Genomic DNA, 55,251 nt, shown 5'->3' on the forward strand with positions numbered 1-55,251 from the left:
CAAGCGCGCGCGACAAAGGATGGCGCGAATAAAGCGACAGCTCGGCTGCGATTTCGAGATTGTGGGGATCAATCGCATCGGCATTAATCAGTCTCGGCTGACCGAGGGTCAATGTGCCGGTCTTGTCGAAAATGGCAGTGTCGATCTCGGCCATCCGTTCCATGGCGGAGCCGTCCTTGATCATGATGCCGTTTTCGAACAGGCGACGGGCCGCAACCACCTGCACAATCGGCACTGCAAGGGCGAGCGCGCAAGGGCAGGTGATGATGAGGGTGCAGATCGCGATATAGATCGAGCGATACCAGTCGCCACCGGTGTAGATCATCCAGCCGACGAAGGCCGCAAAGGCGATGGTATGGACCATCGGCACGTAGAGTTCGGAAGCACGGTCGGCAAGACGACGATAATAAGCGCGGCCGCCTTCGGCGACATCCATCAGTCGCACCATTTCAGCAAGGAAGGAATCCTTGGCTTCCGCCGTAGCGCGGATGACAAGCGGCGTGGAGAGATTGAGCGTGCCCGCGCGAATATCCGAGCCGGGACCGACCGGGACCGCATCGCTTTCACCCGATGCAATGGCACAATCAAGTTCCGAACGGCCTTCCTCCACCTTGGCATCAACGGGGACGCGTTCGCCAGCGGCAAGAATGATGCGCATTCCGGGGCGGATTTCGTTGACCGGCAGGTAATTGCGCTCGTCATTCTCGCCGATCACCACGGCGCCGCGGCTGCCGAGCTGTGCCAGACCGCGCACGGCGGAACGGGCACGGGCGCGCATCATGTAATCGAGCGTGCGGCCGATCAGCAGGAAGAACAGCAGTGTCACCGATGCATCGAAATAAGCGTGCTGGCCATGGTTCATCGTCTCATAAACGCTCATGCCGAAGGCAAGCGTGATTGCGAGTGCAATCGGCACATCCATGTTGACGCGCCGTGCGCACAGCGCATTCCAGGCAGAAACATAGAAAATGCGACCTGAATAGATCAGCGTCGGCAGGGCGATGAGGCCGGAAATCCAGTGAAACATGTCGCGTGTCGCGGCATCCGCGCCCGACCAGACCGCGACCGATAAAAGCATGACATTGCTCGAAGCAAAGGCCGCGACGCCAAGTGCGATCAGGAGCCGCGTGAAGGTCGGATCCTTGTCCTGCGCCATGTCGAAGATATGCGCTTCATAACCGAGCCTGCGCAGCGGATCGACCACATCGGGCGGCGTCTCGCCATCTTTCCAGCGCACGGTGACGCGGCGCGCCGTCAGGTTGACGCGGACATAGACAACGCCCGCGATCTTGCCGAGCGTCTCCTCGATATTCTTGATGCACAGGCCGCAATGAACACCGGGAACCGACAGGTCGAGCTGGCGAAAGCCATCTCCAAGCGCACGGCTTGCGACCTGCATTTCATCTACCGAGACGGCCTGAACAACGGTCGCTATCTGTGCATTCTCGACGCAGCAGCTCATAGCATCCTCCCGTCCTTCACAAGAACGCGGATGATATGGCGATAGGGGTCTGCAAGACCGGCATCGGCATTCACTTCCATGATCCATGCACCCTCGCCCAGTTCCAGCGGAGCGGTCAGCACGCCGGGTTCGCGGACTGTCAGCGTGACCTTGGTGTCATTCACGTCGCCAACCGGGCGCTTGAATTCAACCGTACCTCCGGTCATGACGATGGCCTTGCCTTCATGGTCGGCCAACTGCCAGTTAAAGACACCATTTTCAAAAGCAGGCTTCGACTGCCATTGCAGCGCGGCCTGCTCCTTGCCGGTCTGTGCCTTGTCGTTGAACTCCTGACTGGCGACATAGGTGTTCTTCACCACCAGCCCGCTCCAGCTATGGATGGCATTATAGGCCATGGTCAGATTGACGGCGATAATGACACCGAAGAAAGCGAGCATGATGCCCAGCATATGCCAGCCGGTAAACGTGCCTGAGGTTTTCGACTTGATCGACATTATCTGCCCTCCGGTGCCATGAATGTTGCCTTGTAGCGTGCGTGTTCCGCGCCGTTCGCGTCACGCACTTCGATTTCATAGTCCTTGCGATGATCGGTAATCGCATCATGCGGCATGGTGACGAAGACACGCAACGTCTTCAGACGGTCCGGCTCCACCGGCACGTCGTAATTGCCGTCTGCATCCGCTGTTTCGTCCTGCACCGTTAGTGCTGCCCCCGGCAGACCTTCGATGGAAAGACGGAAGGTGCGCGGCGTCGGGATCATGTTGAGCAGCTTGACCGTGTAGCCATTGCGGATCGATCCGTCCGACAGAAGCACATATTGCGGCGTGCGATCATGCAACACGTTGATGCCGATGCGCTGACGTGTTGACAGCGAGATGACGAGCGTCAGACCAATCAGAGCCCATACGGCGAAGTAGAACATGCTGCGCGGACGCAACACCTTCTTCCACGACAGGTTCTGCACCTTGTCCGAGAAGCTGTTCGGCGCCTTATAGACGCGTGCCGGATCAATGGGCGCGGTGCCATTATTGGTCGCGAGCGCCATGTTGAAGTCGTAATCGGCCAGTGTCGCATAGGAGATGAGACCGCGTGGCTTGTCGATCTTGTCCATCACCGAATTGCAGGCATCGATGCAAAGCGCACAGGTGATGCATTCGAGCTGCTGGCCGTCGCGAATGTCGATGCCCATCGGGCAGGCGGCGACACAGGCATTGCAATCCACGCAATCGCCCACGGTTTCCCCTGCGGCAATCGCCTTCTTGGAATGGCGTGAACGCGGTTCGCCGCGCCAGTCATTATAGGTGACGGTGAGCGAATTTTCGTCCAGCATCGCAGCCTGAATGCGTGGCCACGGGCACATATAGGTGCAGACCTGCTCGCGCATCAGCCCGCCGAAAATATAGGTGGTGGCGGTGAGGATGGCGACGGTGAAATAGGCGACGGGTGCGGCCTGACCGGTCACGAAATCCATGAGTAGCTTCGGCGCATCGGCGAAATAGAAAATCCATGCGCCGCCGGTCAGAACACCGATGACGATCCAGACGGAGTGTTTGGCAACCCGCTTCCAGACCTTGTCGAAGGTCCAAGGTGCCTTGTCGAGTTTCATGCGCGCATTGCGGTCGCCTTCGATGGCGCGCTCGACGACCAGATAGAGATCGACCCAGACGGTCTGCGGGCAGGTATATCCACACCAGGCGCGGCCTGCGACGGACGTTACAAGAAACAGGCCGAGACCCGCCATGATAAGCAGTCCTGCGACGTAGTAAAATTCCTGTGGCCAGATTTCGACGAAGAAGAAATAGAAGCGGCGATTGGCAAGATCGATCAGCACCGCCTGATCGGGCGCATAGGGACCGCGATCCCAGCGCAGCCAGGGCGTCAGATAGTAGATGCCCAGTGTAATGAGCATGACAATCCATTTGAAGCGCCGGAATTCGCCCTGCACACGCTTCGGAAAAATCTTCACCCGCGCCGCATAAAGCGACTGCCCAATCTTAGAGGGGCGGGTCTTGGGGGAATTGACTGCCTGAACGTCAATGCGTTCGACATCGTCTGACATTTGCCTTGCTCCTGAAGCGTGATCCCGGAAAGACAGAAGCTGGTTTCCCGGAATGATCGCACTTGCAACAATTGAGAGCGGGGTGGTTATTCGCCGTCCGTTCCAATGCAGTGGTTTGAAGTGTATCCCGACCTGCCGTTTAAGCCGGGAGCATCTGGCCCCCGCATCGGTTCCGATGCGGGGGCCAGTTATTGTTACTCACCACCGCCCAGTGAATGGACGAAGATAGCAAGCTGTTTGACGGTCGCATCGCCGAGGCGCGTTTCCCATGCGGGCATGACGCCATGCTTGGGATGCGATACCTGACGCACGATGGCGTCCTCGCCGGAACCATAGAACCAGATGGCGTCTGTCAGGTTAGGCGCACCGAACTCACGCAGGCCCTTGGCATCCGCGCCATGGCAGACAGCACAGTTTTCGGCGAACACCTTCTTGCCTTCCGGCACCATTTCCGAATTGTGCGGCGTGCCGGAGAGGCTCACCACATAGGCCGCGACATCGCGGATCTGCTGTGGTTCCAGCACGTCGACAAAAGCCGGCATTTCGGAAACGCGGGTGTCGGCATCGTCCTTCGAGCGCACACCATGACGAATGGTCGTCAGAACGTCGTCGATGGAACCGCCCCACAGCCAGTCGTCATCGTTGAGGTTCGGATAGCCGGGTGCGCCCTGTGCGCCAGAACCGTGGCACTGCACGCAGTTGACGCGGAAGGCAGCAGCGCCACCGGCAATCGCATATTGGCGCAGGTTTTCATCAGCCAGAATCTCGTGCACGTCCTTGGCCTTGATCTGGTCGATAATGCCCTGGCGCTCGCTGTCGATCTTGGCGGTTTCTTCCCAGAAGGCGCCACGGCTCGACCAGCCGAGCACGCCGCCGGTGGAACTGGAAATCAGCGGCCAGGCGGGATAGGCGATGACATAGGCGATCGCCCAGAAAATGGTGGCGTAGAATGTCCACAGCCACCAGCGGGGCATTGGATTGTCGAGTTCCTTGATGCCGTCCCATTCGTGGCCGGTCGTCGCTACGCCGGTGACATCGTCAATTTGCTTGTCAGTCATTTGCGTCATCCTTGAAAGGAATGTCCTTCGCGTGGTCGGCTATCTGCTTGCTGCCTGGCCGGAAGGCGTAGAAGACGACGAAGAGGAAAAAGAGCGCCATGCCGAGCAAACCCCAGCTATCGGCGAACGTGCGCATGGTATTGTAATCCATCGCTAAATCTCCGCTTTATCTCGCTTTGGGGGACTGGTCGTAGGTCGAGAAATCGACCAGTGTGCCGAGCATCTGGAGATAGGCGATGAGTGCGTCCATCTCCGAGATCATCTGCGGATTGCCGTCGAAATCACCGAGCTTGGCCTTGGGATAGCGGGCCTCGACACCGGATGTATCGGCATCGGGCGTAGCCTGTGCCTTGAGATCGTCCAGCGCGCTGTCGATCATTTCCTGGCTGTAGGGTACACCGACCGCCACATTGGCCTTCAGATTGCCAGCAATGTTGGAGGCGTCCAGTGGACGGTTCTTCAGGAAGGCGTAGCTTGGCATGACCGATTCCGGCACCACGTCACGCGGACGGACAAGATGCTGCACGTGCCATTCGTTTGAATAGCGGCCACCGACGCGCGCGAGGTCAGGCCCCGTGCGCTTGGAACCCCACTGGAACGAATGATCGTACATGGATTCCGCGGCAAGGCTGTAATGACCGTAGCGTTCCACCTCGTCGCGGAACGGACGGATCATCTGGCTGTGGCAAAGGTAGCAGCCTTCACGCACATAGACGTCACGGCCCGCGAGTTCCAGCGGCGAGTAGGGGCGCATGCCCTCCACCTTCTCGATTGTGTTCTCGAGATAGAAGAGCGGTGCGATTTCAACGATGCCACCGACCGTGACCACGGCGAGCGATGCGATCAGCAGCAGCGTTGCGTTTTTCTCCAGCTTGGAGTGGTTCTTTAGTATCGACATAAATCACACGCTCCTTATTCGGCAGGCTGCATGGTGGTGCCAGTTGCAGGCTGCGCACCGCCCATCGGGGCTTCGTTGCGCAGATTGCCGCGAATGGTCTGATAGACGTTCCAGGCCATCACGAAGCCACCGGCGAGGTAGAGCACGCCGCCAAGCGTACGGATGACGTAATATGGGAACATGGCGAGCACGGTTTCCGCGAAGGAATAGACGAGGAAGCCCTGATCGTCGTATTCGCGCCACATCAAGCCCTGCTGGATACCGGCAACCCACATGGCCGCCGCATAGAGAACGATGCCGAGCGTCGCCAGCCAGAAGTGCCAGTTGACCATGCGGATCGAATAGAGCCGCTGGCGGTTCCACAGCTTCGGTGCGAGATAATAGACGGCGGCAAAGGTGATCATGCCGTTCCAGCCGAGCGCACCCGCATGAACGTGACCGATGGTCCAGTCCGTATAGTGCGACAACGAATTGACGGCCTTGATCGAAAGCATCGGGCCTTCAAAGGTCGCCATGCCGTAGAAGGCGATAGCTGCAACCATCAGGCGGATGATCGGATCGGTACGGACCTTGTCCCATGCGCCGGAAAGCGTCATCAGACCGTTGATCATGCCACCCCAGGACGGCATCCACAGCATGATGGAGAACACCATGCCCAGCGTCTGCGCCCAATCGGGAACGGCGGTGTAATGCAGATGGTGCGGACCAGCCCAGATATAGAGAAAGATGATCGACCAGAAGTGCACGATCGACAGGCGGTAAGAGTAGATCGGACGCTCTGCCTGCTTGGGCACGAAATAGTACATCATGGCCAGGAATGGCACGGTCAGGAAGAAGGCAACGGCGTTATGGCCATACCACCACTGCGTCACAGCATCCTGAACGCCGGAGAAAGCCGAATAGCTCTTCACGCCGAGGAAGGAGACCGGGATCGCCAGATTGTTGATGATGTGCAACATGGCGATGGTGATGATGAAGGACAGGTAGAACCAGTTCGCCACATAGATATGCGGCTCCTTGCGCTTCAGGATCGTGCCGAGGAACACGACCAGATAGGCGACCCAGACGATGGTGAGCCAGATGTCGACATACCATTCCGGTTCTGCATACTCACGGCTCTGCGTGATGCCGAGCAGATAGCCGGTCGCAGCCATCACGATGAAGAGTTGATAGCCCCAGAATACGAACCATGCGAGATCGCCGCCGATGAGGCGGGCGCGGCAGGTGCGCTGCACGACATAGAACGATGACGCGATCAGGATGTTTCCGCCAAACGCAAAAACAACCGCAGAGGTATGCAGCGGACGCAGGCGGCCAAAGTTCAGGTAAGGTTCCAGATTGAGATCTGGAAAGGCGAGCTGCGCGGCGATAACCACACCGACCAGAAAACCGGTCACTCCCCAGAAAACCGTTGCGATGACGCCGTAGCGGATCGGGCCGTCCATATAGGTGGATTGGTCGACCTTTTTCGGCGTCAGGCCGTAATTGGCATTTCGCATCAGAAGAATGGTGAAGATGGCCAGTGTAGCGAACAGAATCCACATATGGGTTCTGAACAGCTCATCATGGGAAAATCCGGCCAGAAGCACGGCAAAAAGTGCTCCCAGACCGGAAAGGACTGTTCCAGCGGCGTAGTTCATGAAATCCCCTCGCAGCGCATGACAAGAGCCATCTCGGATGAGACAGCAATAGCGATAGGTTTCCTATCAGCGCTTAGAGAGCAGCTGTCATTGATCTAAATCAAAGACAGCTGCCAGAAGGCCCGAAAAATAGGGAAGAGAGCCTTGCTCAGGATTCGTCAATATTCCGCTTCAGCCGGATCATGATGCGGGACGCAGTATTATGTCATTCGACAATCGTGCCCGGCACGATGATTGATGCGCTTAACCCGCCTTGTGAGCGGTTTTGCAGGTGCAATTCGCCACCCATCCGTTCTGCCGCCATTTTCACAATTGCGAGGCCAAGGCCGCTGCCGGTTTCGTTGCGATGTGCGCCACGGAAGAAACGCTCGGTTACATGCGGCATTTCGCTGTCGGGAATGCCAGGTCCATTATCCTCGACAGTGAGCCTGACTTTGCCCGCTTCGGCTTCGATCCGGCAGCGCACGGCGCCATCCCTGGGCGAGTGATTGACGGCATTTTCGATCAGGTTGCGAGCAGCAAGCGTGAAGAGATGCGGGGAGGGCAACTGCACCAGCGGCATGTTGTCTGGCAATTCGATGGAAATGCCGCGCTGGACTGCGAGCATCCGCATGTCGGTGGATACCGCAACCAGAAGCTGGCACACTGGTTCGTATGCTGGTGCTTCGATCTCATCGCTGGTTTCAAGCGCTGCCAGATCCAGAAGCTGGTTGGTGAGGCGGCTGGTGCGGTCGACGCCCGCCGCGATCTGGCGCACCGCATTGGCGCGCATTTTTTCATCCTTCGCACCTTCGGCAATCTGTGCCTGCGTCTTCAGTCCGGCGAGCGGCGTCTTCAACTCATGCGCGGCAAAGATCGCAAAGTTGCGCTCGCGCTCGCGCGCCTCCTCGACACGATGGAAAAGCCCATTCAGCGCGGTGACGGCGGGCGCGATCTCCTTGGGCAGGTTCTGTTCGGGCAGTGGGCGCAGATCCTGCGCCTGCCGCTTGGAAAGCACGGACGCAAGGCGGCTCAGCGGATCGAGGCCGCGCCGCACGCACAGCCAGATCATGAGCGCCAGAACGGGCAGCATCAGCAGGGCTGGCAGCACGAGGCCCGCCACGACGTTCTGCACCAGCCTTTCACGAACGCTCAGGCTGTCGCCGACCATGACACGCAGTCCGAGCTGGGTATTTTCGACAGCGAATACACGCCAGCGATCACCCGCAACTTCCGTATCGGAAAAGCCGTTTGCAACATTGGTGAGCCGCACGCCGGGCGCACTTTCGGAACGTCCCACCAGCTTGCCGTCAAGCGCCCATATCTGGCAGAACAGCTGCCGGTCATAAAGCGGAAAATCCGGCATTGGCTTCAGCGACAATTGCCCGCCATCGCCTTCCGGGCCAACCTCCACACGGTGCTCGGTCAGAAGCGAATTGACCATGCGTGCGGCCTCCATCAGGCGCGCATCGAGCACTTTTTCAAGCTGTGACTGGGTGCTGATATGGATCCACACCACCGCGAAAAGCCACACGAGACAGGTAACGCCGATCAGGATGCCGGTCAGGCGGCTGCGGATGGAATTCATGCGCTTGCCCCTGCCAGACGGTAGCCGACCCCACGCACCGTTTCGATATAATCCGAACCGAGTTTCGAGCGCAGATGATGGATATGGACTTCCACCGCGTTGCTCTCCACTTCTTCCTGCCAGCCATAAAGCGCTTCTTCCAGTGAGGATTTGGAGAAGGTGGCGGTCGGCCGTTCCATCAAGGCGCGCAGGATCGAGAATTCGCGTCGGGTCAGCCTGACGGGTTCACCATGGAGAAGCACCGACATCTCCGCCGGGTCCAGTTCCACGCCGCGCCATTCAAGCAGGGCATTGGCGCGTCCGGCACCACGTCGGGCGACTGCGCGCACGCGGGCTGCAAGCTCATGCAGGTCGAAGGGCTTGCCGACATAATCGTCGGCACCTGCATCAAGGCCGGCAATGCGCTCGGGCACTTGATCGCGGGCAGTCAACAGTAGCACCGGTGTCTCGTCGCGGCCGCGCCGCATCGTTCTGAGGATGTCGAGGCCCGAGCCATCGGGCAGCATCAGGTCGAGCACCACGGCATGATAGTTCTGGGCGGCAAGGGCTGCTTCCGCATCGCCGCAATTGGAAACGGCATCCACGGTGAAACCGGCAAGCCCCAACCCTACGGTCAGTCCGTCGAGGAGGATTGCGTCGTCTTCTACCACGAGTATGCGCATGAGTTCCTGTTTCCGCCTTCATTGACAATTAGAAGCACACGGGCTTTTCACCGCGCCAGCTTAAGGCTGTCTTAAGGTGGCCGGAGCATTCGCCTTTTGCAACATGATCAATTTGTCCGAATCGAATTTATGCGGAAAATCGTAATGCGTTTCTTTACGGGCCTCGCTGGCTTATTCATCAGTTTGTTTCTCGCGCTTGGCCCGGCATCGGCAGCGAACCCGTTGCCGGTCGATCAGGCTTTTCGCCTGAGTGTGCTGAAAGATACGGATGGCCGTCTCGTGCTGAACTGGCAGATCGCGGATGGTTACTATCTTTATCGCGATCATATCGAGGCGAAGGACGGGCAGGGAAATGCGCTTGCCGTCGATACGCAGCCCGGCCAGCCCAAGGACGATCCGAATTTCGGACGGCTTGAAGTCTATTACACCCATGCCACAGCAAGTGTGAAAGCAGATGCACAGCCGGTGGAACTGACCTATCAGGGCTGTCAGGAAGACGGCATCTGCTACCGTCCGGAAACCAGAACCGTCGATCCGGTCACGCTCGCCATATCCAGCGAAATGGGGCAGAAGGCCAAAGCGCTGACGCAGGCATCGGTATTTGCTCCAGCTGCTATGCCAACCGTTGAGCAGAATACGGCGTTTGCCCTTGCACCCGAAAAAGGCATGGTCGAAGGACTGCTCGATCAGGGCGGCACCGGGCTGGTGATCGCGGCGTTTCTGGCTTTCGGTGTTCTGCTTGCTTTCACGCCGTGCGTGTTTCCCATCTATCCGATCCTTGCCGGAACGCTGGCCCGCGAAGGTGAAAAGCTGACGGCAAAGCGCGGCTTCGTGCTTTCCGCCGTCTACGTCGTCAGTCTCGCACTGGGCTTTGCCGTGGTGGGTGCAATTGCAGGCTGGTCGGGGCAGAATCTGCAGATGGTGCTGCAGTCGAAATGGACCGCGCTTGCACTGGCCGGACTATTCACGCTTCTGGCGCTTTCCATGTTCGGCCTGTTCCAGATACAGCTTCCAAATTCATGGGTCAGCGCAATTTCGTCGCGTACTGGCCCCAATGGCCAGCAGCGGACAGGTTCCAAGCGGTCGGCAGCCATTCTTGGTTTCTCGTCCGTGCTGATTGTCGGCCCCTGCGTGACGGCTCCGCTTGCAGGCGCGCTGCTCTATATTGCGCAGACGGCCAATGTGGCTCTGGGCGCTTCCGCGCTCTTTGCGCTCGGTATCGGCAAGGGACTTCCGCTCATTGCGTTCGCCACGCTTGGCGCTGGCACGCTTCCGCGCGCAGGCGCATGGATGGAAACGGTGAAGCAGATTTTCGGCTTCGGTTTTCTGGCAACCGCAATCTTCATGGCCGCCCCGCTTCTGCCGCTTGGCGTGGACATGGTGCTGTGGGCGCTCCTGCTTTTCGGGGCTGCAAGTTTCGCGTTTCTGAGGATTCCGGGGCGCAGCGTTGTGGCGCGCACAATAGGCACCGCAGCCTTCGTTTACGGCGTCATTTTGATGCTCGGCGTGGCTTCGGGCGGAAAAGACCCGTTGCAACCGCTGGCCGCATTCGGTAACCGTGGCGGCAACCAGAATCTGGCCGCGCTGCAATTTGCGCCGGTCGAGACTGTTTCTTCCCTTCAGGAGAAACTTGTTGAAGCGCGCGGCGACAAGCCGACGCTTGTCTATTTCACGGCGGACTGGTGCGTAAGCTGCTCCACCGTGGAGCGCCGGGTTTTGCCCGACGCGAGCGTGAAGAAGGCGCTGGGCGACTATCAGCTCATCAAGGCGGATATTTCGCAGCTTACCAGCGGCAATGCCGATCTTATGGCAAAGCTTGGTGTCGCCGGCCCGCCGACGATGATCTTCTTCGATCGCATCAGCAAAGAACCGGAGGGGACCAGATTGGTGGGCGATGTCACGACCGCCTCTATCGAACGTTCGGTAGGCCTTGTGAGCGCTGACTAGAGCATTTCCAGCAAAACTGCGAAGCGGTTTTGCGTCGGATAATGCAAAAAAACAAAGAGATAGAGCATTTCCGATGGCTCAGGAAAAACAGGAAATGCTCTAGAAATAAAGGATTTCAAGATGGCCCGGGGGCAAGGAAATTGATGGTACTGAATGAAAAGCCGGATGCACGGAGATCGCTGCTACGGATGGCTGTGGTTGCCTGTCTGCCTTTTGCTGCCGCAGCATGTACGACCGCATCCGCAGATCGACCGATTGCCGTTACCATGCCGCAGACTGTTGCTTTCACGCCGGAGCCTGTTGCCGTTGAACCGGTCAGCGAACCGGCACCGGAAGTACAAACGGCCAAGAGCGAATATGAGACCATGTATGGCGCGGTGAACGACCGCGGCAATCTCATTCCGGCACTTGATCTCAGCAAGATTGCGGATCGCAATCTGCGCCGGGAAGTCGATTATGCCACGACGGAGCCGGTTGGCACTATCGTGGTCGATCCCTATGCGCGCTATCTCTATCTCGTGCAGCCGGGCGGCAAGGCGATCCGTTATTCTGTGGGTGTCGGTCGCGCTGGTCTGACTTTCAAGGGTGATGCCAAGCTTGCATACAAGTCGCAGTGGCCGCGCTGGACGCCGACAGCCAACATGATCAAGCGCAATCCGGAACATTACGCAAAATACGCCAATGGTCTGGAAGGCGGCATCCGCAACCCGCTCGGTGCCCGTGCGCTTTATCTTTATCGTGATGGCAAGGACACGCTGTACCGCATCCACGGCACCAACGAGCCCTGGTCCGTCGGCAAGGCGGCATCGTCCGGCTGCATCCGTCTCTACAATCAGGACATTCTCGATCTCTACAAGCGCGCCACCGCCGGTGCGCGTGTCGTCGTGTTGGATAAATCCCAGTCTGGAGCAAAGGCGGGGAAAGGAGCAAGCTCATGATGAATCGTCGTCAGATACTGGCAGCAACGGCAGCCGGTGCCGCAACGATTGCGATTTCAGGCGGCGAAAGCCTTGCGCAGCGCGTGCCGACGGTTGCGGAAGTGCTTTACGACAAGGAAATTCCGGTTCTGGGCAACCCGAACGGCAATGTGACCATCGTGGAATATTTCGATTACCAATGCCCCTATTGCAAGAAGGGGCATGGCGAGCTGATGCGCGTGGTCAAGAATGACGGCAATGTTCGCCTTGTCATGAAGGACTGGATCATCTTCGGTGACACGTCGGCCTATGCCGCACGTCTCGTTCTGGCTGCGGAAAAGTCCGGCAACTATGTGAAGGCCATGGAGGCGTTGATGGCAACGCCCGGTCGTCTTACGCCGGAACAGGTGGATGCGGCACTGAAGAAGGGTGGGCTTGATCCGGCAAAGCTCAATGCAGCCTACAAAGCCGATTCCAAGCGCATCAACGCCATTCTTGAGCGCAACATGGATCAGGGCGAAGCCTTCAATTTCGGCGGTACGCCTTCCTTCGTTATCGGTACCAAGCTCTATGGCGGGGTCATGAAGGAGCCGGAACTGATCGAAGCGATCAAGGAAGCGCGGAAGGCCTAATTCAATACCATTTGTGAAAGGGCGGAGTTGAAATGCCGCCCTTTCTTGATTCAAAACGGATAATGCTGCGGGCCGTTAATGGTAATCCAGAGTGCCAAACTGGTCGATATCTGTCTTGCCACTTCATCGTATGTCGATCGCATCCTTTCGCACTCTCCGGAGACGTATTTCGATGCTTTGAGAATATTAGCGCAATTTTACGATCAGAACTCTGTCCGACGTCATCTCCCAGGAAATATTCTTTGACCAATTGGTCCCGGTCTGGGGCACGCCATTAATGCAAATCAATCCGTAAGTACCAAGTCTGCTGGCAAGAAATGCACTTCCATTGTTGAAGTGAATTTCAGATGTATTCGGACCAGATTCATTGTCTTTAATGAAGTTGAATCGGAAGCTCGCGCCTTCAGAAAAATCCTCATCCTTTTGTCCGCTAATCTCTAGCAAGCTGGCATTAAAAATATCAAATTCAGAATTACTGATAGATGTCTTTTGAGAATAAATTATAAAACTCGCGTCTAATATTGTTATTCTCTGGCCAAAAGCCATTTTCCCATTCGTATAAAATTCAGTTGTATAAAATTCTAATTTACTGTTTGTGATGTTTATATCATTTCCCTCGAGTGCCAATACTTTGGAATTTGTATTGAGTATCGACTCGCTGATGGAGAATTCTCCGAACTTTATATTTTCTGAATCTATACTTAGTGAGCTACTATTTATATATAGAATTGATCCTGTCAAATTCGTTACATCTGAGGTTAGAATGTGTGTGAGGGAGTTTTCATCTAAATATATTCTCCCAGATTCTGATATAAAGCTTGATACGTTGTGTACCAAAAAACGGCCATTGAGTATTTTTATTGTTTCGTCACCGAATGGATTATAAACATATAATGTTTGTGCATTACCCGCGAAATCAAAGATAACTTCTCCACCGGTTACTGAAATTACCGGAGTTTCTTGGTCTGCCGTCGGGTTCCAGGAAACAATGTCTGTCGCTGTGGATTGCTTCAAGGTCAGCGTTTTTCCCGGCGCATTCATCTCGAAGCTGCTTCCGTTATCCTTGGAAAAGGAGACAGCCGAGGTGCAAAGGCTCTCTTGAGATTCATAGCTGCTATCAAATACCTGTGATTTATCCGGGTCCCATGTGAACTGTTTAACCATTCTAAATTCCTTGGTGCTATTGAAAATGTATTTTAATCGATAAATAATATCGGATTGGCGGTCGAATTAAACCTAGTATTTCTTCCGGGGGAGGAGATTTATTGATTCTCTGTTTTGTTGCTGGATTTGATTTTACTGTGCGTTGAGGCAAGTTTCTGTCCGGCCAGATGATGGAGCTGATTGCCGAATTGTTCTCACTTGCGGACAAAACGTGCAACGATATCGTCTCGAATTTGAAAGCAAGCAGCGGAGTGTAGCTTCGACGCGGTGGCATTAGCCTTCCTTCATGCTCATATTGAAGGAATACCGACATGAACCTTATGACCATGAAGACCCACGACCCTGATGAAAACCGCTGGCAGAAAGTGCTCGACCGCGACAAGGCGTCGGACGGTGCATTTGTCTATGCGGTGCGCACTACGGGCGTCTATTGTCGTCCATCATGCCCGTCGCGGCGTGGAAAACGCGAAAATGTGCAGTTCTTCGACGGTTGCGAGGATGCAGAACGCGCTGGCTTCCGGCCATGCATGCGCTGCAAGCCGCATCTCTCCGAAACCTTGGCGACGCAAAACAGCACGCGTTACGCCGATATGGTAGCTGCCGCCTGCCGCTTCATTGAGATGGCGGAAGAGGTGCCTTCCCTTGAAGAAATAGCGGCTTCCGTGAAGGCGAGCCCTGCCCATTTTCATCGTGTTTTCAAGGAGTTCACGGGGCTGACCCCGAAAGCCTATGCGAATGCGCATCGTGCAAAGAAGATGCGGGCGGCGCTCGATGCACCGGAAATCCGTGTAACCGACGCCATCTATGATGCCGGTTACAATTCCAGCAGCCGATTTTATGAGGCTTCGGATGGGATTTTGGGAATGACTCCAAAGGCTTACAAGCAAGGTGGCAAGAATGCGGATATTCGTTTTGCCATCGGTCAGTCGTCACTCGGGGCCGTTCTGGTGGCCGCAAGCGGCAAGGGCGTCTGTGCCATTTTGATGGGGGACGACCCGGAAGAATTGATCCGCGATCTGGAAAAGCGTTTTCCGCAGGCCAATCTCATCGGCGCGGACCGCGATTTCGAGAACATGGTGGCCGAGGTGGTCGGCTTCGTCGAAGCGCCACGCATTGGCCTCGACCTGCCACTCGACCTGCAGGGAACCGCTTTCCAGCAGCGCGTCTGGCAGGCATTGCGCGAAATTCCTGCCGGAAAAACAGTGAGTTACACTGATATTGCCGAGCGCATCGGCGCGCCGAAATCGGTGCGGGCGGTGGCACAGGCCTGTGCGGCCAACAAGATTGCTGTCGCGGTTCCGTGCCACCGGGTCGTGCGCAACGATGGCGGTCTTTCCGGCTATCGCTGGGGCGTCGAGCGCAAGCGCGATCTCCTGAAGCGGGAGAGCCAGGCATGAACAGAAATGAACCCATGCAGGCGGATAATATCGCCGCCTATGACTGGCAAAAAATTGGCGCCGAACTGGATGAGTTCGGCGCCACAATCCTCAGGAACATAATTTCGCCACAGGATTGCCGCGAATTAGCCGCTGGCTACTACAATCTGGCCGCATTTCGAACCGTTGTTTCGATGCGAAAACACGGTTTTGGGCGCGGAGAATACAAATATTACGCAAATCCCATTCCTGCCTTAATTTGGAATCTGCGCCAGACGCTCTATCCGCAGCTTGCACCCATCGCCAATCGATGGAGTGAGAGACTGGGATCGGATGTCCGTTTTCCTCCGACCCATGACGAATTTCTGGACCGGTGCCACGCGGCAGGACAGACCCGTCCGACACCGCTCATCCTGCAATATGTAGAGGGCGACTATAATTGCCTGCATCAGGATATTTACGGTGATATCGCATTTCCGTTGCAGGTTGCGATTTTGCTTTCCGAACCGGAGAAGGATTTTACGGGCGGGGAATTCGTGCTGACCGAACAGCGCCCCCGGATGCAGAGCCGTGCGGAAGTCGTGCCGCTCCGGCAGGGCGACGGCGTGGGTTTCGCGGTCAATGACCGTCCGATGCAGGGCACACGCGGCGATTATCGCGTCAAGATGCGGCACGGTGTCAGCCGCATCCGCTCCGGCCAGCGGCATACGCTGGGCATAATCTTTCACGATTCCAGATAAAGCATGTCTCCCAAAAGTGGGAACCGGTTTTGGGATAAAGACATGCGTGAAAACAAAAGCTTAAAGCGTGTTCCCTGAATATAGTAAGATGCAACACGCTTTAAAGGTTGAAACCGGTGTTTCGATAGCCTTTGATCGCGGCTAGAGCATGATTCCAAAAAGTGGGAACCGGTTTTCGGATAAAATCATGCTCAAACAAAAGTTTAGAGTGGGATAATGGTTCAACTTGAAAACATCACGCTCTAAACGATCAAAGGAGTCGGATATGAGCGTGACCATCTACGGTATCAAGAACTGCGACACCATGAAGAAGGCGCGCACCTGGCTTGAAGACCATGGCATCGACTACGCATTTCACGATTACAAGAAGGAAGGGCTCGACGGCGAAACGCTCGACCACTTTCTGAAAAGCGTTCCGTGGGAACAATTGCTCAACCGGGCCGGAACGACGTTTCGCAAACTGCCCGAGGAAGAACGCCAAAACGTCGATGCCGCCAAGGCGCGGGCGCTGATGCTGGCACAGCCATCCATGGTCAAACGTCCGGTTCTAGACAAGGACGGAAAGCTGACGGTCGGTTTCAAGCCGGAACTATACGAAAGTTTCTTCAAGTCTTGAGGCAGAGGAGCGCTGCCATAGATAGCTGCCGATAAGCAGATGGAGAGATCTATGCGGCAGCGCGCGAATAAGGTCGTTCAGCAATGGTCGGTAAGTTGGCGTGACTCCCTGATCGCGTCCTTTGCAGGCGGTGTCGCATGGCTGATCTGCCAGTTGGCGCTGGGGCAGCCGAAACCAGTCTTTGCCATGGTAACGGCGGTGATTTGCCTGGCGCCGAACCTGCCCAACCATGGCAAGCAGGCGATAGGGGTGATGGTCGGCGTCACGACAGGCGTCTTGGTCGGCGAGCTTTCGCTGCTACTGCCTGAAACGGTTCCGGTTTTCCACACAAGCATAGTGACATTCGTTGCCATGGTTCTGGCGACCTCTTTCGGCATGGCTCCGGCAATTGCCATCCAGTCGGGCGTCTCTGCGATTCTGGTTCTCGCCATGGGACCGCAGGTCGCCGGAATAACGCGGCTGGTCGATGTTCTGGTCGGTGCCGGTGTCGGCTTGCTGTTCAGCCAGATATTGATGACGCCAAGCCCCGTGCTGCTGATCGACAAGGCCGTCCGCGGCCTGCTTGACCGTCTTGCCAACGGACTCAAGCAATCGGCAGTGGCGCTCGAAAAACAGGACCTCGTGCGCGCCCAAAGTGCAATCAACCAGTTTACATCCGCGCACCGGGCAGTGATCGCCCTCGGCGACGGTATTGCGCTGGCGCGCAGCAATGCGCGCTGGTCGCTGCGTGGTCGGCTGGTGGCGCGCGAGGTTAAGGAAATGGCGGGTCGGTACGACCGGCGTGGCATCCGCCTTTACGCATCGGCGCTGCTATTCGGTGAAGCGCTGGGCAATGCGCTGCGAAAGAAGGAGGCTCCACCGCCGCCCTGGCTGACGGAAGCCTTGCAGGTTGTCATCGCCAATTGCGAGCTGGAGGAAGGGCAGGAGCCAAGCCGGATTCCGCCCATGCCAAAAGACATTCCGTTCGGCTGGCGCGATAGCGCGCACCGACTGTCATCGATGCAAGATACGCTTCTGCATTTCCTTCATTCCGATATTCCGGACAGCGTTCCCGTCACCAGACGAACGACCGAAGAAAAACCTACAGCGGCATAGATGCAGCAGCGCTTCAAAAGCGTCACGCCGCTGAAACTTCACGCCGTTCCAGTATGCGGTCGATCAACCCCCATTCGAGACCTGCCTCCGCGGTCATGAAATTATCGCGGTCGAGGGCGCGTTCCACCTCTTCATAGCTGCGACCGCAATGTTCGGCATAAAGACGCGTCATCAGCCGCTTGGTGCGTTGTGCTTCCTCGGCATGGATGAAGATGTCCGATGCCTGCCCCTGAAAGCCACCGGAGGGCTGGTGGACAAGCAGGTTTGCGTTGGGAAGTGCTGCCCTATGACCGGGTTCGCCCGCCATCAGCAGGAAGGAGCCCATGGAGCGGGCTGTCCCCATGCAAAGCGTGTGCACAGGCGCACGGACATAGCGCATCGTGTCATAGATCGCGAGGCCGCTGGTCACAACGCCGCCCGGCGAGTTGATATAGAGATTGATCGGCTGTTTGGAATTTTCCGCTTCCAGAAACAGCAATTGTGCGCAGATAAGCGCGGATACGGTGTCATTCACTTCGCCATTGAGAAAGATGATCCTTTCGCGCAGCAGACGCGAATAGATATCGAATGACCGTTCGCCACGGCTCGACTGTTCCACGACCATAGGGACGAGTTGCATCGTTTCGCGCATCGGCGAACTCCTCTTTTTTTAGAGTTTCAGAGCGTCAGGCGGTCAAGCGGCGCGCATCATCGGCGCCCGGTTGCTGTTGGCAGCAACTGCCGCAGTGCGCTTCAGGCGCGTGTCGTTCAGTTCATGGATGACGCGCAGAAAGGTGCCGCCGGAAACGCCTGGCACAATGCGGAACGTGACCATACTTTCCAGAAAGGGCGGTTCGCTTTCCCGCATCCGGTAACTGATCTCCTCACCGGGCTTGCAGGATGCTGGCTCCGGATCGGCCAGTGCCTCGGATGGAAGCCAGTTTTCGCGAAACTCCCGAATGCTGATCGCGCGCCACACTTTCTGCGGCGTGGCATCCAACTCATATTCCTGTTCAATGCCTTTCACGCGTGGTTCTTCCTGCCGGTCGGTCATTGGTCCATATCCTTCAGCAAGATTTTGAGAGCGTCGATACGTTCCGGCCAGTAGGCGCGATACTTTGCAAGCCAGTTGGCGATGAGCGTCAGCCCGTTCGGATCGACTTCGTAATTGACGAAGCGTCCCTCGCGTTCCTCACGCACCAGCCCCGCGCTGCGTAACACAGCCAGATGCTGCGACATGGCTGGCTGACTGATCTCCATACCCTGCCGCAGCGCGCTGGCATTCATGCTACCCGATGCCAGCTTCTCGAAAATCATCCGGCGGGTCGGGTCGGCAAGTGCCCTGAATATATCGTGGAATATATCATTCTCATTCATGCAATCACATAAGCACACACTTATGTGATTCGCAAGGCCATATTTGAAAGCAGATGTCTTGATTAATCAGACGAATGAAACCGCATGGTGAAGACGCTCCCGCTGATACTGTGTGCAAGAGAGGGAGCGAGCTTCAACGGGGTGCATCTTTCGACTGCTTCGATGGCAGCTATTACAAATGCTTTTCTTGTCTTGTCATCACCTTGAACATTGATTGCGCTGGCACATGGCGGTCCTTTCAGGTTTCCGTCCCGTTTGAAGCTGAAGCGCAGGGTAACGGAAGAGTTTTTGCTATCCGAGAGTGGAGACCAGCAGGCATTCAATGCGTCACGAACTTCGTTCATCGTTGTCAGTTCTTTCGCCTGAACGCCCCCCGCTGACGCAACTGCTACAACTGCCAACAGGCAGGCGGATATGCCCGATCTATTCATCCCGATCCTCCCTAACGAGTATCATGCATCGATTGTAGGGTGGTCCCACAGGGGCACAAACCCAAACAACCGGGGGCAAGCTTCAAGGAGGGCGAGCGCGTATGGAGGCTCAATAGTCGTGATCGGTCCGATCAGAAAAATTCAATTGTCCTTGGATGATTGAGGTTTATTTTCCCGCCAATGACCGAGACCTCCCTAGAGATGACCAAGCCCGCATCCCCACAACATCGCACTGCCGTCCGCTATGCTTTCGGCGGCTTTCTGGCTATGGCCGCAGCCATGGGGATCGGGCGTTTCATCTATACGCCGATCCTGCCGGGAATGATGGCTGATATCGGCTTCACTGCCGCCGATGCAGGCTTTATCGCATCGGCCAATTATATCGGCTATCTGCTGGGGGCAGTCGTTGCCGGTTATGGATGGTCCGCGGGCATCGAGCGGAAAAGCGTGATTGCGGGCCTGATCATCAGCGGATTGCTGTGCGCTGCCATGGCGTTTTTTGACGGTGTCTGGCTGTTCTCCATCATCCGCTTTGCGGCGGGTTTCATCAGTGCGGTGACGATGATCCTCTGCACGGCAATCGTGCTGAGCCATGTCACGGCGGCGGAAAGAGCGGGGCTTGGAGCCCTGCATTTCGGCGGTGTAGGCAGTGGTATTGCACTCTCTGCCGTTCTTGTGGCGCTGATCCGTTTTGCGGGGCTTGACTGGCGTGCCGACTGGATCGGCGCTGCGGTTCTGACCATCGTCATGGTTGTTCTGGTTGGCGCTTTCGTCAGGGAAGGGCCGGTTGGCGGAAACAGTGGCACGCGTGAACCGCCGCTCCCCAAGAGCTTCGCCTTCAACGCACTGGCGCTGGCCTATGGCATTTTCGGCTTTGGCTACGTGATCACGGCAACATTCCTGATTGCAATCGTGCGCGCGACCGATGGTGGCCCGCTGATGGAAGCGGCTGTGTGGGTGGTGACCGGCCTGACGGCTGCGCCCTCGATCTGGCTGTGGGCACCGGCTGCCAGGAAATTCGGCCTTTTCAATGCATTTGCCCTGACAGCCATTCTGGAAGCTGTCGGCGTTGCCGCGAGCGTGGTTCTGGCTCCGCCGCTCGGGCCTCTGGTGGGCGGCGCGCTTCTGGGCATCACTTTCATGGCATTGACGGCGTTCGGATTGCAGATCGCCCGCACACTCGCACCGGCTTCGCCAAAACGCGCTTTGGCGCGGATGACGGTCTGCTTCAGCATTGGCCAGATCATCGGCCCGCTGGTGGCTGGCTTCATGGCGCAGCGTTCCGGTTCGTTTACTTCGGCAAGTCTGGCCGCAGCGCTCTCGCTGGTGGTCGTCGCGGTGCTTGGCATCATGGCAGGACGCGCCGCCAGAACATCGGGCTGAAACCTTACAGGAATTTAACTGGTAAAGGCGCGAGAACCGGCTTCATATGCGGAAAATTCCTCACGAAGTTGGACTGAAATTCAGTGTTTGTGTCGTTCTTTCCCCGCCCGAAATTGTTCTTCTGGTCCGCGCTCGTCTGGAGCCTGCTTGCAGTGCTTGGCTGGTATGAAGGAGGGGAAAGGTTGGGTGCCATATTCGGCCTGCCACCCCTGGCGCAAGACGCAGCGCCGATTATCGGTGCGAGCCTGTTCTGGTCGGCGCCGTTTCTCTGGTTCTATATATATTTCGCGGTGGCGACATTCGCCTTCTATCTTTTCTGGGCTTGGTTTTCACCGCACCCGTGGCAACGCTGGTCCATACTTGGATCGGCACTGATCCTGTTCACTACCTATTTCGGCGTGCAGGTCAGCGTTGCGGTCAATGCCTGGTATGGGCCGTTCTACGATCTGGTTCAAAAGGCACTCACATCGCCCGGAGCCGTCAGCGCCTCCGACTTTTACTGGGGCATGGTCACATTTGCCGAAATAGCCTTTATCGGTGTGACTGTCGGTGTTCTGAGCCTGTTTTTCGTCAGCCACTATATCTTCCGCTGGCGTTCGGCGATGAATGAATACTACGTCAGTCATTGGCCGAAACTGCGTTCCATCGAAGGTGCGGCACAGCGCGTGCAGGAAGACACAATGCGCTTTTCCACGACGCTGGAACAGCTTGGTGTCAGCCTCGTCAAATCGGTGATGACGCTGATTGCCTTTCTGCCGGTCCTGTTCAGTTTTTCGGAAAAGGTCAGTGAGCTGCCGGTGGTTGGCATGGTGCCGCATGCGCTGGTCGTGGCAGCGATTTTCTGGGCTGCTTTCGGCACCGGTTTTCTGGCGCTGGTTGGTATCAAGCTGCCGGGGCTGGAGTTCAATAATCAGCGCGTCGAAGCGGCCTACCGCAAGGAACTGGTCTATGGTGAAGACCATGCGGATCGTGCCCAGCCGGTCACGCTGGGCGAACTGTTCCGCAATGTCCGGCACAATTATTTCCGGCTCTATTTCCACTATGTCTATTTCAACGTCGCCCGCATTTTCTATATTCAGGCCGATAATATTTTCCCGACGCTGATCCTTGTTCCGTCGATTGTGGCTGGCAAGCTGACGCTTGGCCTCATGAACCAGATCACGAATGTCTTTTCGCAGGTGCAGGGATCGTTCCAGTATCTCGTCAACTCATGGACGACGATCATCGAGTTGCTGTCGATCTACAAGCGCCTGAGAGCTTTCGAGGCGGTTATCCGCGACGAGCCGCTGCCGTCGCTCGATCAGGCAAATCTTGATGCAACGCCTTCAGCTTAAGAGGACGATTACGACCTGTTCTGGCTTGCATGGACGGCATCCTTGTCGAGACTGTCCAGATAATCGCTATAGGTTGTGCATTTGACGTCGGGCTTGGTGCAGACTTCAGTCACGAGCCGCTCCATGGCGCGCCAATAGGCACCGTCATTCATCAGCACGAAATGGAAGCCGAGCTGGAGCGGAATGCGCTCGCCGGTATATTGCTTGTCGAATGCCGTGCGGAAAGCCTTGTATGCCCGTTCCTCGAAAGCCGCCGATTGCTGTGGCGCTTCCTTGCCCTTCGAGTGACGGACATAAAGATTATAGTCCATTGCTACGATAGGGCGTTGCGACGGGCCTTCCGGAACAAGCGGCAATCCAAATGAAGCAAACTGACCGGCAAGGGTCGGCTCTTCAGGGCCGCGCGTGATGGACGATGCCTGATAGCGAAAACCGTTTGCCTTGAGCGCATCCTGCACCGGCTTCGATGCGGCGAGATAGGGCGCGCGAAACCCGTCGATGCCCTTCAGCGCAAGATCACGCCAGCCTTCCGGCTCGCCACTGATGCCATTATTCTTGTAGGCGTCAGCGGTAATGCGGCGGAACTCCTTGATTTCCTTGTCCCAGTCGGCGGTTGACCAGTCGGTGCCGTCAAAATGACCGCAGCCATGGCTGGCGATCTCGTTGCCTTCCAGATGGGCCTGCCAGATATTGCCAAGGCGGGTGACAACTTCGTCGCGGCTGAGCGCAAAGCCGACATTGGACGAACCGGCCCGCTTATGGGGCGGCTTGTAATCGCGCCGGTCCTGTTTGCTCATCAGGAAGACGCAGGAAAGGAAATAGGTGAAATGGGCGTTGTTTTTCTTCGCCAGCTCGCGCGAGCGGGTCCATAGTGCATTGTCATGTGCGCCATCGAAGGAAACCAGCACATATTGCGGCTTTGTGGATACCGGTTCCGCCTGTGCGGCACAGGTAGCCAGAACCAGGGCGGACAAAAGAACAGGGCGGGGGGACAGGATGCGCATGGACCACGAAACGAGGGGGGAAGAGGAATAGTTCCAGAAATTCCGTTGCTAGTTCTTGAATAAGGCTATTGTCGGACCGAAATGCACTTTGTGACACGTGTTTCGGCTTATTTCGCTGACGGGTCTTACATATGGCGCGAAATGCGACTAAAAGCGCCAGAACGAACAAATACGAACATCAATTTGGCTTTAGTGGCAGGTCCATGGCAGACGACAGTTTCATTCGCGAGGTAAACGAGGAAATCCGTTCGGAACGGGCAAAGCAGATCTGGCGGAATTTCGGTCCGCTGTTGATCGGCGGCGCTGTGGCCATTGTTCTGGGAACAGCTGGCTGGGTCGGCTATCAGCACTGGGTCGACAGCAAGGCTTCCGCTTCCGGTGACAAGTTCCTCGCCGCACTGGACCTCGCCTCGGAAGGCAAAAACGACGAAGCGCTGACTGCGCTCGACGATCTGGAAAAGACCGGCTACGGCTCCTATCCGGTGCTGGCGCGTCTTCGCGCCGCGTCGGTTATCGCTGACAAGGGCGATGCAGCCGGTGCCGTGAAGGCGTTCGATGAGGTTGCTGCCGATAACGCCGTGCCTGCACCGCTTCGCGATGTTGCGCGCCTGCGTGCCGGTTATCTGCTGGTCGACAGCGGTTCCTACGACGACGTCGCCAAGCACGTCGAGACGCTTTCCGCAGACGGCAATCCTATGCGTTCAAGCGCACGGGAAGCGTTGGGTCTGGCTGCCTGGAAGGCTGAGCGTTTCGATGATGCGGTCAAACTGTTCCAGCAAATTGCCAATGACAGTCTTGCTCCGGCCAATATCCGCCAGCGTTCCAATACGATGCTCGATCTGATGCGCAGTGCGGGTGTCAACGTGCCCGATGCGCAAAGCACATAATAACACAAGCGCATCCCGAAAAGTGTGAAACGGTTTTCGGATAAGATGCGCGGGAAAATCAAAGCGCATCCCGAAAAGTGCGAAGCGGTTTTCGGACAAGATGCGCGTCAAGATAAATAAATAGAGCGGTTCCACGTTTCGGTTGAAAGCGGAACCGCTCTGGTTTCTGGAGTTATTTTCTCCCATGGGTTTCACAGTCGCCATCGTCGGGCGTCCCAATGTCGGTAAGTCCACGCTGTTCAATCGCCTCGTCGGCCGCAAGCTGGCGCTGGTCGATGACCTGCCGGGCGTCACGCGCGACCGGCGCATCCACGATGCCAAGCTCTACGATCTGAAGTTTCAGGTCATCGATACGGCAGGTCTCGAAGAAGCTGCCAATGACAGCCTGGAAGCGCGCATGCGCGCCCAGACCGAGGCTGCCATCCAGGAAGCCGACGTGATCCTGTTCGTCGTTGACGCCAAGAACGGCCTGACGCCGACCGACAGCACCTTTGCTGAAGTGGTGCGCCGTTCCGGCAAGCCGGTCGTGCTGGTCGCCAACAAGGCGGAAGCGCGCGGCGCGCAATCCGGCATGTATGACGCCTTCCAGCTTGGCCTTGGCGAACCGTGCCCGATCTCTGCCGAACACGGTCAGGGCATGCCAGACCTGCGTGACGCCATTGTCGAGCTTCTGGGCGAAGAGCGCGTCTTCGCCGACGAGAAGGAAGAGGAAACCGCAGACGAGGTTTTCACGCCGAAGGCTGTCGGTGAACTGATCGGCGATGATATCGAAGACCCGGATGAAGAAGAAATCCCGGCCTATGATGCGACCAAGCCGCTGCGGATCGCCATTGTCGGCCGACCTAATGCTGGCAAGTCGACGCTCATCAATACGATGCTCGGTGAAGACCGCCTGCTGACCGGACCGGAAGCAGGCATCACCCGTGACTCGATCTCGGTGGATTGGGAATGGCGTGGCCGCAAGATCAAGCTGTTTGACACGGCCGGTTTGCGCCGCAAGTCGCGCGTGCAGGAAAAGCTCGAAAAGCTTTCGGTTGCTGACGGCCTGCGTGCGATCCGTTTTGCGGAAGTCGTCATCATCGTGCTCGATGCGACGATCCCGTTTGAAAAGCAGGATCTGCAGATTGCCGATCTCATCATCCGTGAAGGCCGGGCACCGATCATCGCATTCAACAAATGGGATCTGATCGAGGACCGCCAGATGGTTCTGGCCGATCTTTACGAAAAGACGGCCCGCCTGCTGCCGCAGGTGCGCGGGCTTCGCGCCGTGCCGATTTCCGGCGAGCGCGGACAGGGTATCGACAAGCTCATGGAGAATGTCGTCAAGACCCACGAAATCTGGAACCGCCGCGTTTCGACCGGACGTCTCAACCGCTGGCTGGCTGGCGTCATCGCGCACCAGCCGCCACCGGCAGTTTCTGGCCGCCGCCTGAAGGTAAAATATATGACGCAGGTGAAAACCCGTCCGCCGGGCTTCGTCGTGTCCTGCTCGCGTCCCGATGCGATGCCGCAATCCTATGTGCGCTATCTCATCAACGGCCTGCGTGAGACTTTCGATATGCCGGGTGTGCCGATAAGGCTTTCATTGCGCACCTCGGACAATCCGTTCGCTGGCCGCGCGAAGAAAAAGAAATAAGCTGACACACAAAAAGCCCGGAGCGATCCGGGCTTTTTGCTTTTCGATTCTCACGAGACACTGTTTGCGGCCTCAGCGATCAATCCGGCGACCTCGTCGGGTCTTGATGCAAGCGAGGCATGACTTGCATCCAGTGTGATGGTCTTGCGCGGGTTCATGCGTTCGGCCATTCGCTTCTGGTTTTCCGGCGCGATCATGTGGTCCTGGCTCGATATCTGATACCAGGTTGGCTTCTTCTTCCAGGCCGGTGCTGTGATCGTGTCACCAAATGTATTGGCGATGGGCGCCTTCTGCGTGATTGCCATGACCAGAGCTTCGTCGGCGCTCAAATCCTGGCAGAAGCTTTCGTGAAACTTATCGTACTTGATCCAGAGATATCCATCGCTGTCGGGAGCCAGATTGGGGAATGCCGCAGGTGGATGTTCCTGACTGATGCCGCCGGGGCTTTCGCCTGCATCTGGTGCAAAGGCAGCAATGTAAACCAGCCCCACCACATTCGGCAGATCACCTGCCTGTGTGATGACCGCACCACCATAGGAATGCCCGACCAGAAGTACCGGCCCCTCCTGCTGTACGGTCATCTTGCGCAAACGCTCGGCATCGTCGGCAAGCGACGTCAGAGGCATCTCCACGGCTCTTATCTTGTCATGTCCCATTCGGGAAAGTGCGAGGATGGCCTTGCTCCAATGGGCTGCCCCTCCCCAGAAACCATGCGCAAGTACGATAGTTGGTTTTGTGCTCATGAGACGGTTTCCTAATTGACGTTGATGCCAAGTCCGGCAATCGAGAATTAGGGCGTCCGTCCCGCATGAAAATAAGCTACTACTAATATATCTGGAGGCAGAGATTGCAGACTTCCGGCATGATGCCGGAAGTCGCGTTTGGTCTGGTCTTGCCCTTAGGTTTTCGGCAGCACAAATTCGACACGCCGGTTCTGTGCCCGTCCGTCGGGATTGTCCTTGCCCTTGATTTCATTGGGTGCGACAGGTTCGCTTTCGCCATGCCCTTCCGGTTTCAGTCGTGCCGATTGAACGCCATTATTGACGAGAAATTTGGTGACCGCATCGGCGCGGCTTTTCGACAGTTTATCGTTGTAGCTGTCGGCCCCTTTGGAATCCGTATGGCCCACCACACGGACTGCGGAATCCGGCATGCTTTCCAATATTTTGGCAATATCGGTCAGCGTCGCCTTGGCCTTGCCCGTTAGTTTGGCGCTGTCGAAATCGAACAGAATATCGCTCGTCACGGAAAGGACGATGCTATCCTCCGTTTCCCGCATGGTGATATTGCCGCTCTTCTCGACAATCTCCTGTGCCGCACCGGACAGGCCACGGGCCTTGCCATCGGTGCTGCCCGATGCCGAAACCAGATCGCGGATTTCGGGCACAAGATCACGGATATAAGCGCTGTTATCTGCACTTGTATTTTGCGCGGTCGCGACGGATGGCAGGCAAAGCACGGCGAGGCCGAGAGCGATGCAGCCTTTGATCTGATTGGTCATGGCCAGCCCCTATTCGGCGGGAACAGCGAAAGGCCCGAGCGGCTCGACCCCCTTGATATAGAGCGTCACCTTCTGGCCCTTCGGTGGTGCGGGAAAGACACCATGCCAGACGCCCACAACATGGCCATTGCCGAAAAGAGAAACCGATGCCGGAGCCAGCGGTTTGCCTTCGGAATCTTTCAGCAGAAGATATTTCTTGTCGCCTGCGAGAAGATAATAGTCATTCTCGTAATCCTTGTCCGACAGCGCGGTATAAAGCGTTGTCGAAACGCTTCCGCCTTCCTTAGCATTGATGAAACGGACCTTGACGGTCAGCTTGTCGCCATCTGCCACGACGCCGCTCACCTCTGCGGTGGCCTGACCGCTGCTGTGATAGCCACTTGCTATCGGCTGATTGGCTGGCTCCTGAGCATTTGCAGCGTGGGAAAGCGCACTGGCCGAAAGGAGGACAGTGGCAAGAACCGTACGTGAGAGAAACGCCATGAGTATCGCTTTCATTTGTTGGGTAACCTTGAGCATAGCGAAGCCGGATCGAAAACATCCGGGCATTGCGAAGGCGGTGAAAACAAATAAGCGGAGCAGTTCAGGGGATATGAATGAAAGACGAACCACTCCAGATGCGGCGGTGAAACCTAACAGGCAGAAGAAGGAGGTCATGTAAACTTTGGAAACACGCATTAACATTTGTGCGACCGGAAATTTTTCTCATCTGGACCGCGATGATCGCGATCGTGATCATAACCAGCATTTAATTTGGTAATTTCAGGTTGAGCTTGGCTTGCGCGGCTGCTAATTCGCCCGCTCTCCGGTTTTCTCCAAAGAAGGTGTAGTGATGACGAAGGCTGATCAGAGCCGTTTTGACGGCGTGACATTGGGCATCGACTTCGGCACGACGAACACCGTTCTGTCCGTGGCTGCACCCGATGGAACCACGGTCGTCCTGAGCGTGCCGAAGGATGGCGTGGATATTACCGGCTATCGCTCGATTCTTTGCTTCTGGCAAGATCGCGAAACCGGCGAGCGCACCGTTGAAAGCGGACCTTGGGCGATGGACGCGTTCGTCAACGCGCCGCATTCAACGCGTATGCTGCAGTCGTTCAAGACATTCGCGGCATCGAAATCCTTCACCGATACGCCGGTTTTCGGCAAGCGGTTCAAGTTCGAGGATATTCTGGCGAGCTTCCTCGAAACGGTCGCCGCGCGGCTGGGCGACCGCCTGCCACCAAAGGGCAATCGCGTGGTTATCGGCAGGCCGGTGATCTTTGCGGGCGCTTCGCCGGATGAAGCGCTGGCCATGCAGCGCTATGAGAAGGCGTTCAGGGCGTTCGGCTTCACCGATATTCACTACGTTTATGAGCCGGTTGCCGCGGCTTATTTCTATGCGCAGGAACTGAACGCAGCATCCACCGTTCTGGTGGCCGACTTCGGCGGCGGTACGAGCGACTTTTCCATCGTGCGCTTCGAAGTGGGCAAGAACGGCCTCAGCTTCACGCCGCTCAGCCAGACAGGTCTGGGCATTGCAGGCGATACATTCGACTATCGCATCATCGATAATGCCGTTTCGCCGCTGCTTGGAAAGGGTACGGAGTACCAGTCCTTCGGCAAAAGGCTGACCATACCGAACCATTATTATGCAAATTTTGCGCGCTGGAACACGCTGTTCCTGATGAACTCTCCAGCGACCATTCGCGATCTGGACGAACTGGCCCGGCAAGCGGTCGATCCAAAGCCCCTCGAACATTTCATCAACCTGATCGAGAACGATTACGGTTATGAGATATACCGCGCCGTTTCAGACCTGAAGGTAAGGCTTTCATCGCAGCGCATGTCGGAACTGCACTTTAAAGCCGATGATTTCGAAATCCGCTCCGACATCACGCGCAACGATTTCGAAAACTGGATCGCTGACGATGTGCGCCAGATTGAACAGTCGGTGCAGCAGGCGGTGGATAAAGCGGAGCTGGAAACGGCGTCTATCGACCGTGTTTTCCTGACCGGCGGCACGTCTTTCGTGCCGGTCATCCGTACGGTGTTTGAAAACCGCTTTCCCGACGCTGTGGTGACGAGCTCGAACCAGTTCGATTCCATCGCCAACGGCCTCGCATTGATCGGGCAGAGCGTGGATATCGACCGCTGGTCTGTGAAGCACGATTAAGTGTGGTCGGAGGATGGTTCACTCCAGGCCTGGAAAACCTTCCAATCGCCACTGCCGGTCTGGCTTGCGGACTGACGCAGACACCATACGAATCTTGCCCTTGATCCGGTCTTTCGATACGAGGCCAACATACTTTCCTCGGCTATCGTTGGCGTTATCGCGATTGTCTCCCATGATATAATATTGGCCGCGAGCGAGTGCCTTCTCCTTGACGTTGTCGATAAAGCCATGATCGACCGTATTCAGAAGAACATAGCTCTTACCTTCCGGTATTGTCTCACGCACGAAACGGCACTGATAATAAGAGTTCGACACGGTTTCTTCAGGGCAACCATCATCAATTGTTGATGTGATCTTCGTTGTTTCGAGTGCTTTTCCGTTGATAAGCGGTATGCCGTTCTCGATTTTGACCGATTCACCGGGCAGCCCGATCACTCGCCCGAGGAATTCAGCTTTGACCGGTACATCGCCCGACAATTCCTTCGAAACGTAGTCAACAGTATAGACGACGAGATCGCCGCGCTCGATCTTTTCCTGTGGTCTATAGCTGGTTGCAGCGACGACATCGCCTGGCCCAAAGACGGGCATCATGGATGTGCTGCTCACGCGCAGATTCATGAGTTCTGCTGTGGCGGTATTGCATGTAAGGAGGCTGCTGATGGCACCGGCAAGGCCAGCTATAAATGCCTTGGTAAACGGCATTATAATTATACCTTGGATTCAAAAATTGCGTGATGAGTAGGTGGCAAGTTTGCGTTGCTCCGTCAATCATCTTACGGGCACTGGCGTCAATTGGGTCAGTGAAAGTTGAGTGTAGGTTTCTCGAACTTACGAAGCGGTTGCCGTATCGGCAAAGCAGGCGGCAATTTCCTTGTTGGCGCCGAGCTTTTCCGCCCATTTGACAAGATCGGGTATCTCGCTTCTTTCAGCCATCCCGCCCCAGACGTCTTTCAGTGTCGGCAGCTTGCCGGAAAGGTCAAAAAAGAAATAACCGGGATCGGCCACCGGAACATCCGCATAGACGACGGACCAGTTACCATATTGCATGAAGCTCTCGATGCTGACGGAAGCCGGTTTGACTTTCTTGCCGAGACTTTGCGCGATGAAAGACCTGTAATCCGTTTTCTGCTGTTTGGTGAGCGTTGTCGTCACACCATCGCAAGCGGATTTGGCGAATGCGCTTCCTGCCGGAAGAGCCATCGCAACAGCAAGCAGAAGTGCCGCACGGGCAGGCGAAAAGTACGTGTTCATCATTCCCCTCAGAAAAATGTCCACTTTATTTCAGCAGCATAACCAATCTGCGGGCGATGCATAGGGAATTTTGACATGCTCATTGCTGATACTGGATGGCACCGATAAGGTCCGACCGTGAAAATAGCAAGGAGTCGGTCTTTCCATGCCAAGTGATGCCAAAGCCGGTCGTTTTACCGACAATCTTCGTCAGGTCGCCGAACCATTCTGGTCGCAAGCCGTCGGCCATCGCCTCGTCGGTGAAATCTATACGGGCACGGTCGCACCTGATGTCATGACGCGCTATCTGGTGCAGGATCATCGCTTTATCGACTGCTTTCTGTCACTGTTGGGTGGAACGCTGGTCAATTGCGACAGGATGGAAGCCAAGCTGACATTGGGCCGTTTCATCGGCATGATCAGCAGCGATGAGAACTCCTATTTCGAACGCTCCTTTGCGAAACTCGCAGTCGCTGACGCCGAGCGTTTCGATACACCTGATGCGACGCCAACCGCTGCATTCAAGGAACTGATGCTGGAAGCTGCGCGTTCAGGCTCCTATGCGGTCTGCCTGTCGGTGCTGACCGTTGCCGAATGGCTTTATCTCGACTGGGCTGAAAAAGCGCCAAAGCCTCTGCCCGACGATTTTATTTTCGCGGAATGGATCGTGCTGCATGACAATCCATACTTCGTGGAATTTGTCGGTTTCCTGCGCTCGGAACTCGATAGGGTCGGCCCGGCAGCGGCGGAACAATGCCAGCAGTTCTTCCGGCGAGCGGTCGAACTGGAAAAGACATTCTTCGATGCCGCCTATGAGAGCCGGAACTGATCAGTTGCTGGCGGCGGGGAAGGGGCAGTTGCTGTCGCCTTCCTCGCATTTGAGATATTTCTTGAGGTCGCTGACGCGCTCCGCCGTCAGGTCAGACAGGCAGATCGAATAGGCCATGCCGGAAATACTGCCGCCACCAACTGTCTGCATGTCGCATTCGGCGTCGCGAAAGGCGATCCATGTCCGTTGCGACTGAACCAGCTTTTTCTTCAGGTCCGCATCGTCGGCGCGGTGCTGCAAGGTCTTGAAGATCTTGTTCAACTCGCCATCCGATTTCTTGTAGGCTTTGCCATAGCATTCATTGAGTGCGGACTGCGAACTGGCGTTCTGGCAGTCGTCGGCTTGCGCTGTGGCAATGATTGCAAAAGCACTGAACGCCACCCCGATAACCCCGATTTTTAAAACCTGCATAAATTTCCTCCCCGAAACTTTGACGATACTATCTTCATCACAAATAGAACGTTTGTCATTAAAGAAAAGATGGCGCCAGGAGCATTTCCACTTTAAATAAAATGGAAGTGTCGGGAGTGCTATATTGTATTTGTTTTTCCACGCATCTTGGTCCGGTCGAAGCAGGATCAGAAATCAATCCACTGGACTGATTTCCCTGTGCAGCCAGGCGTTTCACATTTTTCGGGATGCACTCTAATCCTCGAAGCGGCTCGACCCATCGCGGTCGCGTTCATAACCCTTCATGTCCGGGAATGGCGGCAGCCAGGATTCGCGGCGAATGATCCAGAGTTCATAGGTCGGCTTGAACTGGTCCGGTGCGTCGAGTGAGCCAAGATTGATTTCGACTTCATCCGCGCTGCGCCCGAAAACAGGGGACCCGCAACGCGGACAGAAAAATCGTCCCGCATAGTCACGGGTCTCTCCCTCGACCGTAACCGCAGCTTCGGGAAATATCGCTGAAGCGTGAAACAGGGCTCCATGGTGCTTGCGACAGTCGAGGCAGTGGCAGATACCGACCCGATATGGTTGTCCCGTTGCTTCAAAGCGAACATTGCCGCACAGGCAGCCACCCGTAACCTTGTCCATGATGCACCTCCTCACTACAGCAATTCGGTTTTCGCAAAGCTGAAACTGCTTAAACCCCGCATTAACCATATTCGTTCATGGTTAATGCGCTGCTGATAATGACTGTATTCGCCAGAGCTGCAAGCGTGTCCTCCACCCAGTGGGCAAGGTTAATACTTCGTTATCACCGCATCAGTTTAGTCAGTGTGAGTGGAGTGTGCGGTGCGTCTTGTATCTTTACGAGCGCTGTTTGGTCGAAGGAAGGCCGTTGCCGAGCCGGTGTGGCATTACCCTGTCACGGGCTATTGCCCGGAAGAGGGACGCTATTACGCCGTAAGGGCAAAGCCACGCCAGATAGTTCATAAACCGCACCGTCTGGTGCCGCTGGTTCTGGCGGCCATGACTTATCTTTTCAATTCCAATGCGATTGCCTTTCAGGATATGGCGAGCCTGGTGCCGTCGGCTGATCTGGGATCGCATCGCTGGACTGCCTTTGTTGCCAAGGCGCCGGTCGGTTCCGTCCATCAGGCCGAAATGCCATTCGTGGATGCAACGACGGTAACGGGCAGCATCGCAACCAACGGCATCGAAGTGCCGGGCATTGGTCGTGTTGCGCTGTCCGGGGGTAAAAAGACGGCCAAGCTCGGCCCGGACGATCCGAACCCGGACGAAAACCGCATCAATCGCTCCGACAAGACGGGCCGCCTCGTCTCGGTGAAACCCAAGGCGCCCGCCAAGGCCTTCACTGCCGGGAGCATGTTCGACAAGATCAGCATGATCACGCGTCCGCCGGAAAAGACGGACGCGAAAATGGTCTTCTCTAACAAATTGGAGGGCAAGGAAGTCGCCATCACCATGGCGTTCCATGCGGTCAAACCGCCGAAGCCGCGCTCCGAAATGCCGACCCAGCTCGCCAAGCTCATTACCAATGACCAGCCGGATGCGCTGGCCCTTGGTTATGCGCCTGCGACGCCGGACTATGGCAAGACCTCGCCCTTTGAAAGCATTTTGAAGCCCCAGCCGGGCGAAGGCCGCTTCGTGCCACCGATCGGTGAGAAGGACCACGAATGGGCGGCTACGCCACTGCCGCCTTCCGCTTTCAGCAAGAGCGAACAGAAGTGCCTTGCCGAGGCTGTCTATTATGAAGCGCGCGGCGAAACGGTTAAGGGACAGGTTGCCGTCGCCCAGGTCGTCCTCAACCGCGTGCGCAACCCGGCCTATCCGGGATCGATCTGCGGTGTGGTCTACCAGAATCGCGACTGGCTCAATGCCTGCCAGTTTTCCTTTGCTTGCGACGGCCAGAAGCACCGCGTGACCGAAATGCCGCAATGGCGCATGGCGCAGCAGGTGGCAAAGACCGTCTCTGCCGGTCAGATATGGCTGCCGGAAGTTGGCTCCGCCACCCATTATCATGCGACCTATGTTCGTCCGTTCTGGGCCCCGACGATGAAGAAGGTCGCCAAGATCGGTCTCCACATCTTCTATCGCACCTATGGCGGCGGATGGAGCTGATTGCTCCTTCTCGCGGCAATAGAGGGATCGGCCGATTTCAAGTCACGTTTTTGTTAGCGGACTAAAAGGTCGAACAGGCGCATAAGGCCGACTTTCCTCCTGCCTTGAATGCGGCATGACCATCCGAAATCGATTCCGTTTTTTTAGCCAATAATGTGGCCAATCTGATCCTTTGGTCGGAAAATGAGTCGCACTAATATCTAAGTAATTGAGATTGCTTGATAAAAAACCTTTTGGAGCAATGCCTGCACCGCCTTGACTAGCGGGCGGCGTGTCAATATGTTGCGCGCAACTTGGAAATGGGATTGAAATCCTCGTATTTCTTGAAAAAAGGAGCTGCCAATGGCGCGCGGGACTGAACCCGGAAAGCCATCCGGTGCGATCAAGAATGCGAAGAACGAACCCGGTTCCGGGGAGCTGGATCAGCGTTTGAACCGCCTGGAGGCCGAACTGGCCAAGAAGGGTGTGCTCAAGCAACCGGCTTCCGAGGATGAGCGATCGGCGACTGCAAGCTCGGTCGCGCAGGCCATGAAGATTTCCAGCGAGTTTATCGCAGGGGTTCTGGTCGGTGCGCTGATTGGCTGGTTCATCGATCGTGTCGCTGGCACGTCGCCCTGGGGATTGATCGTATTTCTCCTTCTGGGCTTCGGTGCGGGCGTCCTCAACGTGCTTCGTTCCGCTGGATATGTTGCCGAACAGGCTAACATTAAATCTAGCGCGGAAAAGAACGACAAGAAATAGGACTTGACGGGCTTCACGGTAAAGTTCGTTCAAGTGTAAGTGAACAAGTGGGCCTTCTGGTCCGAGACTGAAACGCCTTCGGGCAGACCAAATCGCCTTCGGGCAGGCCAAATTGCCTTCGGGCAGGGAAGACAGACGAGGTTAAGGTGGCGAACGATCCGATCCATCAGTTTCAGGTTTCCCGGTGGATTCCCATCGATGTAGGCGGTGTGGACCTTTCGTTCACGAACGTTTCGGCCTTCATGGTCGCAACCGTCGTGGTCGCTTCGGGCTTCCTTTATCTGACGTCTTCGGGCCGCGGCCTGATCCCGACCCGTCTGCAGTCGGTGTCGGAAATGGCTTACGAATTCGTGGCCACCAGCCTGCGGGATTCGGCAGGGTCGAAGGGCATGAAGTTCTTCCCCTTCGTCTTCTCGCTCTTCATGTTCGTTCTGGTCGCAAATTTCCTCGGTCTCTTCCCGTATTTCTATACGGTTACGAGCCAGATCATCGTGACCTTCGCGCTTGCGGTTCTGGTCATCGGTACGGTCATTGTCTACGGTTTCTTCAAGCACGGTCTTGGCTTCCTCAAGCTGTTCGTGCCGAGCGGTGTTCCCGGCATCATCGTGCCGCTGGTTGTCGCCATCGAAATCATCTCGTTCCTGTCGCGTCCGATCAGCCTCTCGGTTCGTCTCTTTGCGAACATGCTTGCTGGCCATATCACGCTCAAGGTTTTTGCGGGCTTCGTCGTCTCGTTGGCCGCACTTGGGCCCATTGGCATCGGCGGCGCTGTCCTGCCGCTGATCATGACGGTGGCGATCACCGCACTCGAATTCCTCGTAGCCTTCCTGCAGGCCTACGTGTTTACCGTTCTCACCTGCATGTACATCAACGACGCAGTACATCCGGGACACTGAGTTCAAGCCGGCGGGCGACCGCCAGAACTGAAATCCGCGCTTATATTCAATCCAGAAGGAGCTTAACATGGAAGCGGAAGCAGCAAAGTACATCGGCGCCGGTCTCGCCTGTTTCGGTATGGCCGGTACGGCTCTCGGCCTCGGCAATATCTTTGGCCAATACCTCTCCGGCGCTCTGCGCAACCCGTCCGCTGCTGACAGCCAGTTCGGCCGTCTGGTGTTCGGTTTCGCCGTTACGGAAGCTCTGGGCATCTTCTCGCTGCTCATCGCGCTTCTGCTCCTCTTCGCCGTCTAATCAACGGTTGCAAGGAACTGGCTGGCCGCGATCTGTATCTTGAAATGCAGCGCGGCTGGCCTTTGCATATGACGTCTGAGTAAGGCACGATCCCTCTCCATCTGGATCAGATCGTGCTGGATTAAAGGGGAAATCTGGATGTTCGTGTCCACGGCGTTTGCCCAAACCGCCACCGAATCGCAACCGGCACCTGCTGCTGGCGAGCACGGCGCAGCCGATGCTGTACACACCGAAACCGGGGTCGCCAACGATGCCGGACACGGCAGCGGCGTATTCCCGCCGTTTGATTCCACCCATTACGCATCGCAGATCCTTTGGCTCGCGATCACCTTCGGGCTTTTCTATCTGTTCATGTCGCGCGTGGTTCTGCCGCGCATCGGCGGCGTGATCGAAACGCGTCGCGACCGTATCGCTCAGGATCTCGAGCAGGCAGCCCGCCTCAAGCAGGACGCCGACAATGCTATTGCTGCTTACGAGCAGGAACTGACCCAGGCCCGCACCAAGGCTGCTTCGATCGCCGAAGCTGCTCGTGAAAAGGGCAAGGGCGAAGCCGACGCAGAACGCGCTACGGCCGAAGCAGCACTTGAAGGCAAGCTCAAGGAAGCTGAAGAACGTATCGCCGCGATCAAGGCCAAGGCCATGAACGACGTCGGCAACATTGCCGAGGAAACCACGGCAGAGATCGTCGAACAGCTTCTGGGCACCAAGGCCGACAAGGCTTCGGTAACAGCAGCCGTCAAGGCTTCGAACGCCTGAGGAGAGGACAATGGACGCTACATTTTGGGCACTGATTGGCCTCATTATCTTTCTGGCAATCCTGGCTTACCTGAAGGTTCCGGGCATGGTCGGTCGTTCGCTCGATGAGCGCGCTGACCGCATCAAGAACGAACTGGAAGAAGCCCGCACGCTTCGTGAAGAGGCCCAGCAGCTGCTGGCCGAATATCATCGCAAGCGCAAGGAAGCCGAAAAGGAAGCAGGCGACATCGTTGCTTCCGCCGAGCGTGAAGCCAAGGCACTTCTCGAAGACGCCAAGCGCGCGACGGAAGAATATGTTGCACGCCGCAACAAGCTTGCCGAGCAGAAGATCGCAACGGCTGAAGTCGATGCCATCAACGCAGTTCGCGCTTCGGCGGTCGATCTGGCAGTTGCTGCAGCTGGCAAGATCGTTGCCGACAAGGTCGACACGAAGGTCGCAGGCAACCTGTTCAAGGATGCTCTGTCGCAGGTCAAGTCGAACCTGAACTAATCCCGCCTTATACAGTTTTCTAGAAAACGCCGCCTCAAAAGGGCGGCGTTTTTTGTTTTCCGGATTGAGAAATCGATTTCGCTACAGTCCGATCAGCGGCTGGCTGCCATGCCACCCAATTTATGAAACAACGGTCGATATTCCTCCAAAACAAGATCATCCAGTACGCAGGCTTCCTCTGGCATGAACCACCGCAGTTCCGTATGTTCCCGGTCGCGAATGGCAGGGTGGCCGCTCCAGGCGGTGACGGTAAAGAGGTGGAATGACGCTGCCGGACTTGCGACCTCTATAGTGGTGAGGAACGAAAACGAGTGAAGCGTTAGTTCGAGCTCCTCTTGGATTTCCCGTTGGAGTGCGCGCTCAAAACTCTCTCCTGCTTCAACATGACCGCCCGGAAAGCTCCAACGGTTTGGATAGGCACGGCGATCCGGACTGCGACGGCCCAGAAGAATGCCTTTGGGGCCGACAAGAACTGCATTGACAATATCCGGCATGATGGTCTTTCGATGGTGTAACGTGAGGTCAGTCCTTGAGGCCCGTGAGATGGGCGAGCGGCAGCTCTCCCTGTGACTTGACCGTCTGGATGGCGAAGTTACTCCGAATGTCGATCACGCCGGGAAGCCGCAGCAGCGTGCCGGTTAGAAAGCGCTCATAGGCTGCGAGATCAGGCACCACCACCTGCAGTAGAAAGTCGGATTCTCCCGATACGAGATGGCATGAAAAGACCTCCGGCAGATTCTGCACGGAGGTGCGAAACGCCGTCGCGGTTTCCTCGTGATGGCGCTCCACCCGGATGCCCACGAAAACAGTCAGCCCAAGCCCGACCGCGTTTCGATCCAGCGCTGCATGATAGCCTTGAATGACGCCTGCCTTTTCGAGCATCTTGACGCGCCGCAGGCACGGAGAGGGCGACAGACCAATTTTCTCCGCCAATTGCACATTGGAGAGCCGCGCATCGTCCTGGAGTGCGGTCAGTATTTTGCGGTCGATAGCGTCCAGTTTCAGTGTTGGCATAATCCGACAATCATAGTTGTTATGTTGGCAGAATGTACCACAAATCCGTAACATTGCGCCACAAATCGCAAGGACATGCGCATCTATCTCCGCATAGTTTCGACCATGCAGCTGCTTCGCATAGCGGACCGGCTGGCACTCTCTTTTTTCGCATTAGCCTACGCAAAACTGCTTCGCGCTTTTGCTGGAAATGCTCTGGTGGACGATATCGATGAGCGAGATGTGGTTATATGCAGGCGCACTGGCTGCTGCATTTCTTATTCCTGGACCGGATATGCTTCTGCTCCTCCAGACTGGTGCAGCACAGGGCAGGACACATGCGCTTGCAGCGGCAGCAGGGCTTGCAATCGCGCGCGCTTGTCACGTCGCCCTTGCCGCACTTGGTCTGGCTGCACTTCTTCATGCTTTTCCTGTCGCGTTTCAGTTCGTTCGGATCATCGGTGCCTGCTATCTGGTCTGGATTGCCATCGGCATTCTGCGCCACCCCTTGCCGACAGTGGATGCAGCTGGCGGCGTGCGCGAACGCCGGTCCTATCTGGCTTCGGCTCGCAAGGGTCTCCTCACCAATCTGCTCAACCCGAAAGCGTTGCTTTTCTGTTCGGTCCTGCTGCCGCAGTTCATTCATCCCGAAAATGGCAGCATTACGCTCCAGTTCGCGTTGCTGGGGACCGTGATGACGATCGTGGGATTGTCGTTCGACACAATCTACGCCTTCACAGGTTCGTCGCTTGGAAGCCTGTTCAAACGTTATCCTGCCATACAGTCGGTACAGCGCTGGGGCTTTGCAGCGCTGCTTTTCGGCTTCGCGGCCAAGCTTGCAACTGTTTAAACGCTGTAACGGCCTTTGATGGGCGCGAAAGTATAGCGGTGGATGCCGGGAACGGGACCAGCCGTTTCTATGGCGGCGCGATGTTTCACGGTCGCGTAGCCGGCATGGATTTCCAGTCCGTAAGGTGGATGCGCCGCTCCGGCACGCATCATCATACGGTCGCGCGTTACCTTGGCGACGATGGAGGCCGCGGCGATGGAGACGGAACGCTGATCGCCTTTGACCAGAGCTGATCCGGGGCAGCGAAGTCCGGGCGGAACATCACGTCCGTCAATCAGCGCATGGCATGGCTGCAAGGTCAGGCAGACAGAAGCGCGACGCATGGCTTCAAGCGCGGCTTTCCTGATATCGCTTGCATCGATGCTGCGCGCGCTGAGGCTTGCCACCGAAACGGTGATGGCTTTTTCCAGAATGGTTTCGTAGAGCGCTTCACGCTTTACAGCCGTGAGACGCTTGGAATCGTCCAGACCGTTTGGAAGGTTGTCGATATCGAGCACCACGGCAGCAGCCACGACAGGACCGGCCAAAGGTCCACGTCCTGCTTCATCTATGCCGACGATGTGTTTCAGTCCGCGCGCAAGCAATCTTTTCTCTTCAGAAAAGTCAGGCGCGAGTGGGATATCAAAGAGAAGCGGAGAATCAGAAGCCGAGCGTTTCATTTGGCGGCGATGCTCGCATTGCTTCCGATTCTCCGCAAGGGCCCTGCTCGAGGATGGTGGCGTGAAAGCAGGTAGCCCCTCCGTCCGAAAAGAAATCAGACGGGAATTGAACTGACGACTGATAGGATATGCAGTTTGAAAAGCGGCACCAGCCCAAGGTGAAGTTCGCCTTTTGGAGCCCCTTTGTGTGCCTCGCCTAAAACAGTGAAAGCTGTTTGCCTCCCTTTTCGACCGGTTCGAACAGATCGGTGCGCAACTGAAGGCGACGCGCATTGAAACCGAGCTTGCGTGCTGTGATCTCGAAACGGCGTCCGATCTGCCATGCATAGGGACCTGTGCCGCGCATGCGCTTGCCCCATTCGGCATCGTAATCCTTGCCGTCGCGCATGGAGCGCACCAGCGACATGACATGACGATAGCGATCCGGGTAATTGCGCAGCAGCCAGTCCTTGAACAATGGGGCTACTTCGAGCGGCAGGCGCAGCAGAACATAACCCGCCTCGCGCGCGCCCTGCGCATAGGCTGCATCCAGAATGCGCTCAATCTCGTGATCGTTGATACCCGGAATGACCGGCCCCATCATGACGGACGCTGGAATACCCGCATCGGCCAGCTTACGGATGGCCTGAAGCCGCAGTGTCGGCGTCGAGGCGCGCGGCTCCATCGTGCGAGACAGATGAGCATCGAGCGTCGTGACTGACAAGGCGACCTTGGCCAGCCCTTTCTCGGCCATGCGGCTTAGAATATCGACGTCACGCACCACCAGGGCGGATTTCGTCACGATGCCGACCGGATGATTGGCAGCCTCCAGCACTTCGAGAATTTCGCGCATGATGCGCCATTTCTTCTCGACCGGCTGATAGGGATCTGTATTGGTGCCGATGGCGATGGTCCTCGGCTGATAATTGGGCTTGGCGAGCTCGCGCTCCAGAAGGCGCGCTGCATCCGGCTTCGCGAACAGGCGGGATTCGAAATCGAGACCGGCAGAAAGCCCCATGTAACTATGGGTCGGACGGGCAAAGCAATAGATGCAACCGTGCTCGCAACCGCGATAGGGATTGATCGAGCGGTCGAAATTGATGTCGGGTGAATCATTGCGGGTGATGATCGTGCGCGGCTTTTCGATCTGCACGTCGGTCTTGAACGGCGGCAGTTCCTCAAGCGTGGTCCAGCCGTCATCGAAATCATGCCGCGTCGTCGGCTCGAAGCGTCCGGTCGGGTTGATGCCCGCGCCGCGTCCGCGCCTGCGAGCATGATCGATGCGCAGGCCTGCCTCACCGATCATCGCATTGGCGTGATCCGCGCGTCCACTACCGAAGGCAGCCATGTCGGCCTGCTTGATGATATCTGCCTGCTGGATCACTTCCATTTTCGTCTCCCTGAATGGAAACATCTGGCGTTGTGCAGCCACGGCGAAAGCAAACCGGGGAACAGGAGCCCCCTTCAGGGCTGAAAACTGTTCTGTTACGCGTGCCGTGTTGCCATGCGATTCTGTTCTGATGAATCTATTCCTATCGCAAGATTTAGAACAAAGCAAGAACATATGTGCAGCAGCTTTCCGTTCACGCGTTCTTGATATATGAAACGCGCATGTTGTCCGTGGTCATCGAAACCCTGAATTCAGAAAGAGCACTGGCCCACACGCTTTCGGCTTTGGTGCCGGCTGTTGTGGAGGGGTTGCTGCGCCGTGTTACGGTCGTCGACCGGGGGTCATCGGACGAAACCGCTCTCGTCGCGCTCGGTGCCGGCTGTAGCTTTTATGCCGAAATGGATATTGAGGCGGCGCTCGCAGAAATCCGCACGCCGTGGGTACTGTTGCTGAAACCGGGCGCTATTCCGCAGGAAGGATGGGAGGAAGTCCTCCGCCGCCACATGGATAATGATGGGGGTACTGCGCGCTTTTCACTGCCGGAAGATAGCGGCTTCGGCACGGTCCGTAAAATCTTCGGCCACAAGGCGACGCTCGATGCCGGGCTTCTGGTTCGGTTGGATCTTTTGAAGCCGCTGTTGCTCGACGGCGTGGCGTTTGATCTGCTTCCACAGCACTTGCGGCCGGTCCGTCTCAAACACCCCATTCTGCCGCCCGACGAAGACTGAACAAAACAAAAAGGCGAAGCTGGAAGCTTCGCCCTTTTCGTCAGACATGCTGACCGGATTAGTTCTGGCCGGATTAGTTCTGGTAAGAGGAAGGCGAAGCATCGCCAAAGCGATGAGCCGAACCGTCCTGATAGACCGGAGCCTTGATCGAAGCAGGAGCCGTGTAGTCGAGCTTCTGGCTCTGCGTTGCAACCGGCGTACGGTCGTTTGCATAGAGATCGGCAGGTTCGCCGACATGCGGGTTTTCAGCGAAAGCAGCACCGGCGCTAAGGGCAACGGCAACAGCAGCAAGAGCAAACTTTTTCATTTTCGTAATCCTTAAAATCGCCCCTTCGGATGGCATAGAAGCCTTTCCGGGGCTCCCGGGTGGCACTATGCCATCCATCGGGGAGATAACTGGGGAAGCTGAATGATTGGGAGGAATATCCAGCTTGGGAATTCATCGGGGCGTCATCCGCTGGGAGGCTTTTGACGACGTCCTGCGCCTAAGTTTTCGGAAAACTTAGTTCTGGTAGCTCGAAGGCGATGCGTCACCGAAGCGATGAGCCGAACCGTCCTGGAATGAGGACTGGCTGATCGAAGCGGGAGCGGTGTAGTCGACCTTCTGGGAAGCAACCGGGGTGCGGTCGTTTGCATAAAGATCGGCAGGTTCGCCAACGCGTGGGTTTTCAGCAAAGGCAGCACCGGCGCTAAGAGCGAGGGCAGCGGCAGCAAGAACAATCTTTTTCATTTTCCTATCTCCTTGGAAAGTGGAGCGGCGTTTTGTTCGTCGTTCCGATGCAGCTGAAATGGGTGACAGTGGGTAAAAGTTCCAGTCACGAAAATGTTTTCTTAATCACACATTCGTGCAGCCAATTTTATGGAATGTAGATGATTTATGAGAAATAACTAAATATAATCAATAAGTTATATTATATATCAGTATTCACGAAACTGTTGTAAAAGGCATTTTGTTCAAAAAGAGCGAACAGTCTGTCCCAATATATTGTCCAATGAGAGTGAACAATAGGGCGATTTTTCAGACTCTCGGTTGGGAGGCCGTTCAGAAACTACTTTTGGGAGGGAGCCGTTTGGGTTGCGATGACGAACCAGTCGGGTCGTTCGGCCAAGAGAAGTGCTGCTGCCCGCTCTGTGGCGGCCATATCTTCGTAGATCGCATAACAGGTTGCACCTGAGCCTGACATCTGCGCGTAAAGCGATCCGCTTGCGCGAAGCAGGTCAAGTTTGTCACCGATCTGGGGGGCAAGTTTTAGGGCCGGAGGCAGAAGATCGTTGCGGGTTGTCTGCAGATAGGCGCAAAGGGGGGCGATATCTGCATGGGAGCCAAGGTTCAGCGCTGGATGGTCGCGTTTGTCGAGTGCGCGAAAGACATCCGGCGTTGCAACAGCGGTTCCATCATTGACGAGGAGCATCGGCAAGGCTGGAATTCCGACAACCGGGTTCAGGTCTTCACCGATGCCGCGCGCGGCAAGCGGCGTGCCCTTGGATGCGCCATGCAGGCACATGGGCAGATCGGCGCCAAGGGTAAGCCCCATCGCGGCGAGTTGCTCTAAACCGAGATCGAGCCCCCACAATTCATCGAGTGCGAGCAGCGTTGCTGCAGCATCGCTCGATCCGCCGCCTATACCCGACGCAATCGGAAGGTTCTTTTCCAAATGAACGGCGACGGGCGGCAATGCCCTTTGCGCATGATCACGCAAGGCCTCGCGTGCCTTGAGAACCAGATTGCCACCATCGAGCGGCATGCCTTTTGCGAAAGGGCCGCTGACCGTGAAGCTATCCTTTTCAGCGTGCTCGATGCGGATGATGTCGCCATAGCGCGCAAAGACCACCAGCATATCGAGCAGATGATAGCCATCGTCACGACGCCCTGTAACATGCAGTGCGAGATTGATCTTGGCCGGGGCCAGACGCGTCACCGCATGTGCGGACCCGGCATTCGCGGGCGTTTCGGTTGTCGGAAAAAGGGTCATTTCTGGCTACGGACCGGGAATAGCGCATTTCCAGCAAAAGTGTGAAACGGTTTTGCGTGAGGCAAATGCTATGAAACAAATAGTTGGAGCGGCTCCGACGATATTGTTAAAATTGGAACCGCTCTTCAGAAAACATGGCATCCGGTTGCGGCGAGCAACCGCACCACTTCGTTGGCAACCTCTCTTACAAGACAGGTCAGTCCTTCTTGACGTAATATTCGCCGGTTTTAGGGTCCTGCACCAACGTGCCTTGAGCCCGGTTCTGCGCTTCCTTTTCTGCCTGACGCACACGCTGGGACACGCGCGAAGCTTCACGCTTGAACGAGCGATAGCCGTACCAGGCGGCGGCGATGATCAGCAGCAGAAAGATGAGCTGGGGCATGGCCTCAAGTCCTTAAGGGTCGCATTTCGGATCGCCGGATCGCAACGCCGAAATGCCGAATGTTCATGAAGGGGCGGGAAGCAGCCCACCCCGCTTTCTGACACCATATCATGGTGAAACGAGGGAATTCAAAGCTTTGGTTCGAAAATCGACGCTGATTTTCGACTTAGCTTTGTTTTTACAGGCCATAACGGCCCCAAAGTGCCTTTTCTTCGGCTACTGAAAGCAGCCCGTCGCCGAGATGCGCGGCAATGGCAGCCGGTTCAAGATTACCGAGTGCCATATCAACGGCCATATCCACACCCGGCATCTTGCGCCCCAGAAGGCCGCGTTTCTGTTCCACGAGTTTGAGCTTGACCTTGTCGCCGTAGGTTTTGCGCAGGAAGCTGCGCATATCGCCAAGCCCGTCAATCAGGCCAAGCTCATGCCCCTTGATGCCGGTCCAGAACAGCCCGGTAAACAGGTCCTTGTCTTCTGCAAGTTTCGTACCGCGCCGTTCCTTCACCATGTCGATGAAGGTCTCGTGGATTTCGAGCTGCAGTGATTTCAGCCGCTCTATGTCGGCCTTCTTCTCCGGCTGGAACGGGTCGAGCGTCACCTTGTTGGAGCCTGCCGTATAGACGCGGCGCTCCACACCGATCTTTTTCAGAAGTTCGGGGAAGCCGAACGAGGCCGTCACCACGCCGATAGAACCCACGATGGATGACGGATCGGCGATGATTTCGTCACCAGCCAGCGCGATCATGTAGCCACCCGAGGCGGCAACATCTTCGACGAAGATAAAAACCTTCTTCTGGTGTTCGGCGGCAAGGTCGCGGATACGCCGGTAGATCAGTCGGGACTGAACCGGTGATCCGCCGGGTGAGTTGAGCGAAATGGCGACGGCGGGCGTCTCCTTGTCGGTGAACGCCTTTTCAAGGACTGCTGCTGTCGACGCCAGTGAAAGCATCGGACGGAATGCAGATCCACCGGACATGATGGCACCATGCAGCCGCACGACAGGTATCTCGATGGAAACCGAGCGGAAGCGGCGTGGAACAAGGCGCGTCAATAAACCGGGCAAGGCAAACTCCTGCTAATTGAAATCATTCAGGCTCTCAGCCGGAATGTAGGAAGCCATTTGGGAAACACAAAGAAAACCGCCCGGAAATTTTGTTTTCCGGGCGGTGATGTCGTTTCTGTCAGGTGTTTTTCGGCTTTGTGACCAGCCGCAGCAGGATATAGCCGCAAACGGCCGACAGGCCCGAACCGGCCAGAACGCCGATCTTCGTTTCCGCCTGCATGAGATCGGACGGGAAGGAGAGAAGGCCGATGAAGATGCTCATTGTAAAGCCGATCCCGCACAGGACCGCCACGCCGTAAAGCTGGATCCACGTGGCCCCGAGCGGCTTTTGTGCGAGGCCTGTCTTGATCGCGAGCCAGGCTGCACCGAAAACGCCGAGCTGTTTGCCGATGAAGAGGCCAAGCATAATGCCAAGCGTGAGTGTATCCCGCATCACCGAGGCATCGAGACCGGCAAACGATATGCCCGCATTGGCGAAGCCGAAAATCGGCACGATGATGAAGGCAACAGGCTTGGCCAGCGCGTGTTCCAGCACATGCAGCGGCGAGGTCATGTCGTCAGGCCTGCCGGGCGCGGCCTTCAGCGGAATCATAAGTGCTGTCACCACGCCTGCAACCGTTGCATGAACACCGGAATTCAACACGAAGAACCAGAGCGCTGCTCCGCCGATCAGGTAGGGCAGGAGCTTCATCACGCCCATCCGGTTCATGACGAACAGAACGATAGCGGCGGCGAAAGCTCCGCCAAGATATGGCATGGAGATTTCAGCCGTATAGAAAATGGCGATGATGACGACGGCTGCGAGATCGTCCAGGATAGCAAGTGTCGCCAGAAACACCTTGAGGCTGGAAGGAACCCGTGAACCCAGAAGCGACAGAACGCCGAGCGCGAAGGCGATGTCGGTGGCAGATGGCACAGCCCAGCCGCGTACCTTGGCAGGGTCGTGCCAGTTCAACGCGGTGAAGATGATGGCTGGCAGGATGACGCCGCCCGCAGCGGCGATACCGGGCAGCATTCGGTTTGGCCAGCTTGCCAGTTGACCGTCGAGAAATTCGCGTTTGATCTCCAGCCCCACAAGCAGGAAGAACACCGCCATAAAGGCATCGTTGATCCAGTCTGTCAGACTCAGCGGACCGATATGAGTGTGCAGTATATCGAAATAGGCCTGCGAGAACGGAGAATTCGCCACGATCAGCGCAAGCGCTGCCGCCACCATGAGGCTTACACCCCCTGCAGATTCGCTATCCAGAAAGCGCCGCATGATGGATACGGGGCGGCTTTGATTTGGGCTATGGTTCATTGGTTCCCGTTGCCTGTTCTTGTCGTTTTGCTGTTTGCGCTTTTTCGGAAAAGGGCGGCGGGGAGCCGCAGAACGAAAATTGCGGTTTTAGGAATATTGGCTCGAATATAGGGTTTCAACCAAAATCACCCGCTCGGACCGAAATCGGCAGGTCTGGACCATCGGAACTTCCGGAATGCTACCGTGTTATCCGATCCGGGAGGACATCACGATGGTGCTCACAGCTATTTTCGCCCAGCTCAATTGCTCCGACCTCGCACGCAGCACGGAATGGTTTGCCACGATCTTCGATCGCAATCCCGATGCGCGACCGATGCAGGGACTGGCTGAATGGCATCACGGTTTGAGCGCGGGCTTCCAGCTTTACCAGAACCCGGCGGAAGCAGGGCACGGCACACTGACACTCATCGTCCGCGATGTACGAGCCGAACATGCGCGTCTTTCATTCGACGGGATTCACCCCGGAAATGTCGAGATAGCTGACTATACGACGATTCTGAGATTGCACGACCCGGACCGTAATCTGGTCGTGCTGGCACAACCGCGTTTCTAGATCAGAGCGTCGAGCCCGTTATTGATGCCGTTGGCGCGTGGGGTGAAGCCGTGGCCGTCGCTGCCGTGGAGAACAAGCGCCGGCATCAGCGAAAGACCGGCGCGGCTCCCGCGTGTGCCTGTCACGACAATACGGATCGCCGCCGCTTCGGGGCGGGGCTGAACGGGAATGATTCTCAGCCCGCCAAATCGTCCCGACAGTGCTTCGAGGATGGAAGAAATCGAACCGGGTCGGGCAATAATGGCAATGCCTCCACCAGGCTTCACAATGGCCGCCGCAGTGCGCACCCATTGCTCGAACATACCTTCGGGCATGACATGCGCTTCCGCCTTCAGCGGATCGGGTGTGCTGCGATCGCGCGCTTCGTTGAAGGGCGGATTCATGATGACGAAGTCGAAACTGTTGTCGACAAGCCCTGCGGCGATGCGCGCCTTGCCTCTCAGGCCGACGTCGGCTTCGATCACACTGATACGGCCTGCAAGAGCGGCGTTCAGCGGATGTGCAACACTTCTGCGGGCAAAGCCCGCCATGAAAGCGGAACGTTCGACGAGGGTGATATTGGCGTCAGGGCAGCGCGACGCAACAGCAAGCCCTGCAGCGCCCGCACCGCTACCAAGATCGGCAACGCGCCCGGCAAAGCCGTTTGGAACGGAGCTTGCCAGAATCATCGCATCCACACCGGAACGATGGCCTTTCAATGCGGGCTGGATGAGGTGAAACGCCCCACGATGAAACACATCGAGCGTTTCTCCAGCCTCATCTTCAGTTTCAAAACTTGCTTCCGAAGTCATCGATCGCGCAGTTCGTGTTCAATCTCGGCATCGATCAGAATCTGCCTTGCTTCTTCAAGCTGCTCTTCGCTGACCAGAAGGCGGCGCGGCAATACGCCCAAAGAGCCTTCGATGATGCTCATATTCGTGTCGGCAATGAAATAGGCGATCCCGGCCTCTTTCATCAAGGCCTCGGCAAAGGACAGCAGAACGGAATCATTCGTACGGATAAGTTCGATCATTTGAACAGTTTGTAGCGAATGCACCGCATTGACAACAGCTTCCTTCAATGGTGAACAGGCGCTGGAATAGTATCGCTTTGAGGGCGCTTTGGGGGCAGTTGCGTCTTGAGCAATCCGGTCCGTTTCAATAATGTGACCGGGCAGCTAGGAGAAATGGCATTGGGTGTGGTTCTAAATCTGGACGGTAAAAAGAAACAGGAAGGATCGGTTCAACCGCTTGTCGATCTGACAAAGGCCGATATGGCGCGGGTGAACGAGATGATCCTTTCCCGGGCCGGGTCCGATGTTGAAATGATACCGGAAGTCGCCAATCATCTGATTTCCTCAGGCGGCAAGCGCCTGCGTCCCATGATGACGCTCGCGGCAGCTCGCATGTTCGGCTACGAAGGCGACGGTCATGTGCGTCTCGCGACTGCTGTGGAATTCATGCACACTGCGACGCTTCTGCACGACGATGTGGTTGATGAAAGCGATCTGCGGCGCGGAAAAAGCACGGCGCGCATGATCTGGGGCAACCAGGCCAGCGTTCTCGTTGGCGATTTCCTTCTGGGGCAGGCCTTCAAGATGATGGTTGATGTCGGTTCGCTCGACGCGCTCGACGTTCTGGCGACCTCGGCTTCGGTGATCGCCGAAGGCGAAGTAATGCAGCTTGCCGCTGCCAAGAACATGGAAACCACCGAAGACGAATATCTGGCGGTCATCAAGGCCAAGACTGCGGCGCTGTTCTCGGCTGCCGGTGAAGTCGGCCCGATCATCGCCGGCGCGCAGCGTTCGGATCGTGCGGCGCTGCGCGATTATGGCCTCAATCTCGGTCTTGCCTTCCAGCTGGTCGATGACGCGCTCGATTATGGCGGCTCGGCAGCCGATCTCGGCAAGAATACCGGTGACGATTTCCGCGAAGGCAAGATCACGCTCCCGGTGATTCTGAGCTATCGCCGCGGCACCGACGATGAGCGCGCTTTCTGGAAACACGCAATCGAAGACGGTGCGAGCGATGACGCCTCGCTTGAAAAGGCCATCGGCCTGATGACGAAGCACGGCGCGATTGCCGACACGGTTCAGCGCGCGCGGCATTTCGGCGAAATTGCCCGCGATGCTCTGGCACCTCTGAAAACGACGCCTCAAAAGGACGCGCTGATCGAAGTCATTGATTTCTGCATCAGCCGCGTGAACTGACAGGCAACAGCTGCAAGCTACCGCCAGCATTTCTTGCGGGTGAAGAATACCCAGGAAAAGCGTCCCATCACGGATGCTTTTCTTGCCCCGCCATCCCAAAAAGGCCATGCTTGGGGTGCCTTTTCCGGCAAAGAGACAGCGTGCCCCGGCTTTTGAGCCACTTGAGGGTTTGCTTGCCGGTATCTGTCACAGGGATTTGAGAAGAGGATAGGGCTTTATGCGGCAAGGATCGAAATACCGCCCGCTTTATGGTTTGCTGCTCTCGCTTCTGGCGGGAATCGCGATCCCGACAAGCGGTGCTTTGGCCAAGGCGACAAATGATCCTGCACCGCCTCCAGTCCGCGCCGGTTCGTTTGCCGGGGCCTATCTTGCCGGACGTACCGCCGAATCCGACAATAATCTCGCGACCGCCGTCGATTTCTATCGTCAGGCTATGGCCTTCGATCCGGGCAATGCGCAGATCAAGCAGGATCTGCTACTGGTTTTGCTGACGGAAGGCCGTTTCAAGGATGCGCTGCCTCTGGCGGAAGAACTGAAGAACGTCCCGGACATCGAGCGTTTTTCGCGCGTGGCGCTGGCCATCGACGCCATTGACCGCAAGCAATATCGCAAGGTCGGGCCGCTTCTGATGCTGTCGCTGCAATCCGATATGGATCGTCTTGCGACTGGCTTCATGAGCGCGTGGGTGAAGGTCGGGCAGGGCAACCCCAAACAGGCGCTCGCCGATATCCAGAAAATGCAGGGACCGGAATGGTATGGTCTATTCCGCACCTATAATTCCGCACTGATAGCCGATCTCGCCGGCCAGAAGCAGGAAGCGCGTGATTTCTACCAGCAGGCCATCGACGACCGGCCCGGCGGGAGCGCTGCCCCTGACACTTACGAACGCATCGTGATGGCCTATGCCTCCTTCAAGCTTCGTCAGGGTGACAAGGAAGGTGCTATCAAGACGTTGAATGATGCAGCCGAGCTTTTGAACGGTCGCATGACGATCACCGAAATGCGTGAAAAGATCGAAGCTGGCGAGAAATATGGCCGCCTGATCAAAACCGCTCAGGAAGGGACTGCCGAAGCGCTCTATACGCTTGGTACTGCGATCAACCGCAGCGGCGCGGAAGCCTTTGCAAAGCTTTATCTGCAGATGTCGTTGCCGCTGCGTCCGGACAACGACGCAACGCTTTATCAGCTGGGCGATATTTCCGCCAAGTTGCGCCAGCCGGAAAAGGCCATCGACTACTATGGTCGCGTGCCGGAGAAGTCGCCTTATCGTCGTGATGCGGAAATGCAGCGCGCACTCAATCTGGCGGAAAACGACCAGTCTGCCGACGCCGTCAAGCAGCTGAGAGTTCTGCTCGACCGTGACAAGACCGACATGCGCACTTATCTGGCGCTCGGTGGTGTCTATGCACAGGACAAGAATTTCGCCGATGCGGCGAAGATTTATGATGCTGCGGTGGAACAGATCAAGACGCCGGAACGCAAGGACTGGCCGGTCTTTTACCAGCGCGGCATCGCCTATGAACGCCTGAAGCAATGGGACAAGGCGGAGCCCAATTTCCGCAAGGCGCTGGAGCTTTATCCCGACCAGCCACAGGTGCTGAACTATCTTGGTTATTCCTGGGTTGACCGGGGTGAAAATCTCGATGAAGCGCTGGGCATGATCAAGAAGGCGGTCGAGCTGCGTCCGCAGGACGGCTATATCGTCGACTCGCTGGGCTGGGCCTATTACATGCTGGGCCGGTATGACGAGGCGGTGGTCGAACTGGAAAAGGCGGTCAAGCTTCGTCCGGAAGACCCGACGATCAACGATCATATGGGCGATGCCTACTGGCGTGTCGGGCGTCTTCTGGAAGCGACATTTCAGTGGAACCATGCCATTGCAGGCAAGCCCGAGCCGGAAGATCTGGTGAAGATCGAGGCGAAGCTGAAGAAGGGTTTGCCGGATATCCCGGGGCAATCTTCTGCCGATGCTGCAAAGCCCGACGAGAAAAAGCCTGTCGAGCAGAAGCCGGAAGCTCCTGCACAATCGCCTGCGCCTGCCGCACCGTCCGACAAGGCTCCAGAAAAACCGGCAACTGACTAAGAGCTTCAGGCTGCCGGTTTCAAGATGGTGTGACACCGAAACTGGCAGCCTGTGCTTGACCCTGCGTTACGGACAAATTAGACCGGGCCATCATTTCAATTACAAGGCCCGACCCCGTGTCCAGTACGTTGCCAGCACATATGCATCCCACCCGTTCCTTTCAGGGTCTGATCCTGACGCTCCATAACTATTGGGCGGAGCACGGTTGCGCTATCTTGCAGCCCTATGACATGGAAGTGGGTGCGGGTACGTTCCACCCGGCAACGACGCTGCGTTCGCTGGGGCCGAAGCCGTGGAAGGCTGCCTATGTGCAGCCATCGCGTCGTCCGAAGGATGGCCGTTACGGTGAAAACCCGAACCGTCTCCAGCACTATTACCAGTATCAGGTGATCATCAAGCCATCGCCGCCGAACCTTCAGGATCTCTATCTCGGGTCGCTGCGCGCCATCGGTCTCGATCCGACGCTGCATGACGTGCGCTTCGTGGAAGATGACTGGGAAAGCCCGACGCTCGGCGCATGGGGTCTCGGCTGGGAATGCTGGTGCGACGGCATGGAAGTGTCGCAGTTCACCTATTTCCAGCAGGTCTGTGGCATCGAATGCTCACCGGTTTCCGGTGAGCTGACCTATGGTCTCGAACGCCTCGCCATGTATGTGCAGGGTGTGGACAATGTTTACGACCTCAACTTCAACGGTCTCGAAGGCGATGAAAAGGTCACCTATGGCGAGGTGTTCCTGCAGGCTGAGCAGGAATATTCCCGCTACAACTTTGAAATGGCCAATACCGAGGCTTTGCATCAGCATTTCATCGATGCCGAGCGCGAGTGCGAGGCCATTCTGAAGGCTGGTGCGCCTGGTCCGAACGCCAATCATCAAATGCATAAGAGTGTCTTCCCGGCCTATGACCAGTGCATCAAGGCATCCCACGTGTTCAATCTGATGGATGCGCGCGGCGTGATCTCGGTTACCGAGCGTCAGAGCTATATTCTGCGCGTGCGCAATCTTGCGCGTCAGTGCGGCGAGGCATTCCTTTTGACGGATGCCGGTGGTTTCAATTTCAAGCGTGAGGGCGAGTAAAGAACATGCCTGATTTGTTGCTCGAACTCTTTTCCGAAGAAATCCCCGCTCGCATGCAGCGCAAGGCTGCCGGTGATCTGAAAAAGATGATTACCGATGGTCTGGTGGAAGCCGGTCTTACCTATGAAGCTGCGACCCCTTATTGGACGCCACGTCGTCTGACGCTCGATATTCGCGGCCTCACCGTGCGTTCCAAGGACGTGCACGAAGACATTAAGGGCCCGTCGGTTACAGCACCGGAACAGGCCATTCAGGGTTTTCTGCGCAAGGCCGGTCTGACGGATGTCGCCCAAGCCCATGTCCACTCCGATCCGAAGAAGGGTGATTTCTATGTCGCCCATCTGACGAAGCCGGGCCGCGCAGCGGAAGAAATCGTCGCCGAACTGGTGCCGCAGACGATCCGCAATTTCCCATGGCCGAAATCCATGCGCTGGGGTGCGGCTTCGGCCAGGCCGGGTTCGCTTCGTTGGGTGCGTCCGCTGCAGTCGATCCTCTGCACCTTCGGTCCCGAAACCGAGGAAACCGTGGTCATCGATTTCGATGTTGATGGCATCAAGTCGGGTAATGTCACCTATGGCCATCGTTTCCTGAGCGACGGTCAGGCAATCAAGGTACGTCGCTTCGAGGATTATGTCGAAAAACTCGAAAAGGCTTTCGTGGTTCTCGACGCCGAGCGCCGCAAGGAAATCATTTCGCAGGACGCGCATAATCTCGCCTTCGCTTCCGGCCTCGAACTGGTGGAAGACGATGGGCTTCTGGAAGAAGTGTCCGGTCTGGTCGAATGGCCGGTCGTGCTGATGGGCGAATTCGAGGAAGAGTTTCTGGCCATCCCGCCGGAAGTCATTCGCCTCACCATCCGCGCCAACCAGAAGTGCTTTGTCACCCGCAAGCAGGGCGAAGCCGAAGCGCTTTCCAACCGGTTCATTCTGGTGTCGAACATTGCAGCCCGGGACGGCGGCACGGAAATCGCTTACGGTAACGGCAAGGTCGTGCGCGCACGCCTGTCGGATGCACTCTATTTCTGGCACACAGATCAGCATGATCTGCCCGACCTCGACAAGCTCGTCGCTTCGGCGGAAAAGTTCGGTCTTGATCTGAAGAAGCCACTCGATCAGCGCATGGCGCGTCTGTATGCATTGAATGTGACCTTCCATGCCAAGCTTGGCACGCAAGGCGCACGCGTTGAACGCATTCGCGAACTGGCTGCGCAGATTGCGCCGCTGGTGGGTGCCGATCCGAAGCTTGCTGCGCGCGCGGCAGTTCTGGCAAAGGCTGACCTCACCACGGAAGTTGTCGGCGAATTCCCTGAACTTCAGGGCGCAATGGGTCGCAAATATGCGTTGCTTCAGGGCGAAGATGAAGCCGTCGCTGCTGCGATTGAAGAACACTACAAGCCGCAAGGCCCGTCCGATGTTGTGCCGAAGAACCCGGTTTCGGTTGCCGTCGCGCTTGCCGACAAGCTCGACACGTTGGTCGGATTCTGGGCGATCGATGAAAAGCCGACCGGCTCGAAGGACCCGTTTGCTCTGCGTCGTGCGGCATTGGGTGTGATCCGTCTCCTGCTGTCGCAGGAATGGAAGTTCCCGCTGCTGCCGCTCTTCCGCTCGGCCTTTGCCGCGCTGAAAGAAGGTCAGGTCCAGCGCAAGTTGCGCGAGTTTGAAACCAAGCTTGCTGGGGAAAACTCCGGTGATATCGACGGCGAACAGGACGTTGACAACGCATTGGCCAGCTATGAAAAGCAGGTTCGCGCCGAGGCGGAAGCATCGTCCGAGCCGGTGCTGGCTGATCTCTTGTCCTTCCTCCATGACCGTTTCAAGGTGCATCTGAAAGAAGAAGGTGCACGCTACGACGCCATTGATGCCGTGTTGTCGCCGGAAGCCGACAATCTGCTGCTGGTCGCGCGTCGACTGGAAGCGCTGATCGTCTTCATCAACGAAGAAGACGGCAAGAACCTTCTGGCTGGCACCAAGCGCGCCGCCAACATTCTCGCTGCCGAAGAGAAGAAGGGTACGAAGGTTGCAGACAGCGTAAGCGCGTCTCTTCTCCACGAAGCGGAAGAAAAGGCGCTGTTCGAAGCCGTCACTCTGGCTTCGCAAGATGCCGAGGCTGCCATTGCCCGTGAAGATTTCAACGGTGCGATGCTGGCGCTCGCCAAGCTGCGTGGTCCGGTCGATACGTTCTTCGAAAAGGTGCTGGTGAACGACGAGGACGAGAATGTCCGCGCCAATCGTCTGGCCTTGCTCGACCAGATTCGTGCAGCTACCGGAAAAGTGGCGGATTTCTCGAAAATCGCGGGCTGACTATTGGCAGTACGATAAAAAATATGGCGCTTTCGGGCGCCATTTTTGTTTATTTCAGGCTGGGTCTGAGTTCGAGCGAACTGAGATCGATTTCGTCGGATGCCCCGGCCCAGGGATCGCCAACGACGCGCACCGGCTTGGCGGGGTCAAAGTCTTCTGCTGGTGCGGCGGCTGGCTCAAGCAGATCGTCCGGAACGGGCTGGCCCTGCATGCGCGCCATATAGGCACGGGCGCGCTTGCGGCGGGCCTCGATTTCCTTCTGTGCGTCCAGTTCGGCTGCCTGCTTTTGCGCACAGGTGCCGCAAACCGGCAGGCCGTTGGCACCGATCTTGTCATAGCCGATATAATCGATGGAGCCGACCTGATAGGTCAATGCCGCGCGCTCACCTCCGTTTGCGGAAGCAATCGCGGGCAGTCCGATGGCCGTCAGCGAAATAGCGATAAATCG

General features: G+C 56.7%; 61 protein-coding genes (2 of these 61 cut by a window edge). 26 read left to right on the forward strand and 35 right to left on the reverse strand.

Translation table 11 applies throughout. The annotated features are described in order from the left end of the window. The 9 genes from CES86_RS15160 to CES86_RS15200 all read right to left on the reverse strand — a co-directional run. Window positions 1-1,462: the 5' portion of a cation-translocating P-type ATPase gene (locus tag CES86_RS15160; RefSeq protein ID WP_094514818.1), read on the reverse strand. The gene continues 797 nt to the left of window position 1, outside the view; only the first 1,462 of its 2,259 coding nucleotides appear in the window; its start codon is at window positions 1,460-1,462; the stop codon falls past the left edge of the window. Beyond that, a complete protein-coding gene (locus tag CES86_RS15165; protein WP_094514820.1) occupies window positions 1,459-1,956 on the reverse strand; it encodes a FixH family protein in 498 nt (165 codons plus the stop codon). Before CES86_RS15165 ends, CES86_RS15160 begins: the two co-directional genes overlap by 4 nt. Next, a complete protein-coding gene (ccoG, locus tag CES86_RS15170) occupies window positions 1,956-3,521 on the reverse strand; it encodes a cytochrome c oxidase accessory protein CcoG (protein ID WP_094514821.1) in 1,566 nt (521 codons plus the stop codon). The genes CES86_RS15165 and ccoG overlap by 1 nt, the downstream gene beginning before the upstream one ends. A gap of 194 nt (window positions 3,522-3,715) precedes the next feature. Beyond that, entirely contained in the window at window positions 3,716-4,579 is an 864-nt protein-coding gene (ccoP, locus tag CES86_RS15175) for a cytochrome-c oxidase, cbb3-type subunit III (RefSeq protein WP_012090752.1), read from the reverse strand. Next, complete coding sequence (locus CES86_RS15180; protein WP_010658290.1) at window positions 4,572-4,730, reverse strand: CcoQ/FixQ family Cbb3-type cytochrome c oxidase assembly chaperone; 159 nt, start codon at window positions 4,728-4,730, stop codon at window positions 4,572-4,574. The genes ccoP and CES86_RS15180 overlap by 8 nt, the downstream gene beginning before the upstream one ends. A gap of 15 nt (window positions 4,731-4,745) precedes the next feature. Then, window positions 4,746-5,477: a cytochrome-c oxidase, cbb3-type subunit II gene (gene ccoO / locus CES86_RS15185; RefSeq protein WP_010658291.1), complete on the reverse strand. Its 732-nt coding sequence runs from the start codon at window positions 5,475-5,477 to the stop codon at window positions 4,746-4,748. A 14-nt stretch (window positions 5,478-5,491) separates the two neighbouring features. Then, entirely contained in the window at window positions 5,492-7,117 is a 1,626-nt protein-coding gene (ccoN, locus tag CES86_RS15190; RefSeq protein WP_094514823.1) for a cytochrome-c oxidase, cbb3-type subunit I, read from the reverse strand. 205 nt (window positions 7,118-7,322) lie between these two features. Continuing rightward, window positions 7,323-8,684 (reverse strand): ATP-binding protein, encoded by a 1,362-nt coding sequence (locus tag CES86_RS15195; RefSeq protein ID WP_094514824.1) that lies wholly within the window; start codon window positions 8,682-8,684, stop codon window positions 7,323-7,325. Next, window positions 8,681-9,346 carry a response regulator gene (locus CES86_RS15200; RefSeq protein WP_012090755.1) on the reverse strand — a complete coding sequence of 222 codons (666 nt, stop codon included), beginning with the start codon at window positions 9,344-9,346 and terminating at the stop codon, window positions 8,681-8,683. The genes CES86_RS15195 and CES86_RS15200 overlap by 4 nt, the downstream gene beginning before the upstream one ends. Before the next feature lie 144 nt (window positions 9,347-9,490). Here CES86_RS15200 and dsbD point away from each other — a divergent pair, with 144 nt between their 5' ends. From dsbD to CES86_RS15215, 3 genes are all read left to right on the forward strand, one after another. Next, window positions 9,491-11,293 (forward strand): protein-disulfide reductase DsbD, encoded by a 1,803-nt coding sequence (dsbD, locus tag CES86_RS15205; protein ID WP_094514826.1) that lies wholly within the window; start codon window positions 9,491-9,493, stop codon window positions 11,291-11,293. 143 nt (window positions 11,294-11,436) lie between these two features. Beyond that, on the forward strand, window positions 11,437-12,231 hold the full coding sequence (locus CES86_RS15210) for a L,D-transpeptidase (protein ID WP_012090757.1): 795 nt from the start codon (window positions 11,437-11,439) through the stop codon (window positions 12,229-12,231). Then, on the forward strand, window positions 12,228-12,842 hold the full coding sequence (locus CES86_RS15215; protein ID WP_094514827.1) for a DsbA family protein: 615 nt from the start codon (window positions 12,228-12,230) through the stop codon (window positions 12,840-12,842). Before CES86_RS15210 ends, CES86_RS15215 begins: the two co-directional genes overlap by 4 nt. Window positions 12,843-13,028: 186 nt before the next feature. Here the strand turns inward: CES86_RS15215 and CES86_RS15220 are convergent, their stop codons facing one another. After that, on the reverse strand, window positions 13,029-14,006 hold the full coding sequence (locus tag CES86_RS15220; RefSeq protein ID WP_094514829.1) for a hypothetical protein: 978 nt from the start codon (window positions 14,004-14,006) through the stop codon (window positions 13,029-13,031). 311 nt (window positions 14,007-14,317) lie between these two features. Between CES86_RS15220 and ada the strand changes: the two genes are divergently transcribed. The 4 genes from ada (at window position 14,318) to CES86_RS15240 (ending at window position 17,833) form a co-directional block, all read left to right on the forward strand. Further along, window positions 14,318-15,403 carry a bifunctional DNA-binding transcriptional regulator/O6-methylguanine-DNA methyltransferase Ada gene (gene ada, locus CES86_RS15225; protein ID WP_094514831.1) on the forward strand — a complete coding sequence of 362 codons (1,086 nt, stop codon included), beginning with the start codon at window positions 14,318-14,320 and terminating at the stop codon, window positions 15,401-15,403. Next, on the forward strand, window positions 15,400-16,122 hold the full coding sequence (locus tag CES86_RS15230) for a 2OG-Fe(II) oxygenase (protein WP_094514832.1): 723 nt from the start codon (window positions 15,400-15,402) through the stop codon (window positions 16,120-16,122). The genes ada and CES86_RS15230 overlap by 4 nt, the downstream gene beginning before the upstream one ends. 265 nt (window positions 16,123-16,387) lie before the next feature. Then, window positions 16,388-16,738 (forward strand): ArsC family reductase, encoded by a 351-nt coding sequence (locus CES86_RS15235; RefSeq protein WP_012090762.1) that lies wholly within the window; start codon window positions 16,388-16,390, stop codon window positions 16,736-16,738. A gap of 51 nt (window positions 16,739-16,789) precedes the next feature. Next, on the forward strand, window positions 16,790-17,833 hold the full coding sequence (locus CES86_RS15240) for an FUSC family protein (RefSeq protein WP_094514833.1): 1,044 nt from the start codon (window positions 16,790-16,792) through the stop codon (window positions 17,831-17,833). Window positions 17,834-17,855: 22 nt separating this feature from the next. Here the strand turns inward: CES86_RS15240 and CES86_RS15245 are convergent, their stop codons facing one another. The 4 genes from CES86_RS15245 to CES86_RS15260 all read right to left on the reverse strand — a co-directional run bounded on the left by CES86_RS15245 (window position 17,856) and on the right by CES86_RS15260 (window position 19,620). After that, window positions 17,856-18,464: an ATP-dependent Clp protease proteolytic subunit gene (locus CES86_RS15245; protein WP_061345069.1), complete on the reverse strand. Its 609-nt coding sequence runs from the start codon at window positions 18,462-18,464 to the stop codon at window positions 17,856-17,858. Window positions 18,465-18,506: 42 nt separating this feature from the next. Further along, the gene (locus CES86_RS15250) at window positions 18,507-18,866 is read right to left on the reverse strand and encodes an SRPBCC family protein (RefSeq protein WP_094514835.1); all 360 of its coding nucleotides are present in this window, start codon (window positions 18,864-18,866) and stop codon (window positions 18,507-18,509) included. Further along, window positions 18,863-19,189: an ArsR/SmtB family transcription factor gene (locus CES86_RS15255; RefSeq protein WP_094514836.1), complete on the reverse strand. Its 327-nt coding sequence runs from the start codon at window positions 19,187-19,189 to the stop codon at window positions 18,863-18,865. Before CES86_RS15255 ends, CES86_RS15250 begins: the two co-directional genes overlap by 4 nt. Before the next feature lie 62 nt (window positions 19,190-19,251). Next, window positions 19,252-19,620 carry a hypothetical protein gene (locus CES86_RS15260; protein WP_012090767.1) on the reverse strand — a complete coding sequence of 123 codons (369 nt, stop codon included), beginning with the start codon at window positions 19,618-19,620 and terminating at the stop codon, window positions 19,252-19,254. Window positions 19,621-19,821: 201 nt separating this feature from the next. On the opposite strand from CES86_RS15260, the gene CES86_RS15265 reads away from it, so the two are divergent. Both CES86_RS15265 and sbmA read left to right on the forward strand, forming a co-directional pair. Next, window positions 19,822-21,003, forward strand: coding sequence for a YbfB/YjiJ family MFS transporter (locus CES86_RS15265; RefSeq protein ID WP_041545281.1), 1,182 nt, complete (start codon window positions 19,822-19,824; stop codon window positions 21,001-21,003). Between the two features lie 83 nt (window positions 21,004-21,086). Next, window positions 21,087-22,337, forward strand: coding sequence for a peptide antibiotic transporter SbmA (gene sbmA / locus CES86_RS15270; protein ID WP_029925644.1), 1,251 nt, complete (start codon window positions 21,087-21,089; stop codon window positions 22,335-22,337). Between the two features lie 8 nt (window positions 22,338-22,345). On the opposite strand, the gene CES86_RS15275 is transcribed toward sbmA, so the two are convergent. After that, entirely contained in the window at window positions 22,346-23,341 is a 996-nt protein-coding gene (locus CES86_RS15275; RefSeq protein WP_094514837.1) for a polysaccharide deacetylase family protein, read from the reverse strand. Window positions 23,342-23,544: 203 nt separating this feature from the next. Between CES86_RS15275 and CES86_RS15280 the strand changes: the two genes are divergently transcribed. Further along, complete coding sequence (locus CES86_RS15280; RefSeq protein WP_010658310.1) at window positions 23,545-24,228, forward strand: tetratricopeptide repeat protein; 684 nt, start codon at window positions 23,545-23,547, stop codon at window positions 24,226-24,228. A 184-nt stretch (window positions 24,229-24,412) separates the two neighbouring features. Then, a complete protein-coding gene (gene der, locus CES86_RS15285; RefSeq protein ID WP_012090772.1) occupies window positions 24,413-25,864 on the forward strand; it encodes a ribosome biogenesis GTPase Der in 1,452 nt (483 codons plus the stop codon). Window positions 25,865-25,914: 50 nt separating this feature from the next. Here the strand turns inward: der and CES86_RS15290 are convergent, their stop codons facing one another. The 3 genes from CES86_RS15290 to CES86_RS15300 all read right to left on the reverse strand — a co-directional run bounded on the left by CES86_RS15290 (window position 25,915) and on the right by CES86_RS15300 (window position 27,863). Continuing rightward, window positions 25,915-26,607 (reverse strand): alpha/beta hydrolase, encoded by a 693-nt coding sequence (locus CES86_RS15290; protein ID WP_010658312.1) that lies wholly within the window; start codon window positions 26,605-26,607, stop codon window positions 25,915-25,917. A 155-nt stretch (window positions 26,608-26,762) separates the two neighbouring features. Continuing rightward, a complete protein-coding gene (locus CES86_RS15295; protein WP_029925639.1) occupies window positions 26,763-27,365 on the reverse strand; it encodes an OmpA family protein in 603 nt (200 codons plus the stop codon). A gap of 9 nt (window positions 27,366-27,374) precedes the next feature. Next, the gene (locus CES86_RS15300) at window positions 27,375-27,863 is read right to left on the reverse strand and encodes a hypothetical protein (RefSeq protein ID WP_051686625.1); all 489 of its coding nucleotides are present in this window, start codon (window positions 27,861-27,863) and stop codon (window positions 27,375-27,377) included. Between the two features lie 334 nt (window positions 27,864-28,197). Between CES86_RS15300 and CES86_RS15305 the strand changes: the two genes are divergently transcribed. Beyond that, a complete protein-coding gene (locus tag CES86_RS15305; RefSeq protein ID WP_094514839.1) occupies window positions 28,198-29,520 on the forward strand; it encodes an Hsp70 family protein in 1,323 nt (440 codons plus the stop codon). 18 nt (window positions 29,521-29,538) lie between these two features. Here CES86_RS15305 and lepB read toward each other — a convergent pair whose 3' ends face one another. Continuing rightward, window positions 29,539-30,222 carry a signal peptidase I gene (lepB, locus tag CES86_RS15310; RefSeq protein WP_094514841.1) on the reverse strand — a complete coding sequence of 228 codons (684 nt, stop codon included), beginning with the start codon at window positions 30,220-30,222 and terminating at the stop codon, window positions 29,539-29,541. Window positions 30,223-30,348: 126 nt separating this feature from the next. Beyond that, window positions 30,349-30,771 carry a hypothetical protein gene (locus tag CES86_RS15315; protein WP_029925631.1) on the reverse strand — a complete coding sequence of 141 codons (423 nt, stop codon included), beginning with the start codon at window positions 30,769-30,771 and terminating at the stop codon, window positions 30,349-30,351. Between the two features lie 145 nt (window positions 30,772-30,916). On the opposite strand from CES86_RS15315, the gene CES86_RS15320 reads away from it, so the two are divergent. After that, window positions 30,917-31,579 carry a TenA family protein gene (locus tag CES86_RS15320; protein ID WP_094514842.1) on the forward strand — a complete coding sequence of 221 codons (663 nt, stop codon included), beginning with the start codon at window positions 30,917-30,919 and terminating at the stop codon, window positions 31,577-31,579. Here CES86_RS15320 and CES86_RS15325 read toward each other — a convergent pair whose 3' ends face one another. Then, a complete protein-coding gene (locus CES86_RS15325) occupies window positions 31,580-31,990 on the reverse strand; it encodes a lysozyme inhibitor LprI family protein (RefSeq protein WP_029925627.1) in 411 nt (136 codons plus the stop codon). 234 nt (window positions 31,991-32,224) lie between these two features. Beyond that, window positions 32,225-32,617 carry a GFA family protein gene (locus CES86_RS15330; protein WP_029925625.1) on the reverse strand — a complete coding sequence of 131 codons (393 nt, stop codon included), beginning with the start codon at window positions 32,615-32,617 and terminating at the stop codon, window positions 32,225-32,227. Between the two features lie 201 nt (window positions 32,618-32,818). On the opposite strand from CES86_RS15330, the gene CES86_RS15335 reads away from it, so the two are divergent. From CES86_RS15335 to CES86_RS15360, 6 genes are all read left to right on the forward strand, one after another. Then, entirely contained in the window at window positions 32,819-34,108 is a 1,290-nt protein-coding gene (locus CES86_RS15335) for a cell wall hydrolase (RefSeq protein WP_029925623.1), read from the forward strand. 342 nt (window positions 34,109-34,450) lie between these two features. Beyond that, the gene (locus CES86_RS15340; RefSeq protein WP_010658320.1) at window positions 34,451-34,849 is read left to right on the forward strand and encodes an AtpZ/AtpI family protein; all 399 of its coding nucleotides are present in this window, start codon (window positions 34,451-34,453) and stop codon (window positions 34,847-34,849) included. A gap of 146 nt (window positions 34,850-34,995) precedes the next feature. After that, the gene (locus tag CES86_RS15345) at window positions 34,996-35,745 is read left to right on the forward strand and encodes a F0F1 ATP synthase subunit A (RefSeq protein WP_010658321.1); all 750 of its coding nucleotides are present in this window, start codon (window positions 34,996-34,998) and stop codon (window positions 35,743-35,745) included. Between the two features lie 67 nt (window positions 35,746-35,812). Continuing rightward, window positions 35,813-36,040, forward strand: coding sequence for a F0F1 ATP synthase subunit C (locus CES86_RS15350; RefSeq protein WP_002963544.1), 228 nt, complete (start codon window positions 35,813-35,815; stop codon window positions 36,038-36,040). 138 nt (window positions 36,041-36,178) lie between these two features. Continuing rightward, window positions 36,179-36,796 (forward strand): F0F1 ATP synthase subunit B, encoded by a 618-nt coding sequence (locus CES86_RS15355; RefSeq protein ID WP_010658322.1) that lies wholly within the window; start codon window positions 36,179-36,181, stop codon window positions 36,794-36,796. 10 nt (window positions 36,797-36,806) lie between these two features. Further along, window positions 36,807-37,286, forward strand: coding sequence for a F0F1 ATP synthase subunit B (locus tag CES86_RS15360; RefSeq protein WP_010658323.1), 480 nt, complete (start codon window positions 36,807-36,809; stop codon window positions 37,284-37,286). Window positions 37,287-37,378: 92 nt separating this feature from the next. On the opposite strand, the gene CES86_RS15365 is transcribed toward CES86_RS15360, so the two are convergent. Together CES86_RS15365 and CES86_RS15370 are read right to left on the reverse strand one after the other, a co-directional pair. Continuing rightward, the gene (locus CES86_RS15365) at window positions 37,379-37,780 is read right to left on the reverse strand and encodes an NUDIX domain-containing protein (RefSeq protein WP_029925620.1); all 402 of its coding nucleotides are present in this window, start codon (window positions 37,778-37,780) and stop codon (window positions 37,379-37,381) included. 28 nt (window positions 37,781-37,808) lie between these two features. Continuing rightward, window positions 37,809-38,300, reverse strand: a complete 492-nt coding sequence (locus CES86_RS15370) for an Lrp/AsnC family transcriptional regulator (RefSeq protein ID WP_029925618.1) — start codon at window positions 38,298-38,300, stop codon at window positions 37,809-37,811. 211 nt (window positions 38,301-38,511) lie between these two features. Here CES86_RS15370 and CES86_RS15375 point away from each other — a divergent pair, with 211 nt between their 5' ends. Continuing rightward, on the forward strand, window positions 38,512-39,129 hold the full coding sequence (locus tag CES86_RS15375) for a LysE family translocator (protein WP_029925616.1): 618 nt from the start codon (window positions 38,512-38,514) through the stop codon (window positions 39,127-39,129). On the opposite strand, the gene CES86_RS15380 is transcribed toward CES86_RS15375, so the two are convergent. Beyond that, window positions 39,126-39,788: a ribonuclease HII gene (locus CES86_RS15380; RefSeq protein WP_036595825.1), complete on the reverse strand. Its 663-nt coding sequence runs from the start codon at window positions 39,786-39,788 to the stop codon at window positions 39,126-39,128. The genes CES86_RS15375 and CES86_RS15380 overlap by 4 nt on opposite strands. 196 nt (window positions 39,789-39,984) lie before the next feature. Next, window positions 39,985-41,157, reverse strand: a complete 1,173-nt coding sequence (locus tag CES86_RS15385) for a PA0069 family radical SAM protein (protein ID WP_029925611.1) — start codon at window positions 41,155-41,157, stop codon at window positions 39,985-39,987. 221 nt (window positions 41,158-41,378) lie between these two features. Between CES86_RS15385 and CES86_RS15390 the strand changes: the two genes are divergently transcribed. Next, complete coding sequence (locus CES86_RS15390; protein ID WP_029925609.1) at window positions 41,379-41,885, forward strand: glycosyltransferase family protein; 507 nt, start codon at window positions 41,379-41,381, stop codon at window positions 41,883-41,885. Between the two features lie 73 nt (window positions 41,886-41,958). Here the strand turns inward: CES86_RS15390 and CES86_RS15395 are convergent, their stop codons facing one another. From CES86_RS15395 to nhaA, 6 genes are all read right to left on the reverse strand, one after another. Continuing rightward, the gene (locus CES86_RS15395; RefSeq protein ID WP_010658330.1) at window positions 41,959-42,192 is read right to left on the reverse strand and encodes a hypothetical protein; all 234 of its coding nucleotides are present in this window, start codon (window positions 42,190-42,192) and stop codon (window positions 41,959-41,961) included. 195 nt (window positions 42,193-42,387) lie between these two features. Then, window positions 42,388-42,615 (reverse strand): hypothetical protein, encoded by a 228-nt coding sequence (locus tag CES86_RS15400; protein ID WP_012090790.1) that lies wholly within the window; start codon window positions 42,613-42,615, stop codon window positions 42,388-42,390. A gap of 319 nt (window positions 42,616-42,934) precedes the next feature. Continuing rightward, window positions 42,935-43,858 (reverse strand): 4-(cytidine 5'-diphospho)-2-C-methyl-D-erythritol kinase, encoded by a 924-nt coding sequence (locus tag CES86_RS15405; protein ID WP_094514844.1) that lies wholly within the window; start codon window positions 43,856-43,858, stop codon window positions 42,935-42,937. A 196-nt stretch (window positions 43,859-44,054) separates the two neighbouring features. Continuing rightward, complete coding sequence (locus tag CES86_RS15410) at window positions 44,055-44,240, reverse strand: membrane protein (protein ID WP_010658334.1); 186 nt, start codon at window positions 44,238-44,240, stop codon at window positions 44,055-44,057. 178 nt (window positions 44,241-44,418) lie between these two features. Then, window positions 44,419-45,303, reverse strand: a complete 885-nt coding sequence (locus tag CES86_RS15415; RefSeq protein ID WP_029925606.1) for a S49 family peptidase — start codon at window positions 45,301-45,303, stop codon at window positions 44,419-44,421. A gap of 118 nt (window positions 45,304-45,421) precedes the next feature. Continuing rightward, window positions 45,422-46,603, reverse strand: coding sequence for a Na+/H+ antiporter NhaA (gene nhaA, locus CES86_RS15420; RefSeq protein WP_029925604.1), 1,182 nt, complete (start codon window positions 46,601-46,603; stop codon window positions 45,422-45,424). Between the two features lie 211 nt (window positions 46,604-46,814). Between nhaA and CES86_RS15425 the strand changes: the two genes are divergently transcribed. After that, complete coding sequence (locus CES86_RS15425) at window positions 46,815-47,156, forward strand: VOC family protein (RefSeq protein WP_029925602.1); 342 nt, start codon at window positions 46,815-46,817, stop codon at window positions 47,154-47,156. On the opposite strand, the gene CES86_RS15430 is transcribed toward CES86_RS15425, so the two are convergent. After that, window positions 47,153-47,947 (reverse strand): tRNA1(Val) (adenine(37)-N6)-methyltransferase, encoded by a 795-nt coding sequence (locus CES86_RS15430; protein WP_012090795.1) that lies wholly within the window; start codon window positions 47,945-47,947, stop codon window positions 47,153-47,155. The genes CES86_RS15425 and CES86_RS15430 overlap by 4 nt on opposite strands. Then, window positions 47,944-48,168, reverse strand: a complete 225-nt coding sequence (locus CES86_RS15435) for a putative signal transducing protein (protein ID WP_010658339.1) — start codon at window positions 48,166-48,168, stop codon at window positions 47,944-47,946. Before CES86_RS15435 ends, CES86_RS15430 begins: the two co-directional genes overlap by 4 nt. 159 nt (window positions 48,169-48,327) lie before the next feature. Here CES86_RS15435 and CES86_RS15440 point away from each other — a divergent pair, with 159 nt between their 5' ends. The 4 genes from CES86_RS15440 to glyS all read left to right on the forward strand — a co-directional run bounded on the left by CES86_RS15440 (window position 48,328) and on the right by glyS (window position 54,803). Then, the gene (locus CES86_RS15440; protein ID WP_029925599.1) at window positions 48,328-49,344 is read left to right on the forward strand and encodes a polyprenyl synthetase family protein; all 1,017 of its coding nucleotides are present in this window, start codon (window positions 48,328-48,330) and stop codon (window positions 49,342-49,344) included. A gap of 217 nt (window positions 49,345-49,561) precedes the next feature. Next, window positions 49,562-51,427, forward strand: a complete 1,866-nt coding sequence (locus tag CES86_RS15445) for a tetratricopeptide repeat protein (RefSeq protein ID WP_010658341.1) — start codon at window positions 49,562-49,564, stop codon at window positions 51,425-51,427. A gap of 140 nt (window positions 51,428-51,567) precedes the next feature. Next, complete coding sequence (locus CES86_RS15450; protein ID WP_010658342.1) at window positions 51,568-52,503, forward strand: glycine--tRNA ligase subunit alpha; 936 nt, start codon at window positions 51,568-51,570, stop codon at window positions 52,501-52,503. Between the two features lie 5 nt (window positions 52,504-52,508). Beyond that, window positions 52,509-54,803, forward strand: a complete 2,295-nt coding sequence (gene glyS, locus CES86_RS15455) for a glycine--tRNA ligase subunit beta (RefSeq protein WP_029925597.1) — start codon at window positions 52,509-52,511, stop codon at window positions 54,801-54,803. Window positions 54,804-54,852: 49 nt separating this feature from the next. Here the strand turns inward: glyS and CES86_RS15460 are convergent, their stop codons facing one another. Then, window positions 54,853-55,251: the 3' portion of a hypothetical protein gene (locus tag CES86_RS15460; RefSeq protein ID WP_029925596.1), read on the reverse strand. It continues 9 nt past the right edge of the window; the window shows 399 of its 408 coding nt (coding positions 10-408); its start codon lies off the right edge, out of view; it ends in the stop codon at window positions 54,853-54,855.

Origin of the sequence: Brucella lupini (genome assembly GCF_002252535.1) — a bacterium.
In the GTDB taxonomy this organism is placed as follows: Bacteria; Pseudomonadota; Alphaproteobacteria; order Rhizobiales; family Rhizobiaceae; genus Brucella; species Brucella anthropi.

Coding starts and splice junctions, on each gene's coding strand:
- CES86_RS15395 (WP_010658330.1), bottom strand. CDS start 42,192: ATGAAAAAGTTTGCTCTTGCTGCTGTTGCCGTTGCCCTTAGCGCCGGT.
- CES86_RS15370 (WP_029925618.1), bottom strand. CDS start 38,300: ATGCCAACACTGAAACTGGACGCTATCGACCGCAAAATACTGACCGCA.
- CES86_RS15260 (WP_012090767.1), bottom strand. CDS start 19,620: ATGAATAGATCGGGCATATCCGCCTGCCTGTTGGCAGTTGTAGCAGTT.
- CES86_RS15265 (WP_041545281.1), top strand. CDS start 19,822: ATGACCAAGCCCGCATCCCCACAACATCGCACTGCCGTCCGCTATGCT.
- CES86_RS15450 (WP_010658342.1), top strand. CDS start 51,568: ATGCATCCCACCCGTTCCTTTCAGGGTCTGATCCTGACGCTCCATAAC.
- CES86_RS15380 (WP_036595825.1), bottom strand. CDS start 39,788: ATGAAACGCTCGGCTTCTGATTCTCCGCTTCTCTTTGATATCCCACTC.
- CES86_RS15195 (WP_094514824.1), bottom strand. CDS start 8,684: ATGAATTCCATCCGCAGCCGCCTGACCGGCATCCTGATCGGCGTTACC.
- CES86_RS15375 (WP_029925616.1), top strand. CDS start 38,512: ATGAGCGAGATGTGGTTATATGCAGGCGCACTGGCTGCTGCATTTCTT.
- lepB (WP_094514841.1), bottom strand. CDS start 30,222: ATGCCGTTTACCAAGGCATTTATAGCTGGCCTTGCCGGTGCCATCAGC.
- CES86_RS15390 (WP_029925609.1), top strand. CDS start 41,379: ATGTTGTCCGTGGTCATCGAAACCCTGAATTCAGAAAGAGCACTGGCC.
- CES86_RS15300 (WP_051686625.1), bottom strand. CDS start 27,863: ATGAAAGCGATACTCATGGCGTTTCTCTCACGTACGGTTCTTGCCACT.
- ccoN (WP_094514823.1), bottom strand. CDS start 7,117: ATGAACTACGCCGCTGGAACAGTCCTTTCCGGTCTGGGAGCACTTTTT.
- CES86_RS15410 (WP_010658334.1), bottom strand. CDS start 44,240: ATGCCCCAGCTCATCTTTCTGCTGCTGATCATCGCCGCCGCCTGGTAC.
- CES86_RS15445 (WP_010658341.1), top strand. CDS start 49,562: ATGCGGCAAGGATCGAAATACCGCCCGCTTTATGGTTTGCTGCTCTCG.
- CES86_RS15385 (WP_029925611.1), bottom strand. CDS start 41,157: ATGGAAGTGATCCAGCAGGCAGATATCATCAAGCAGGCCGACATGGCT.
- nhaA (WP_029925604.1), bottom strand. CDS start 46,603: ATGAACCATAGCCCAAATCAAAGCCGCCCCGTATCCATCATGCGGCGC.
- der (WP_012090772.1), top strand. CDS start 24,413: ATGGGTTTCACAGTCGCCATCGTCGGGCGTCCCAATGTCGGTAAGTCC.
- ada (WP_094514831.1), top strand. CDS start 14,318: ATGAACCTTATGACCATGAAGACCCACGACCCTGATGAAAACCGCTGG.
- CES86_RS15235 (WP_012090762.1), top strand. CDS start 16,388: ATGAGCGTGACCATCTACGGTATCAAGAACTGCGACACCATGAAGAAG.
- CES86_RS15180 (WP_010658290.1), bottom strand. CDS start 4,730: ATGGATTACAATACCATGCGCACGTTCGCCGATAGCTGGGGTTTGCTC.
- CES86_RS15340 (WP_010658320.1), top strand. CDS start 34,451: ATGGCGCGCGGGACTGAACCCGGAAAGCCATCCGGTGCGATCAAGAAT.
- CES86_RS15280 (WP_010658310.1), top strand. CDS start 23,545: ATGGCAGACGACAGTTTCATTCGCGAGGTAAACGAGGAAATCCGTTCG.
- CES86_RS15365 (WP_029925620.1), bottom strand. CDS start 37,780: ATGCCGGATATTGTCAATGCAGTTCTTGTCGGCCCCAAAGGCATTCTT.
- CES86_RS15320 (WP_094514842.1), top strand. CDS start 30,917: ATGCCAAGTGATGCCAAAGCCGGTCGTTTTACCGACAATCTTCGTCAG.
- CES86_RS15325 (WP_029925627.1), bottom strand. CDS start 31,990: ATGCAGGTTTTAAAAATCGGGGTTATCGGGGTGGCGTTCAGTGCTTTT.
- CES86_RS15315 (WP_029925631.1), bottom strand. CDS start 30,771: ATGAACACGTACTTTTCGCCTGCCCGTGCGGCACTTCTGCTTGCTGTT.
- CES86_RS15295 (WP_029925639.1), bottom strand. CDS start 27,365: ATGACCAATCAGATCAAAGGCTGCATCGCTCTCGGCCTCGCCGTGCTT.
- CES86_RS15240 (WP_094514833.1), top strand. CDS start 16,790: ATGCGGCAGCGCGCGAATAAGGTCGTTCAGCAATGGTCGGTAAGTTGG.
- CES86_RS15200 (WP_012090755.1), bottom strand. CDS start 9,346: ATGCGCATACTCGTGGTAGAAGACGACGCAATCCTCCTCGACGGACTG.
- CES86_RS15360 (WP_010658323.1), top strand. CDS start 36,807: ATGGACGCTACATTTTGGGCACTGATTGGCCTCATTATCTTTCTGGCA.
- CES86_RS15230 (WP_094514832.1), top strand. CDS start 15,400: ATGAACAGAAATGAACCCATGCAGGCGGATAATATCGCCGCCTATGAC.
- CES86_RS15425 (WP_029925602.1), top strand. CDS start 46,815: ATGGTGCTCACAGCTATTTTCGCCCAGCTCAATTGCTCCGACCTCGCA.
- CES86_RS15275 (WP_094514837.1), bottom strand. CDS start 23,341: ATGCGCATCCTGTCCCCCCGCCCTGTTCTTTTGTCCGCCCTGGTTCTG.
- CES86_RS15210 (WP_012090757.1), top strand. CDS start 11,437: ATGGTACTGAATGAAAAGCCGGATGCACGGAGATCGCTGCTACGGATG.
- CES86_RS15405 (WP_094514844.1), bottom strand. CDS start 43,858: ATGACCCTTTTTCCGACAACCGAAACGCCCGCGAATGCCGGGTCCGCA.
- CES86_RS15255 (WP_094514836.1), bottom strand. CDS start 19,189: ATGAATGAGAATGATATATTCCACGATATATTCAGGGCACTTGCCGAC.
- CES86_RS15220 (WP_094514829.1), bottom strand. CDS start 14,006: ATGGTTAAACAGTTCACATGGGACCCGGATAAATCACAGGTATTTGAT.
- ccoO (WP_010658291.1), bottom strand. CDS start 5,477: ATGTCGATACTAAAGAACCACTCCAAGCTGGAGAAAAACGCAACGCTG.
- CES86_RS15350 (WP_002963544.1), top strand. CDS start 35,813: ATGGAAGCGGAAGCAGCAAAGTACATCGGCGCCGGTCTCGCCTGTTTC.
- CES86_RS15290 (WP_010658312.1), bottom strand. CDS start 26,607: ATGAGCACAAAACCAACTATCGTACTTGCGCATGGTTTCTGGGGAGGG.
- CES86_RS15355 (WP_010658322.1), top strand. CDS start 36,179: ATGTTCGTGTCCACGGCGTTTGCCCAAACCGCCACCGAATCGCAACCG.
- CES86_RS15400 (WP_012090790.1), bottom strand. CDS start 42,615: ATGAAAAAGATTGTTCTTGCTGCCGCTGCCCTCGCTCTTAGCGCCGGT.
- dsbD (WP_094514826.1), top strand. CDS start 9,491: ATGCGTTTCTTTACGGGCCTCGCTGGCTTATTCATCAGTTTGTTTCTC.
- CES86_RS15250 (WP_094514835.1), bottom strand. CDS start 18,866: ATGACCGACCGGCAGGAAGAACCACGCGTGAAAGGCATTGAACAGGAA.
- CES86_RS15215 (WP_094514827.1), top strand. CDS start 12,228: ATGATGAATCGTCGTCAGATACTGGCAGCAACGGCAGCCGGTGCCGCA.
- CES86_RS15430 (WP_012090795.1), bottom strand. CDS start 47,947: ATGACTTCGGAAGCAAGTTTTGAAACTGAAGATGAGGCTGGAGAAACG.
- ccoG (WP_094514821.1), bottom strand. CDS start 3,521: ATGTCAGACGATGTCGAACGCATTGACGTTCAGGCAGTCAATTCCCCC.
- CES86_RS15245 (WP_061345069.1), bottom strand. CDS start 18,464: ATGCGCGAAACGATGCAACTCGTCCCTATGGTCGTGGAACAGTCGAGC.
- ccoP (WP_012090752.1), bottom strand. CDS start 4,579: ATGACTGACAAGCAAATTGACGATGTCACCGGCGTAGCGACGACCGGC.
- glyS (WP_029925597.1), top strand. CDS start 52,509: ATGCCTGATTTGTTGCTCGAACTCTTTTCCGAAGAAATCCCCGCTCGC.
- CES86_RS15330 (WP_029925625.1), bottom strand. CDS start 32,617: ATGGACAAGGTTACGGGTGGCTGCCTGTGCGGCAATGTTCGCTTTGAA.
- CES86_RS15165 (WP_094514820.1), bottom strand. CDS start 1,956: ATGTCGATCAAGTCGAAAACCTCAGGCACGTTTACCGGCTGGCATATG.
- CES86_RS15305 (WP_094514839.1), top strand. CDS start 28,198: ATGACGAAGGCTGATCAGAGCCGTTTTGACGGCGTGACATTGGGCATC.
- CES86_RS15435 (WP_010658339.1), bottom strand. CDS start 48,168: ATGATCGAACTTATCCGTACGAATGATTCCGTTCTGCTGTCCTTTGCC.